The 45,642-nt window shown below is 45.1% G+C and carries 40 protein-coding genes and 1 pseudogene; 23 read left to right on the plus strand and 18 right to left on the minus strand.

Annotated elements, in window-relative coordinates; all coding sequences use genetic code 11:
- Window positions 1-87 precede the first annotated feature (87 nt).
- The 5 genes and pseudogenes from ACRC32_RS19185 to ACRC32_RS19205 form a co-directional block, all read left to right on the plus strand.
- A pseudogene (locus ACRC32_RS19185) lies at window positions 88-1,131 on the plus strand (selenium-binding protein SBP56-related protein); the annotation flags it as partial.
- A 52-nt stretch (window positions 1,132-1,183) separates the two neighbouring features.
- The gene (locus ACRC32_RS19190) at window positions 1,184-1,504 is read left to right on the plus strand and encodes a 2Fe-2S iron-sulfur cluster-binding protein (RefSeq protein WP_438555469.1); all 321 of its coding nucleotides are present in this window, start codon (window positions 1,184-1,186) and stop codon (window positions 1,502-1,504) included.
- A gap of 111 nt (window positions 1,505-1,615) precedes the next feature.
- Window positions 1,616-2,170 carry a 1,2-dihydroxy-3-keto-5-methylthiopentene dioxygenase gene (locus ACRC32_RS19195; RefSeq protein WP_438555470.1) on the plus strand — a complete coding sequence of 185 codons (555 nt, stop codon included), beginning with the start codon at window positions 1,616-1,618 and terminating at the stop codon, window positions 2,168-2,170.
- 26 nt (window positions 2,171-2,196) lie between these two features.
- A complete protein-coding gene (mtnB, locus tag ACRC32_RS19200) occupies window positions 2,197-2,850 on the plus strand; it encodes a methylthioribulose 1-phosphate dehydratase (protein WP_438555471.1) in 654 nt (217 codons plus the stop codon).
- A gap of 79 nt (window positions 2,851-2,929) precedes the next feature.
- Window positions 2,930-3,703 (plus strand): hypothetical protein, encoded by a 774-nt coding sequence (locus ACRC32_RS19205; RefSeq protein WP_438555472.1) that lies wholly within the window; start codon window positions 2,930-2,932, stop codon window positions 3,701-3,703.
- Window positions 3,704-3,782: 79 nt separating this feature from the next.
- Here the strand turns inward: ACRC32_RS19205 and ACRC32_RS19210 are convergent, their stop codons facing one another.
- Genes ACRC32_RS19210 through ACRC32_RS19230 form a run of 5 tightly spaced genes read right to left on the minus strand, consistent with a single transcriptional unit; the run spans window position 3,783 to window position 9,038 of the window.
- The gene (locus ACRC32_RS19210; RefSeq protein WP_438555473.1) at window positions 3,783-4,253 is read right to left on the minus strand and encodes a GNAT family N-acetyltransferase; all 471 of its coding nucleotides are present in this window, start codon (window positions 4,251-4,253) and stop codon (window positions 3,783-3,785) included.
- A gap of 36 nt (window positions 4,254-4,289) precedes the next feature.
- Window positions 4,290-5,489 carry an ABC transporter permease gene (locus ACRC32_RS19215; RefSeq protein WP_438555474.1) on the minus strand — a complete coding sequence of 400 codons (1,200 nt, stop codon included), beginning with the start codon at window positions 5,487-5,489 and terminating at the stop codon, window positions 4,290-4,292.
- A gap of 31 nt (window positions 5,490-5,520) precedes the next feature.
- The gene (locus ACRC32_RS19220; protein WP_438555475.1) at window positions 5,521-5,979 is read right to left on the minus strand and encodes an SCO4402 family protein; all 459 of its coding nucleotides are present in this window, start codon (window positions 5,977-5,979) and stop codon (window positions 5,521-5,523) included.
- Window positions 5,980-6,018: 39 nt separating this feature from the next.
- Window positions 6,019-7,473, minus strand: coding sequence for an efflux RND transporter periplasmic adaptor subunit (locus ACRC32_RS19225; protein ID WP_438555476.1), 1,455 nt, complete (start codon window positions 7,471-7,473; stop codon window positions 6,019-6,021).
- Complete coding sequence (locus ACRC32_RS19230) at window positions 7,431-9,038, minus strand: cyclic peptide export ABC transporter (protein WP_438555477.1); 1,608 nt, start codon at window positions 9,036-9,038, stop codon at window positions 7,431-7,433. The genes ACRC32_RS19225 and ACRC32_RS19230 overlap by 43 nt, the downstream gene beginning before the upstream one ends.
- A 270-nt stretch (window positions 9,039-9,308) precedes the next feature.
- Between ACRC32_RS19230 and ACRC32_RS19235 the strand changes: the two genes are divergently transcribed.
- The 3 genes from ACRC32_RS19235 (at window position 9,309) to ACRC32_RS19245 (ending at window position 12,437) form a co-directional block, all read left to right on the plus strand.
- Window positions 9,309-10,586: a sensor histidine kinase gene (locus ACRC32_RS19235; RefSeq protein WP_438555478.1), complete on the plus strand. Its 1,278-nt coding sequence runs from the start codon at window positions 9,309-9,311 to the stop codon at window positions 10,584-10,586.
- 144 nt (window positions 10,587-10,730) lie between these two features.
- Window positions 10,731-11,414 (plus strand): response regulator transcription factor, encoded by a 684-nt coding sequence (locus ACRC32_RS19240; protein WP_438555479.1) that lies wholly within the window; start codon window positions 10,731-10,733, stop codon window positions 11,412-11,414.
- A 345-nt stretch (window positions 11,415-11,759) separates the two neighbouring features.
- Window positions 11,760-12,437, plus strand: coding sequence for a hypothetical protein (locus ACRC32_RS19245; RefSeq protein WP_438555480.1), 678 nt, complete (start codon window positions 11,760-11,762; stop codon window positions 12,435-12,437).
- A gap of 10 nt (window positions 12,438-12,447) precedes the next feature.
- Here the strand turns inward: ACRC32_RS19245 and ACRC32_RS19250 are convergent, their stop codons facing one another.
- The 4 genes from ACRC32_RS19250 to ACRC32_RS19265 form a co-directional block, all read right to left on the minus strand.
- Window positions 12,448-13,758 (minus strand): hypothetical protein, encoded by a 1,311-nt coding sequence (locus ACRC32_RS19250; RefSeq protein ID WP_438555481.1) that lies wholly within the window; start codon window positions 13,756-13,758, stop codon window positions 12,448-12,450.
- 132 nt (window positions 13,759-13,890) lie between these two features.
- A complete protein-coding gene (gene kbl / locus ACRC32_RS19255) occupies window positions 13,891-15,081 on the minus strand; it encodes a glycine C-acetyltransferase (RefSeq protein ID WP_438555482.1) in 1,191 nt (396 codons plus the stop codon).
- Window positions 15,082-15,083: 2 nt separating this feature from the next.
- Window positions 15,084-16,133 carry an NAD-dependent epimerase/dehydratase family protein gene (locus tag ACRC32_RS19260; RefSeq protein ID WP_438555483.1) on the minus strand — a complete coding sequence of 350 codons (1,050 nt, stop codon included), beginning with the start codon at window positions 16,131-16,133 and terminating at the stop codon, window positions 15,084-15,086.
- Between the two features lie 99 nt (window positions 16,134-16,232).
- Complete coding sequence (locus tag ACRC32_RS19265; RefSeq protein WP_438555484.1) at window positions 16,233-16,907, minus strand: 2OG-Fe dioxygenase family protein; 675 nt, start codon at window positions 16,905-16,907, stop codon at window positions 16,233-16,235.
- 442 nt (window positions 16,908-17,349) lie between these two features.
- Between ACRC32_RS19265 and ACRC32_RS19270 the strand changes: the two genes are divergently transcribed.
- The 7 genes from ACRC32_RS19270 to ACRC32_RS19300 all read left to right on the plus strand — a co-directional run bounded on the left by ACRC32_RS19270 (window position 17,350) and on the right by ACRC32_RS19300 (window position 28,648).
- Window positions 17,350-18,516, plus strand: a complete 1,167-nt coding sequence (locus ACRC32_RS19270; protein WP_438555485.1) for a pyridoxal phosphate-dependent aminotransferase — start codon at window positions 17,350-17,352, stop codon at window positions 18,514-18,516.
- 105 nt (window positions 18,517-18,621) lie between these two features.
- Window positions 18,622-19,479 (plus strand): alpha/beta hydrolase, encoded by an 858-nt coding sequence (locus ACRC32_RS19275; RefSeq protein ID WP_438555486.1) that lies wholly within the window; start codon window positions 18,622-18,624, stop codon window positions 19,477-19,479.
- A 585-nt stretch (window positions 19,480-20,064) separates the two neighbouring features.
- Window positions 20,065-22,230: an AMP-dependent synthetase/ligase gene (locus ACRC32_RS19280; RefSeq protein ID WP_438555487.1), complete on the plus strand. Its 2,166-nt coding sequence runs from the start codon at window positions 20,065-20,067 to the stop codon at window positions 22,228-22,230.
- A 31-nt stretch (window positions 22,231-22,261) separates the two neighbouring features.
- Complete coding sequence (locus ACRC32_RS19285) at window positions 22,262-22,393, plus strand: hypothetical protein (RefSeq protein WP_438555488.1); 132 nt, start codon at window positions 22,262-22,264, stop codon at window positions 22,391-22,393.
- Window positions 22,348-24,663 carry a 3-hydroxyacyl-CoA dehydrogenase NAD-binding domain-containing protein gene (locus ACRC32_RS19290; protein ID WP_438555489.1) on the plus strand — a complete coding sequence of 772 codons (2,316 nt, stop codon included), beginning with the start codon at window positions 22,348-22,350 and terminating at the stop codon, window positions 24,661-24,663. The genes ACRC32_RS19285 and ACRC32_RS19290 overlap by 46 nt, the downstream gene beginning before the upstream one ends.
- A gap of 266 nt (window positions 24,664-24,929) precedes the next feature.
- On the plus strand, window positions 24,930-26,114 hold the full coding sequence (locus tag ACRC32_RS19295) for an acetyl-CoA C-acyltransferase (RefSeq protein WP_438555507.1): 1,185 nt from the start codon (window positions 24,930-24,932) through the stop codon (window positions 26,112-26,114).
- Window positions 26,115-26,173: 59 nt separating this feature from the next.
- Window positions 26,174-28,648, plus strand: coding sequence for an acyl-CoA dehydrogenase (locus tag ACRC32_RS19300; RefSeq protein WP_438555490.1), 2,475 nt, complete (start codon window positions 26,174-26,176; stop codon window positions 28,646-28,648).
- Here the strand turns inward: ACRC32_RS19300 and ACRC32_RS19305 are convergent.
- The 3 genes from ACRC32_RS19305 to ACRC32_RS19315 form a co-directional block, all read right to left on the minus strand.
- Window positions 28,643-29,104, minus strand: a complete 462-nt coding sequence (locus ACRC32_RS19305; RefSeq protein WP_438555491.1) for a hypothetical protein — start codon at window positions 29,102-29,104, stop codon at window positions 28,643-28,645. The genes ACRC32_RS19300 and ACRC32_RS19305 overlap by 6 nt on opposite strands.
- A 204-nt stretch (window positions 29,105-29,308) precedes the next feature.
- Window positions 29,309-29,749, minus strand: coding sequence for a hypothetical protein (locus ACRC32_RS19310; protein WP_438555492.1), 441 nt, complete (start codon window positions 29,747-29,749; stop codon window positions 29,309-29,311).
- A 232-nt stretch (window positions 29,750-29,981) separates the two neighbouring features.
- A complete protein-coding gene (locus ACRC32_RS19315; protein ID WP_438555493.1) occupies window positions 29,982-31,622 on the minus strand; it encodes a DUF3352 domain-containing protein in 1,641 nt (546 codons plus the stop codon).
- 125 nt (window positions 31,623-31,747) lie between these two features.
- On the opposite strand from ACRC32_RS19315, the gene ACRC32_RS19320 reads away from it, so the two are divergent.
- Window positions 31,748-32,554 (plus strand): class I SAM-dependent methyltransferase, encoded by an 807-nt coding sequence (locus tag ACRC32_RS19320; protein ID WP_438555494.1) that lies wholly within the window; start codon window positions 31,748-31,750, stop codon window positions 32,552-32,554.
- Window positions 32,555-32,568: 14 nt separating this feature from the next.
- Window positions 32,569-32,781, plus strand: coding sequence for an RNA-binding S4 domain-containing protein (locus ACRC32_RS19325; protein ID WP_015154921.1), 213 nt, complete (start codon window positions 32,569-32,571; stop codon window positions 32,779-32,781).
- 21 nt (window positions 32,782-32,802) lie between these two features.
- Here the strand turns inward: ACRC32_RS19325 and ACRC32_RS19330 are convergent, their stop codons facing one another.
- Together ACRC32_RS19330 and hemH are read right to left on the minus strand one after the other, a co-directional pair.
- A complete protein-coding gene (locus ACRC32_RS19330) occupies window positions 32,803-33,270 on the minus strand; it encodes a hypothetical protein (RefSeq protein ID WP_438555495.1) in 468 nt (155 codons plus the stop codon).
- Window positions 33,271-33,468: 198 nt separating this feature from the next.
- Window positions 33,469-34,632, minus strand: coding sequence for a ferrochelatase (gene hemH / locus ACRC32_RS19335; RefSeq protein WP_438555496.1), 1,164 nt, complete (start codon window positions 34,630-34,632; stop codon window positions 33,469-33,471).
- A 114-nt stretch (window positions 34,633-34,746) separates the two neighbouring features.
- Between hemH and ACRC32_RS19340 the strand changes: the two genes are divergently transcribed.
- The 3 genes from ACRC32_RS19340 (at window position 34,747) to coaE (ending at window position 37,827) form a co-directional block, all read left to right on the plus strand.
- Window positions 34,747-35,418, plus strand: coding sequence for a class I SAM-dependent methyltransferase (locus tag ACRC32_RS19340; protein WP_438555497.1), 672 nt, complete (start codon window positions 34,747-34,749; stop codon window positions 35,416-35,418).
- Between the two features lie 136 nt (window positions 35,419-35,554).
- Complete coding sequence (cobA, locus tag ACRC32_RS19345; RefSeq protein WP_438555498.1) at window positions 35,555-37,207, plus strand: uroporphyrinogen-III C-methyltransferase; 1,653 nt, start codon at window positions 35,555-35,557, stop codon at window positions 37,205-37,207.
- Window positions 37,204-37,827: a dephospho-CoA kinase gene (gene coaE / locus ACRC32_RS19350; RefSeq protein ID WP_438555499.1), complete on the plus strand. Its 624-nt coding sequence runs from the start codon at window positions 37,204-37,206 to the stop codon at window positions 37,825-37,827. The genes cobA and coaE overlap by 4 nt, the downstream gene beginning before the upstream one ends.
- 124 nt (window positions 37,828-37,951) lie before the next feature.
- Here coaE and ACRC32_RS19355 read toward each other — a convergent pair whose 3' ends face one another.
- Both ACRC32_RS19355 and ACRC32_RS19360 read right to left on the minus strand, forming a co-directional pair.
- Window positions 37,952-38,797, minus strand: a complete 846-nt coding sequence (locus ACRC32_RS19355; protein WP_438555500.1) for a M56 family metallopeptidase — start codon at window positions 38,795-38,797, stop codon at window positions 37,952-37,954.
- A complete protein-coding gene (locus tag ACRC32_RS19360) occupies window positions 38,797-39,216 on the minus strand; it encodes a BlaI/MecI/CopY family transcriptional regulator (RefSeq protein ID WP_438555501.1) in 420 nt (139 codons plus the stop codon). The genes ACRC32_RS19355 and ACRC32_RS19360 overlap by 1 nt, the downstream gene beginning before the upstream one ends.
- 335 nt (window positions 39,217-39,551) lie before the next feature.
- Between ACRC32_RS19360 and petJ the strand changes: the two genes are divergently transcribed.
- On the plus strand, window positions 39,552-39,887 hold the full coding sequence (petJ, locus tag ACRC32_RS19365) for a cytochrome c6 PetJ (protein ID WP_438555502.1): 336 nt from the start codon (window positions 39,552-39,554) through the stop codon (window positions 39,885-39,887).
- Between the two features lie 131 nt (window positions 39,888-40,018).
- Window positions 40,019-40,660, plus strand: a complete 642-nt coding sequence (locus ACRC32_RS19370; RefSeq protein WP_438555503.1) for a tetratricopeptide repeat protein — start codon at window positions 40,019-40,021, stop codon at window positions 40,658-40,660.
- Window positions 40,661-40,772: 112 nt separating this feature from the next.
- On the opposite strand, the gene ACRC32_RS19375 is transcribed toward ACRC32_RS19370, so the two are convergent.
- Complete coding sequence (locus ACRC32_RS19375) at window positions 40,773-41,174, minus strand: nuclear transport factor 2 family protein (RefSeq protein WP_438555504.1); 402 nt, start codon at window positions 41,172-41,174, stop codon at window positions 40,773-40,775.
- 447 nt (window positions 41,175-41,621) lie between these two features.
- Here ACRC32_RS19375 and ACRC32_RS19380 point away from each other — a divergent pair, with 447 nt between their 5' ends.
- Window positions 41,622-45,239: an NB-ARC domain-containing protein gene (locus tag ACRC32_RS19380; protein WP_438555505.1), complete on the plus strand. Its 3,618-nt coding sequence runs from the start codon at window positions 41,622-41,624 to the stop codon at window positions 45,237-45,239.
- An 89-nt stretch (window positions 45,240-45,328) separates the two neighbouring features.
- Here the strand turns inward: ACRC32_RS19380 and ACRC32_RS19385 are convergent.
- The coding region (locus tag ACRC32_RS19385; protein WP_438555506.1) for a gamma-glutamyltransferase at window positions 45,329-45,642 on the minus strand (314 nt) is incomplete at its 5' end.

Consider the following 45,642-nt stretch of genomic DNA (forward strand, 5'->3'; position numbering starts at 1 on the left):
AGACCTCTACTCTACGTGGCGAAAGCCTGGTAGAGCAAGTCCTCTCGATGAACTGAGAATCCCCCACTTTAGTGGTGGGAGCGTCAAATTGTAGATACAAAAGAAACGCGATCGCCTCAAATTTATAAAGTTATCGAACCAGAAGAAATCAAAGCGAAAACAAATTTAACAGCACCCCATACAGTCCATTGTCTAGCAGATGGTCATGTCATGATTTCGATGTTAGGTGATAGTCAAGGGAATGCACCTGGTGGCTTTTTGCTACTCGATGAAAACTTTGATATTGTCGGACGTTGGGAACAACAAGCTACGACGATGAAGTTTAATTATGACTTTTGGTATCAGCCGCGTCATAACATCATGGTAAGTAGCGAATGGGGCGCACCTAAAACTTATTATCCTGGCTTTGACCTCAACGATGTAGCAGCAGGAAACTACGGTCAGCAATTGCAGTTTTGGAACTGGAAAGATCGCGAAATCATTCAAAGTTTTGACTTAGGTGCAGAAGGTTTAATTCCTTTAGAAGTCCGTTTTCACCACAACCCAGATAGTACGCACGGCTATGTTGGTGCAGCCTTAAGTAGTAATATTTGGCACTGGCACAAATCTAACAGACAATGGGCAGTTGAGAAAGTTATTGATGTTCCATCCGTAGAGGTTCAAGGCTGGGAAATTCCCGTTCCCTCTTTAATTACCGATATTTTGCTGTCAATGGACGATCGCTATCTCTATTTTTCCAACTGGTTGCATGGAGATATTCGTCAATATGACATTAGCAATCCTTCTCAGCCTCAATTGACTGGGCAAGTTTGGTGTGGTGGTTTATTAGGAAAAGGTGGCGAAGTTAAGGGACAGAAATTGCAAGGTGGTCCCCAAATGCTGCAATTAAGTTTAGATGGCAAGCGGTTGTACGTCACTAATTCTCTATTCAGTACTTGGGATAATCAATTCTATCCAGACTTAGCCAAAAATGGCTCTTACATGTTGCAAATTGATTGCGACGCGGAAAAGGGAGGATTGAAAATTAATGAAAACTTTTACATAGATTTTGGTCGAGAACCAAACGGCGCAGCCCGCGCCCATGAAATGCGATATCCTGGTGGCGATTGTACTTCAGATATTTGGATTTAGCGTTAAGAGAATCGTACGGGCGCACAGCTGTGCGCCCGTACAAGGGAGTCGAATGAAAGCCTATCAAATCGAACTGGTTAACAGAAATAATTTTACTCTTAACGTAGCAGCAGATGAGTATATTTTAGATGCAGTAGAAGCGGCAGGATTAAAATTACCCGTAGGCTGTCGTTATGGGGCTTGTATTACTTGTGCTGCCCGGATTTTATCAGGTGAAGTAGAACAGACAAATGCGATTGCTCTCAAACCTCAGCAAGCTGCAAAAGGTTACGTTTTGTTATGCGTTGCCACTCCTCGTTCTAATTGTAAGTTTGAAGTCGGCGTAGAATGTCAAAAAGAATTGTATATAAACCCTTTTATCAGTGAACAGTGAACAGTTATCAGTGAACAGTGAACAGTTATCAGTTTTTAATTGATTGCGTTGCCTCCTTGTCCCCCTTGTCTCTCTTTCTTTCCCTAACCCCTAACTCCTAGCCCCTTAATTATGGCAATCCTCAAATTAGAAGACGGTACGATATACACTCAACTCGCTGATATTAGCCGCGAATTGTCTTCCCTAAATATTCAACTCAATTACTGGAGTGTAGGAGAAGATCCCCAATTGCGGCAACTGTTAGTCCAAGAAAGCTTAAATTTGGAGGAAAAAGAACGAGTTCTCGCAGCTTTAGATACTTATTTTGAGCAACTTAAACAGACAGATGGTTATCAATCTCGTGATTTAATTGCATTACATCCTGGGATTCCAAATTTAGATGAGATGCTAGCAAAGTTCGATCGCATTCACACTCACGCCGATGATGAAGTCAGATATATTGTTGATGGTGAAGGGATATTTGGTTTCGTGCGTCCTGATGGTAGCCAAGTAGAACTGACAGTACAACCAGAAGAGTATATTAACGTCCCCGCCGGAACCGAGCATTGGTTTTATTTAACAACCGCACGACGAGTCAAAGCTGTACGATATTTCATTGATACAGCAGGTTGGGTTCCTCAATATACGGAAAAAGAAATTCGGTTTCGTCAAAGTGCGATCGCGTAATTCATTATATTTATTACCTCTGATTCATGCTTAATTATCAACCTTCAATAACTCACACCAAAACGACCGATCCGCGTTTTGAATTGATCGATGCTGCTCGTTATTTTTACCGTCAAGATTGGATGGTAGGAACGGCAGGAAATCTTTCCGCTCGTCATGCTGACGATAGTTTTTGGATTACGGCAAGTGGGAAGGCGAAAGGAGAGTTATCAACTAGCGATTTCGTTTGCGTTGCCCTCGATGGTACGATCTTAGAAAGAGCATCTGCCAATATTAAACCATCGGCAGAAACAATAATTCATCAAGCAATTTATAGCTTATTTCCAGCGGCTCAAGCTTGCTATCACGTCCACTCAATTGAAGCAAATTTAGTTTCTCATTTTACTGAGAAAGATGATTTGCCACTACCACCCCTGGAAATGGTTAAAGGCTTAGGTGTATGGGAAGAAAACCCCCAGGTGACAATTCCCGTATTTGAAAATTATTTAGAAGTTCCTCAAATTGCCGCAGAAGTTAGCGATCGCTTCAGCACTCAATTACCTCAAGTCCCAGCTTTGCTAATCCGCAATCATGGCGTGACTGTCTGGGCAGATTCCCTCACCTCAGCTCGTAATTATGTTGAGTTGATAGAATACATTTTTCGATACATGGTAGCAGCTCGGCAAGCTGGAATTTTATGAAAATGGAAGGTCACGGGAACAATAGAGCGATCTTTTCTTCATAACTTATAACCTGAGTCTACTTTATAGGAGAAAGTCAATGCTATTGTTCAATCGCTGGCAGTCAAAAACTGCTTTTTTAATGGCGATGGGAATGACCGCAACAGCGTTTGTACCGCTTTTGATTTCTACTCCAGCGATCGCCAATTCTCCCTCTTTTGAAATTGCACAACTCTTTCCTGACTCTCGCGACGATGAGTATCGCGGATCTTCTGGTGGTGTTGTCCCAAGAGGAACGATAATTCCAGTAACTTACGACAGAGGCAAAAAAATTATTGTCTCTCCAGAAGAAACAGCGGATATAACATTGACTGTGGCTGAAGATGTCGAGTCTGAAAGCGGTAGAATCGCAATTCCTGCTGGTAGTCGGATTGAAGGCGAACTCAGACCTACCGATCGCGGGACTCAATTTGTCGCGCAAAATCTAATTTTAGAAGATCGCGATCGCCGCTATCCAATTGAAGCAACATCGCGGGAGATTACCGACACTGAAATCATCAATGAAAAGTCAAATCCCGATATCCTCAGAGGCGCGGTGATAGGTGCTGCTGCTGGTGCAGTCTTGGGTGAAATCTTTGGTGGAATTGACCTTGGTGAAGTCTTGGCTGGTGCGGGTGTAGGTGTATTGGGAGAAGTCTTATTGAGAGGTCGCAAACAAAAAGAAGTTGAAGTTGTTGTCATCAGACCAGATACAGACTTAGATTTAAGATTAGAGGAAGATTTTGTTGCCTCGCGTTCTGGAAATGATGATTACCGCGATTCTGACGATCGTCGCAACAGGGATTCTGATTATCGCAGGCGTGAAGATAATTAAACTTGCTGCTGTACGTTTTGGTGAGGGTGGGTTTAGCAAGATCTCGGTGTGAAAATAGAGACTTTGGGTGAACCCGCCCCTACAGATCGTCATCTAACAAAACTTTGTGGAATACCAACGATGTTTTGACTTGGCTGTAGCCGCATTTTTGGTAGAAATGATGAGCTGCTGAACGGACAATATTAGAGCGAACTAATATACTGTGACATCCGCATGTCTTTGCCCAGCTTTCAACTCGATCTAGCAATTTTCTCCCGATACCAGCACCGCGATCGCTTGGCGCCACAACTAAGCCGCCAATTTCAGCATGAAAATCTGTCAGCAGCGAGTGATGAGCGTAAGCGTGAATCCAGGCGATCGCACGATTATCTAGACCTGTGGCTACGTAGATAATATGATTGCTATCTGACAAAATTTGGTATAGGCGCTGCTCTATGGCAATAGTCGAAACAGGATAGCCGAGTTGGTGAGACAAAATCGCGATCGCCTCAACGTCTTGCGTAGTAGCTGGGCGAATATTAACACCGCTACTATCAAGAGCAACTGACATGATAAAACTACCCCATCTGTACGCCTCATTGTAAATCTATGCACTTCTCAGGGCAATAATTGGATCGAGTGCTGCTGCTTGACGGGCAGGAACGACACCGAAAATCAGACCAATACTACCGGAAACTCCTACAGCTAAAGCGATCGCGCCCAAAGGTACTGATGCTTGTAAAGGTGACAGTACACTCACGACGACTGCCCCACCAATCCCTAAACCCGTACCAATTGCTCCACCCGCCACGGAGAGAATCACCGCTTCAATTAAAAATTGCATTAAAATTGCTTGCTGAGTTGCTCCAATTGCTTTACGCAGACCAATTTCTTTGGTACGTTCGGTGACAGAAACTAGCATGATATTCATAATCCCAATTCCACCGACAAATAGAGAAATTCCCGCGATCGCCGCTAACAATAAACTCAGCACACTCGTCACTTGAGCTACCAAATCTTGCACTGACTTGTTTGCCATCACGATAAAGTCTTTCTTACCATGTCTGCGGGTGAGAATATTAGTCACTTGAAATGCAGCTGCTCTGACACTGAAGCGGTCAACAGCAGAAAGCTCGATATAATCGATCGCAATCCCATTAGGCGATCGCCGTCCTGCAAGTTGATCTACCATCGTGCTGATAGGAACATAAGCCGTTTGGTCGGGATTCGACCCCATAAACGAGCCTTTTGGTTGCATTACACCGATGACGTGAAAGCTGAGATTGTTAATTTGAATTGCCTTACCCAAAGGATTCTCGCTGGCAAATAGCTTCCGTGCTACCACCGCACCGAGAACAACAACTTGAGCATTTTGCTGAAGGCGATCGAAAAACTTCCCCTGACCGACTTTCAGATTACGGACGTAAAGGATTCCTGGTGTCGTGCCAGTGACATTTGATTTTGTCGTCCGCCCTCGATAGGACAATTGTAGGTTAGAGTTCACTTGCGGCGCGATTTCTCTCACGGCTGGGGCTTGAGTCGCAAGAGCTTCTGCATCAGCTAAAACTATCTCTGGTGTCTCGGTTGTAAACCCTTCTGCATTTTCCATTCCCGCCCAAATAGAAAGCTGATTGGGACCAAAAGACTCTAGCCGTTTTTGGGTAAATTGTTGTGCGCCTTGCCCAATTGCCACCATCGCAATTACTGAGGAATTGCCGATGATAATTCCGAGCATTGTGAGGGCACTGCGGAGTTTATTAGCAGTTAGAGTTTTCACTGCCATGTTGGCATTTTCAAACAAGTTCATTGCAGTATTTTGAGTGTGAAGATATTTAGAGTTAATTACCGTGCATCGTCTGCAAAGCACGATTAGCTAAAGTAATGACATCCACCCAGCGTGGAGAAGAGATGTATGTTTCATCAGTTGCATCCAAACCCACAGTTCCAAGAACTGCCTCCAGTGCGAGGATGAGAGAGGCGATCGTCTGAGCTTCGTCTCGATTTTTGAGAAAAACACCGATCGCGCTGGCAGGATTCTGCACCAAACCCGTACCGTCATAGATAAAGTCAACAATGAGACCAAAATAGATATATTGAACGGCACAGCCGATAAATTCCGACTCAAATTTAGGAGCAAACGTCTGCTCGATCCAAGCCAGACGCTGATATTCTGCATCTGCCAAAACCTGAAGGATTTCGATTAGTTCTTTCCTTAGCTCTGGATGTATCAGTGTCGGAGCAGATACTTCGCTCTGACTCAACCCATACATATATTGGAGTAAGCGCTTTAGTTGCATAGTATTTCCTTCCTCCCAGAAATGGGAGACTCAAGTATGCTACATAGATACAGGTGGCGGAGTGTCTACGCCTTCAATTTGTTGGTTAGCTGGGGGACTGAGAAACACGCGATCGCCACTGTTTAAACCGGATAGCACCTGAATGCGATCGCCACTGGTTGTACCGACCTTTACCACCTGAAACTTTGCCTGCTGCTCGTTCACCACGTACACGCCAGTTTGACCGTCAGGTTGAGTCACCACCGCCGCTAGGGGAATCATTATCGCCTGTTTGACTGGATCGCTAAGGAAATTGAGTCTGACATTCATCCCAGCTTTGAGCTGCGTTAGCCCAGTCTGCAAGCCTACTTTGACTCGAAAAGAAGTAATATTGTTTTCCTGCACTGCTCTAGGAGCAATTAAGCTGACTTTGCCCTTAAAAGTTCGCACTGGATAAGCGTCGGCTTGAACGTTTACAGCCTGTCCTAACCGAATTTTAGACAGGGTAGCTTCGGGGATTTTGGCTTCGATTTGCAATCCGCTAGAGAGTTCGGCAATAGAAGTAGATGTTGCCCCTTCACTAGCAGATGCAGAGGTAGTAGGTGTCACGAAATCTCCTTCTTGGGCAAAACGACGGGTGATGATACCTGCAAAAGGGGCGCGGACGAGGGTATCGTTGAGTTGGGTTTGGTAAAAGGCTAGCTGAGAGGCTGCTTGATTGACTTCAGCTTCAGCCTGAGCAATTTCTTCGGGGCGAAAACCATTGAGATTTTTTCTCAAACTGTCTTGCTGTTCCCTCAGTCGCGACTGTTCGGCTTCCAGATTAGCTCGTGCCTCTCGTTCTCTGGCGATGAAATCTCCAAGGGTATTTTGAGAAATTGCCCCTGCTTGAGCTAATTGCTGGTAGCGCTGCAATTCTTCTCTGGCGCGGGCGAGTCTAGCTTGAGCTGCTGTTACTGTGGCTTGGGCTGTAGTTACTCTGGCTCTGGCTTCGGCAATTTCTTCAGAGCGAGTTCCAGCGCGTTTTTCAGCTAAATCGGCTTTGGCTTTTTGCAGCAATGCTTGATATTGGTTAACTTGCGCTTGTAGTCGAACGTTATTCATCCGCGCAATTAATTGCCCTGGCTTGACGCGATCGCCTTCTCTCACAAATAATTTAGCAATACGGGCAGAGTCTTCAGAACTAAGGTTAACTTTTTGCACTGCCTCCACCACCCCATTTGCAGGAATTTGGACGACCAAATCTTGTTGTTGCACCAGCACAGTTTGACTCGTAATATCTGGTGTTACATCTGTCTTATTCGTCAGTAAATACACCGCGATCGCACCTCCAATGACACTAATTATTGTCACTCCTAATACCCACGAATTCAGCTTAACTTTCTGATTAAATAGGGAAAATTCCATGTTTGAAGTGAGTAGTGAGTAGTGCGCGATCGCTGACAACTGATAACTGACAACTGATAACTGATTTACACGAGTTTGCCGTAGTCGAGTTTGAACAGGCGATCGCATAAATGAAAATAGCGATCGTCGTGGGTGATAACTATGACAGTTTTGCCTCTTTGCTTGAGTTCTGGTAAAAGCTGTTTGTAGAATATTTCTCGAAAATACGGGTCTTGGTCTGCTGCCCACTCGTCAAATAAGTAAATCGGGCGATCTTCTAAATATGCTATCAACAAAGCTAGCCGTTTTTGCTGTCCTTGAGATAACTCTATAGTTGAAAACGCATTGTTTTTGATTTTAACTTTATGTTCTAATTGCAGTTGTAGCAAATATTTACGCGCTCGCTCGTCAAGATTATCTAATTGAATACCCAAAAGTTGCTCGAAAAGATAAAAATCAGAAAAAACTGTAGAAAATAATTGGCGATATATCTCTCGATTTTGTTCGATTACATTGTTTTTATCCCAAATAATTTTACCAGAATCAGGAATGTATAAACCTGTAATTAATTTAGCTAAGGTAGATTTTCCGCTGCCATTTCCACCCACAATAAAAATGAGTTCGCCTGGATAAAAAGTTAAATCGATCGCACCCACAGTAAAACTATTTTCGTCCTCACCTTTGTAATAACTGTGGGTAACTTGAAGTAGTTCTATACTTTGGGAAAATAAAGGCGATCGCAGTTCGATAGTTGAGGTATCTTCAGCACGACTAGCAAGAGATAAACCAAGTTGCTCGATTCTCCGCAGAGCGATACTAGCTTCAGTCAGCCTGGGTAGAGCAGTCATCACCCTTTCCAGTGAATCCATTAAATAAATCAAAACTAAGACATATCCAGATAATATGGCAGTGTTAACTGTGGCAAATTGACGCAAGCCAAATAATATTAACCCGATGATGATGAAAAAGAATAATTGGCTAATGTTGTAGGAAATTCCAAAAAATACTTCGCTGGTAATGTTGTGCGATCGCCAGGTAGCGGCTGTAACTTTTAATTCTTCACTGACAAACGCTCGACGACGAGGGGCATGAAGTTTTAATTCCTTAATTCCATCGGTAATTGTGCGAAAATGTTTAAATAATTGGTCTTTTTCCGCGCGAGCAAGTCCCATTAAATTTTCAGCTTTTGCAATCAAAAATTTAATAACTAAGAGAGCAATAGAAATGAACAAAGCTGTAACTAGAAATACTTGCCACGATAGCCAGCAGAGATAAATCAAACAACCAATAATCAGCGCAATGTCAACGCATAAGTAAGGTACGACAAATACCGTGTCAGAAATTGAGTCTACATCGTCTGTCAAAGTGGCTAAGAGTCGATTAGCTCCCAATTCTTCCAGATGACATAAAGGACAAGCAAGAATGCGATCGCTTAAATGCAAACGTAGTTTATAAATTGCAGATTGAGTTATTCTTACTAGTAAATAGTGAGAAATTGTGCTAGATAAAAGGGCAATAAATATTAGTAGAATAAAATTCAAAAATTGATTATTTATAGCTAGGTTATTACTGTTAATCGTGTTGTTAATTAAGGCGAGTAGAGCAGCGTTACTGGCTCCACCTAGAGAACCTACAAGAGCAGCGATCGCTACTGTTAACCAAGAAGATGTTAAGAGGAACTGAATGAGATTCATAACTTAATGCCATAAATATTACTAAATCGCATTACTAGATCGCACGTAGCGTAACTACCATTTATCAATTTCCTATCAAAAGCGTAGGCGATCGCCCCAACTTTCTACATGGATCGAAACTCCCAAAACTTTCTAGGACTTTAGTACCAAAGCAAGTAGGACTTTAGTACTAAGCTTTTGAACTGAGAGTGGGAAAAAAGGCTCTAGCTTTGTCAAGAATTATTCTATAAACTACGAGCAGACTCGCTCTATCTACATCTTCAAACTACTGTGAGCCGCTTCATACAGTTGAAAACTCGCCCATTTCGCTTGCTACTCTATTTAGAGTGGATCTTGTTGGGAATGGTAATTGTTGGCGAACTACCGTGGGAAGGTATTACCTACCTAGGCGCAATGCTGGGCGAAATTCCGCAAAGACAGGGGTTAGTTTCCTACAGTTGGCAGATTACAATCGCCTGTTTACTTGGATTTGGGCTAATGGGTTTGCGATTGCCTACAGGTAGATCGATTAACAAATGGCTTTATACAGGACTGGAATTGGGCTTAATTTTGCTTGCCGATGCAGTAGGAGGTTGGGGTAGATTTGGTGTTCCTTACATCATTATTTTGATTCGAGGTTGCCAGATTTTTCAAATGCCAGGACGTTTGTTAGTCGCTGGATTAGTCTTTTGCACTACAGTTACTTCGCTGGTAATTTCGCTGGGAGATCTGCAAGCCGTACAAGCGGAAATGACAAGACCAGTACCGACGATCGCTCAAATCAAAAATTGGGTACTTTTCGTTACTATCAATACTACATTTTATTATGGATTACTTTTAGCATTTATCTTGATGTTGATAAATGCTTTGCTGTCAGAGCGTCACAGCTGGCAACAATTAGCGATCGCTCACGAGCAACTGAGACAATATGCTTTACGAATCGAAGATCAAGCAACATTACAAGAACGCAACCGGATTGCTCGCGAAATTCACGATTCTTTGGGACATACTTTAACGGCTCAAAGCATCCAGTTAGAAAATGCCTTGTTATTTTGCCCTGCTAGTGCCGAGAAAACTAAATCCTTTTTGTCTCAAGCTAAACAACTAGGCTCAACAGCACTGAGGGAAGTCAGACAATCAATCTCTACTCTCCGCGCCGATCCGCTACAGGGGCAACCGCTAGAAGAGGCGATCTCAACTTTAATTCACAATTTTCACCATACTACCAGTATCGTACCAGAGGTGGAAATTTGCCTAGTCCACTCTGTATCAGGAGAAGTTAGCACAGCTATTTATCGCATTATTCAAGAAGCTTTAACAAATATTTTCAAACACAGCAAAGCATCGCGAGTGACGATTCAGTTACAAGCAAAAGCTGGACAGCTAAAACTTTTCGTGAAAGATAATGGTCGAGGATTCGTGCCAGAACAAAACACTACCGGTTTTGGACTTCAGGCAATGCGAGAGCGCACCGCAGCTTTAGGAGGACAAATTCAGATCGAGAGCCAGCCTAACTGCGGTTGTCAGATTCTTGCTGACATTCCCTTATCAGCGATCGGTTATCAGTGAACAGTTATCAGCAAGTCAGGAGTCAGGAGTTGTTTAATCTCCTCTGCCCCTGAAGCCCCTCTGCTCTCTGCTTCCTTGTCTCCCTTATCCCCACATACACCCCATACCCTACTCCCGATCGCACCACGTACCACTCAACAACCAATGACCAATAACATTTGCCTATTACTAGTTGACGATCAAATAATTATTCGTCAAGGACTGAGAAGCTTGTTGGAGTCGCAGCCAGACTTGCAAGTGGTTGGTGATGCTGAAAATGGACAACAAGCGTTAGACTTACTAGAGTCTTTAAAAGGGACTCCGCTACAACCAGATGTTGTGCTAATAGACGTGCGGATGCCTGTAATGGATGGGGTAGCAGCTACTCAGCAAATTACTCAACGCTTTCCTCACGTCAAGGTATTGGTATTGACAACATTTGATGATGACGAATACGTAGCACAAGCGATGCGATTTGGCGCCAAAGGATACTTACTGAAGGACACACCATCGGCAGAACTAGCAGTTGCCATTCGCGCTATTTATCAAGGCTATACTCACTTGGGACCAGGATTATTTGAAAAAGCTTTGCAGATTTCTCAGCCTCAATCTGCACCACCTACTATCCCTCCAGAACTAGTTTGTCTTTCGCCTAGAGAGCGGGAAGTCTTGCGATCGATCGCACTAGGATTGAGTAACAAGGAGATCGCTCAAGCACTTTTTATTTCCGAGCGCACGGTGAAAAATCACGTCACGAGTATTTTGAGCCAATTACATTTACGCGATCGCACTCAAGCCGCACTATTTGCTAGTTCTTGTTTAGCAATTTTAGAACAAATGAATGAATAGATGAGGGCAGACAAGAAATAGAAGGGAAACTCATAACGAGAGTTAGATTTTTTTGTTTTGCCAGCACAGCTAACCTTGAGAACCCAACGCGCTTGCTTAGCAAATTTAACATGAATTCGCTTCTATTCTGAGATAGAATTTGGCAAAACTTGCGTTCTTGGATGCTGTCCTGAGCTGAACTTGACTAAAACTAGAAAAGTAGCCTCAGAATCGCAAAACTAGGATCTGCGTTTAGTGTTTCCAAGTTTTTACTGCTAGGTGACATAAATTTAAAGAACAATTTACTTGCTTTTACGTCATGAATATTATAATTTTTATTCCGTTAGTTTAGGAGAAAGACTTTATATGTTCATTTCTAATTCCTGGCAAGCCAAAGTTGCGGCGCTGATGGCACTGGGAATGACTTCTGCCACAATAGTACCTGCGATCGCTGCGACTCCGGTTGCAGCACCCCAATCGAACCCTAGTAAACTGTTAATTGCTCAATCACCTCAGTCGATCGTACCAGTTGGTACGGTCATTCCGGTGCGATACAAAAAGTCAGATAGAGTGCTGGTTACGCCTAAAGAATCAGTCAGACTGACGCTAACTACAGCAACCAGCGTCCGCTCGGAGCGCGGAAATGTCGTGATTCCCGCAGGTAGCCAAATTAACGGTAGACTCAGACCTGCTGATGGTGGTTCGCAATTCGTGGCTGAATCAGTAGTCATCGGTAGTCAAAAGCGAAAATATCCGATTGAGGCAACATCATCTGTAGTGAGAAGAAAGCAGATAATCGATCGCAAAACCAACCCCGATTTTGTTCGCGGTGCGGTTGTTGGCGCAGCAGTCGGAGCCGTAGCATCTGAAATTTTTGGAGATATCGATTTAGGTGCAATCTTAGGAGGCGCGGGAGCTGGAGTGTTGGGAGAAACGCTCCTTAGAGGTCGCAAGCGTAAAGAAGTGGAAGTGGTTGTTGTCAATCCCAACCGAGATTTAGACCTGACGCTAGATGAGGATTTTGTCTTGTCTCGAAATCGGTAAGGAGAATTTGTCAGTTGTAAGTGGTCAGTCGTAAGTTTGGCGAATGCTTTCGTTCTAGCAGGTGGAGATTTCCAGCTGCTAGAACGGATAGACCCTGTTCTGTAAGAGCTAGTGCCGTTTTGTTTAAGGCATCAAACTTGTCCAAAAAATTCAGGGTGAGATGTTCCCAATCTCCAGAGGCAATAATCTCCTGCTTGTCACGGAAATAATCGAAAATATCCGATGGGTGCTGCCGCATCAGCTCAATGTCTGGATCGCCTCCCTCATGCTTGGCTGAAATATTCGGCACGCACGAAGCCAGCTCCATCAACTCATCTCTGCGATTGTACGGCTGCCGCACGATGCCTTTCCAAGTTTCAGTGATGTGATGCTCGAAGCGAACCTGCTGCTCGAAGTCCAAAGCTTGGCGAAACTGGCTGGTAATTTCAATCGTTTCATTATTGACCGAGTTACTCCAATTAAATCCAATTAATGGAGAGCTACCATCATCCCGAGAAAATAACTTTGCTCCAAGTAAAGTCCACAAAGCTGCGTAGGGATTGTCGTTGCCCATAAATACAGAGATCTTGAACTCGATATCAACACCGAGTCGATGGAGGAGATAGCCCAGTAGCACTGTCCCAGGATTGAGATTGAGAACTTGGCGAATGCCATAGTTAGTGTAGTAGTACAAGTACTCATCCAACCAGAGCAAGGCGCGATCGTTGGGCTGTCCAACACCACCAAAGTAACCCGCGATCGTTTCCGCTCCGCCGAGATGGACGTTCGAGCCATCAGTTCCTTTAGTATCGAGAGTGACGACAAAACTCGCGCCCATAATTTGCATAGCTGCAGCAATGGCGGGCAAGTCACCATCGGTTTCTTGTTCCTTCATCTGGCGGACTTGAATGAAACGTCCCGGCATGAGGGATTGTTGGGCGATCGCTCGTCGAGCTGCGGCAATTATCCAAGGAAAATATTGACAGGCACTAATTTCTAGCGTCACTGCATATTTGTCGCCAAAAGTCAAGCGCTTTGCCTTGTTTCCTAGTACATTCTGTCGATAATCGGCAATGCTGACAAATGCACCCTCATCTGCTTGCTGTTGCAGCCATTGTAGATCGGTCAAATATTCGGGTCGAGTTTGTCGAACGCGCTCTAGCAATGCAGTCAGAGACGCAGCTTGTTTTGCCTTAGCATTAATCTCTTCTGGAGTCCCATATTTAGACACGACATCGAGGAAATTAGCGATCGCCTCTATATCTGGATCTACTAAAAGGTTATTAATCGCTTCTAGCCTTGCCGTTGGAATTTTTAATTTTTTTCGGATATCCTCAATCATAGTAATTTTCCTCTTCAATAGGCAAAAGTCAAAAGTCAAAAGTCAAAAGTCAAAAACTAGTAGTCAGAAGTCAGAAGTCAGAAGTCGGAATGAACGGGTCACTGCTCCCTGCTCCCTGCTCCCTGCTCCCTGTCAAATAACCCCATACTTTTTCCCCACGCGAGCAAACGCTTCTACACATTGCTCTAATTGTTCTTGCGTGTGAGTGGCGGAGACTTGTACCCGAATTCGGGCATGACCTTGGGGAACTACGGGATAGCTAAAGCTAATGACATAAATCCCCTCATCGAGCAGATCTCGCGCCATAGCTTGTGCAAGTTTCGCGTCGTACAGCATAATTGGTACAATCGGGTGGATACCAGGTTTAATTTCAAAACCGCGATCGCCGATGGAAGTCCGAAAGTAGCTGGCATTCTCCAGCAGTCTTTCGCGTAATTCTGAGGTTTGGTTGAGTAAATCCAAGACCTTAATGCTGGTGTAGGCGATCGCCGGAGCAAGGGTGTTGGAAAATAAATAGGGGCGCGATCGCTGCCTGAGCAAGTCGATAATGACTTTATGAGCTGATGTAAAGCCTCCAGAAGCTCCACCCAGCGCTTTTCCTAACGTACTAGTGATGATGTCTACACGACCCATAACACCACGATGTTCGATCGAGCCGCGTCCTGTTGCTCCCAAAATCCCAGTAGCATGACTATCATCTACCATAACCAGCGCATCATACTGTTCGGCTAAATTGCAGATTTGGTCTAGCTTAGCGATATCGCCATCCATGCTGAAGACCCCATCCGTGACAATTAAGCGGATTTTAAGCGATTCGGTAGCTTGCAGCGTTTGCTCCAACTCCGAGCTATTGCTATGGGCAAACCGATAACGTTTAGCTTTACACAACCGAATTCCGTCAATAATGCTGGCGTGGTTGAGTGCATCGCTAATGACCGCACATTCATCATCTAGTAGTGTTTCAAATAGTCCGGCATTGGCATCAAAACAGGAACCGTACAGAATAGTATCTTCAGTACCGAGAAACGCAGAAATCTTTGCTTCCAGCTCTTTATGTATGGTTTGCGTGCCACAGATAAAGCGCACCGATGACAAGCCAAAACCATATTTAGCAATTCCTTCCTGAGCTGCGGCAATAATGTCAGGATGGTTAGCTAATCCTAGATAGTTGTTAGCGCAGAAGTTCAGTACCGTCCGACCATCCTGAAGTCGGATTTTGGCATCTTGGGGCGACGCGATCGCTCGTTCTTCTTTGCGCAGACCGGATTGATGAATTTCATCGAGCAGGGATTGAAAAACAGAAGCCGCCGCTGTGGTCAACATGGCTACATCACCGAATGTAGGGAGTCGGGAGTCGGGATTCGGGAGTCGGGATTCGGAATTAATTTTGAATTTTGAATTTTGAATTTTGAATTTTGAGTTGCTCCCTGTTCCCTTTTTAATGACTCCAGCTTCGCCAACATATCGCTGACGATCGCAGGTAAGTCATAAGTATGTTGCCAACCCCAATCGGCGCGTGCTTTAGAGTCGTCAACTGTACAAACCCAAGAATCCGCGATCGCTTGCCGGAAATCGGGTTTGTATTCGCAGGTAAACTCAGGTAAGTGCTTTTGAATCTCAGCTACGAGTTCTGCTACCGAGAAGCTGACTGCTGCCACATTGTAGCTGGTACGAATTTTGATGGCTGATAAATCTGCTTCCATCAGTTCCAGAATCGCTCTGACCGCATCTAAAGCGTACATCATGGGCAAGCGAGTCTCTGGGCGAAGGAAACAGGTGTAAGTTCCCTGCTGGAGGGCAGCATGGAAGATTTCTACGGCAAAGTCTGTTGTCCCACCTCCTGGTGGAGCATTGTAGCTAATAATGCCTGGTAAACGTAAAGATCGCACGTCCACGCGAAACCGTTGCGCGTAGTACTGACAAAGTAGTTCGCCCGTCACCTTTGTAATTCCGTACATTGTAGATGGATCTGTCACGGTAATCTGAGGCGTGTCTAACTTCGGCGTATGCGCTCCAAATACGGCAATAGAACTAGGATAAAAGACTCTGAGTCGAGCGGATTTGGCTGCTTCCAGCACATTTTTTAGCCCATTAATATTAACGTCCCAACAGCGATCGGGTTCCTGTTCGCCCTTTGCTGAGAGTAGTCCTGCTAAGTGGTAAATTGTATCGATTTGATGCCGCTTGATAATTTTTTCCAACCGCCGAGCATCTGTGACATCTAACACTTTATAAGGAAATAACTTGCTTTCCTCTGAGCGTGGCGATCGCCCGCTTTCCATGACGTGTGTTGTCCCATAGCGTCTTTGTAGGGCAACAACAAGGTCGCTTCCCAGTTGACCTCTAGAGCCAGTGACTAAAATATTATTCATCATATGATAGTTATCAGGGAGTAGGGAGCAGGGAGTAGGGAGCAGGGAGTAGGGTGTAAAAAGATTTTGACTTTTGACCTTTGACTTTTGACTTTTGACCTTCTACTCTGGTGGAAATAAACCAGGACATGTGAGGACAAAAACATCTCTGACTCCCAGTTCAGAAGTAGTCGCTTTGACAGGCGAAGTGTAGTGGAAGTATTGACTATCTCTAAAGACTAAGAATTCGCCAGGATTGAGAATTTTGCTGAAAGCGGGACGACTATCTTTTTCTGGATAAAGATGCGTTTCTCCCCCTTCAATTCCGGTTCTATTGACAGAGAAAATGCCGACGAGTTCGACTCCATCGCGATGAATTCCCTCGGGTGCAGGATTGCCGAGTTGCTGAGAAGAAGCTGTGGTTCTAATTTGATGCACTGCAACTTCGTTGAAGTTAGTACAAAGCTGGCAAAACTGGAAAAATTCCCAAACAATTTTTTGAAAATCTGCCGACGAAACTAAGCGATCGTCAAGTTCTGGATACTCTCTGATAACATCTCCCAAAATTGAGTTATATACTTTCGATTGAAATAGCTGCCTGTGGGGTAATTGTATCAGGCGATCGCCAGCCATTTGAAAGTGAGAAAGGTTTCTAAAACGATAGTTGCCTGCTAAATATGGATCGGCTGGTAAGCAATCGAAAAATGGTTGTAACTGCTCTAGCTTAACAGCGTTCACCATTTCTAAAACATAGCTGGCTAGACAATTAAATTCTTGTGGTTTTGATAAATTCAACATAGTAAACTTCCTCACGTTCAATTGAGGATAGCAGAATTATTCAAACTGCTACATCTAATTTAGTAGTTAGCATTGGATTATGCCCTACCAAAGTTTGCTACCGATAGCAGCAAAAATTAACAATAAATTTATAGGTTTATAATGTAAGCTCGATCTAGCCTTTTCATTCCTTTATAGGAGCCTCATCAAGAGATATAGAACATAGTATGTGTTAGCAAAGAGGCTCTATAAAATAGGAGTTAAGGTTTCATTCTATTGTTAGGGAAGACACCTAGCGTTCGATCGAGTCTACTAATTTAATTGTAGTTATATTTTTCGGCTCTTGTCGATCCCTATAACTTTTGGCTGATATCTGTCATTCTTACTAACTCTTTTTTTAATAAAAATTCATACAAGAATGTCAGTTATCAGTTGTCAGTTGTCATTTGGAAAATAAATTAATATGAATTTTGCCGAACGAATGAGCCGCCTGGGGACGGAATCTGCTTTTGAAGTCCTTGCCAAAGCACAACGTTTGGAAGCTCAAGGACGTAACGTAATTCATCTAGAAATCGGACAGCCAGACTTCCAGACACCGATGAATATCTGTCAGGCTGCATTTCAAGCCATGAAAGACGGCTACACTGGCTATGCTCCAGCCGCTGGATTACCTCAGTTGCGACAGGCGATCGCTCAATATGTGACACACACAAGAGGCGTTGAGGTGCATCCCGATGAAGTCGTGGTGACACCAGGCGCTAAGCCGATAATTTTTTTCACTATTCTGGCGCTGGTGAATGCAGGTGATGAGGTCATATATCCCGATCCAGGTTTTCCTGTTTACGAATCAGTGATTAACTTCGTAGGTGGCAAGGCAATTCCCCTAGCTTTGCGCGAAGAGGTTGGCTTTCGTTTTCGGATTGAAGATTTAGAACAAGCAATTTCTCCCCGCACGCGACTATTAATTCTCAATTCTCCCCAAAATCCTACTGGAGGCGTGCTGCAACTTGAAGATTTAGAGGCGATCGCCAATTTAGCAGAACGACATAATTTTTATATCCTCTCGGACGAAATCTACTCGCGCATCCTTTACGAACAAACACACCACAGTATTATCAGTTTGCCTGGGATGAAAGAGCGGACGATTCTGCTAGATGGTTATTCTAAAACTTACGCGATGACGGGGTGGCGCTTAGGTTATGGTGTGGCTCCCCAACTATTAGCTCAAAAGCTGGAGCAATTAACGATCAATTCCAATTCCTGCACCTGTTCGTTTACTCAAATTGCTGGAATTGAAGCACTGACAGGAACGCAAGAGTTTGTGGAACAGATGGTGGACGAATTCAAACAGCGACGAGATTTTATTGTCGATGGTTTGAATGCGATCGCCGGCATTCAGTGCGTTAAACCTACAGGAGCATTCTACGTATTTCCTAATGTCAAACAACTCCCTCTCAACTGTGATGCACTCGCAGATTATTTACTAGCAGAAGCCGGAGTTGCCGTACTTTCTGGCTCTGCTTTTGGTAAGTTTGGTGAGGGATATTTAAGGTTATCCTACGCTAACTCATTGGAAAATATTCGCGAAGCGCTCAACCGGATCCAAACCGCGATCGCTCAGCTCAAATGAGGCATTCAGTCTTCTTCGTCAGTTGTATACAATTAAAATGGATGCACGGTAATTTCTGACTTCTGAGTTCACCCTGTTGTAGAAAAACATTTGGGGAGAATCAGGATGAAAAACATTGCAGGAACCTTCAAGGGCGCTGGTGGATTAAGCCTCTATTACCAAAGCTGGCATCCCCAAGATCGATCGCGGGCTGTGGTGGCGATCGTGCATGGTTTGGGAGCGCATAGCGGTCTATTTCTACCTGCTGTAGAGTACTTAGTGTCTCTAGGTTATGCAGTCTATGCCTTTGATTTACGAGGTCACGGACACTCGCCAGGACAAAGGGGACATATTAATAGATGGACTGAATTTCGAGAAGATTTAAGCGCCTTTTTGCAGCAAATTTGGACGCAAGAACCGAATTGCTCTTGTTTTGTCTGGGGGCATAGCTTGGGAGGTGCAATTGTTTTGGATTATGCTTTGCGCTCGCCGCAGGGATTGCGGGGTGCGATCGTCACTGCACCAGCCTTGGGAAAAGTTGGAGTCTCGCGCCTCAAACTGGCGATCGGGCGAGTCTTTTCCCGCGTCTATCCACGCTTGAGTCTTAAGGTTGGCTTGAATCATAATGCTAGTTCGCGCAATCCGAATGTTATTTCTGCCTATAGTCAAGACCCCTTACGTCACGAATACGGTAGTGCCAGACTTGCAACAGAATTCTTTGCTGCCGTGGATTGGATCGAAAATCATGCGTCTGAGCTGCAAATTCCTTTACTGCTGCTACATGGCAGTGCAGACCAAGTGACTCATCCTGAAAGTAGTTGGCTGTTCTGCGAACGGGTCACTTATCCCGACAAGAAATGCTACGAGTATCCTGGCAGTTATCACGATCTTTATGCCGATACGAATTATCAAGAAGTACTTGTAGACATCGGTAACTGGTTGGAGCAGCATTTGCAGGAAATTGATGACAGTCAAGCAGCATAAGGTGAAAGGGTGATATGTGAAAGGATTAAATAATGTTACCAGTTTTTCTTTATTTCAATAAATTAACAATGGACGGTGAAGTGTATATTTGACTCTTTTAAAGTGAATTCAGAGGCTTGAAACTCAATGATTAGTAAGTAGAAATTCCTGTTGTTAGTTTGATTTGTTACTAAAGATAGATAAAATAGCAGCTTCGTGAAGTAATGAGTTAAACTGAGATCAAGCAATTCTTTTGGCATATCGTTCGATCCCTGAAGGGTTAGATATGGCAATCTAACATCTTTGGTTACGTGTTTTGTCGTTAATTCATATTAATTAGAAAGGAGAAACAGGGAAAATATCTAACTCAGGTGTGAGAATTCGGCATCCAAAACAAATACTGCATCTGACTCTGTTTTCTAAAAACAAAACTCAATAAAAAAAACTATTGGCTCGGGCGCTCGAGCGCAAATATTATTAGCGATCGCAGTGGGGGATTCAGTAAGTGTAGGGTGGGCAATGCCCACCTTACTGTAAAAGCTAATTAATAAAAAAACACAGAAAAACTTTATCGAGGGGAAGAGATTTCAGCTCTTCTGGGCGAAAATGTTGTGGTCTAACAAAATTTACACAGCCCCTCCCAACTCTGGGAATGTGTTGTTGGGACGCACATTGCCTTCATTATTAGATGAAGCCTGCGATCGTGCTCCCAATTCCCGTGCTTTAAACCAGTGGACAGAACAAGGTTGGCAACCTTTATCCGAGCGAGCCTTTCGGACTGCGGCTGAAGAAGTAGCACTCGGTTTGTCGAACTTAGGGTTAGAGAAGGGCGATCGCGTTGCCCTCCTCATGCATAGCGATGTTAACTTTTGCATAGCCGATCTGGGCTGCTTGCTAGCTCAACTGATTGACGTACCGATCGATCTCACCCAGACGTTGGAAAACATCGTTTTTATTACGCAACACAGCGAAGCCAAAGGACTAATTGTTTCTAACCTCGACTTACTCGACCGCATCATACCTTACTTAGGCAGCACGCCCGATCTACAAATCGCGATCGTTGCCGATGTTTCCCTCGATTGGCAAGGACAATTCAAGCATCCTCAAGCAATCCAAATCTCTTCCTTGGCAGAGATACGGCAGCAAGGACAAGCTCAGATGTCAGATGAGAGGCGACAACAGCTCCGCGCATCGCTCGCAGCAGGCGACTTAGCCACCATTATTTATATCCCTGGAGCCACTGGCAAGCCCCAAGGAGTGATGCTGACTCACGAAAACCTCTCAGCTAATGCACTGGCAATGTTCAGTGGAATTCCCGATTTGGAATTAGGCGCAAAAGAGGTCGTACTTTCATTTCTACCCTTGACTCACGTATTTGCCCGTATCTTTTTCTACGGTCACATGAATTACGGACATAGCGTTTACTTCACCACTCCTAACCGAGTGATGAAACATCTCAAAGAGTTACAACCAACAATATTTGCTACCGTGCCTCTGTTGTTGGAAAAAATTTATCAGCGAATTTTAGAAACAGGTAGTCAGGCTCCACAACGAGAGACAGCGAAAAGTGTCAAATACGACTTGCTGCCCCGCTTTCGGACTTTCGCCGCGCAGATGTTTCAGAAGAAACAAGAAACTCCACAGCAAAAATTCCGTTTATCCTCTCTGCGATGGTTACCCCCAACTCAATTCAAGTTACCGCATTGGCGAGCCTCTCTCACCGCTTGGAAATCTTTACAAACAGAACAAACTCAACGTCTGATCGATTGGGCGATCGCCCTTGCTCAACAGTACGAATTGGGGCGGTCACCGAGCGGCAAATACGACTGGATGCTGAAACTAGCAGATCGACTGGTATTTTCTAGATGGCGTGCTGTATTTGGCGGTCATCTCAAATATGCGATCTGTGGTGGTGCTGCTTTGAAAGCCGAGATTGCTAACCTGTTTGCTGCTGCCAGAGTCACGATTCTACAAGGCTATGGTTTGACAGAGACAAGTTCGGCAGTTGCCTGCAATCGGGGTTGCTTCAACCGAGCTGGAACAGTAGGAGTACCGTTGCCAGGGATAGAAATAGCGATCGCATCTGATGGTGAAATTTTAGTCAGGGGACCTTACGTGACGCAAGGCTACTATAAAAACTCCGAAGCTACCCAACAGGCGATCGACTCTGAGGGCTGGTTTCATACAGGCGACATAGGAGAGTTTACTGCTGATGGTTTTCTGAAAATCGTTGGATTAAAGAAAAGCCACTTCAAGCTTTCAACAGGTAAATACGTCACGCCACAGCCATTAGAACACAAGTTAGAACAATCTCCTCTAGTAGCACAAGCAGTTGCAGTGGGGGCAGAACGTAAATTCTGTGCCATGCTAATTTTTCCTGATTTCAACAACCTGCGCCAACAAGCTCAAATATTGGGACTCGACCTACCAGATGCAGAATTATTGAACCATCCCTGTATTCTCGCCCTCTACCAGGCTTTAGTAGATGAAGCTAACTGCCATTTGCCTTACTGGTCTTTAGTTAAACGCTTTCAGCTCATCAACGCTACACTCAGCATCGAGAACGGAATGCTAACTCCCAGTGGAGAAGTAAAACGCGCCAGGATCGCTGAAATGTTTGCTCAAGAAATTAATGCTTTATATGGTCAAGAAGATTCCAAACGACGAGAGACACAGCGTCACGAACAACTCAACCTATGTCCCCCCGTACCTTCATCCACTTGTCCTGCGTATGCTCAATCCTTAAGCCAGGGAGCAGGGAGCAGGGAGTAGGGAGCAGGGGAAGAAAGAGGAGCTGAGGGAGTTGGGGAAGCAGAGGGGCAGAGGAGCAGAGGGGCAACTACCAACTACCAACTACCAACTACCACTAATAACTGAGGTTTTAAAACTATGTTTAAGCCGTTCCGAACCGCCGCCGTTCTTGGTGCGGGAGTGATGGGAAGCCAGATTGCCGCTCACCTCGCCAATGCAGGTTTAACCGTATATTTATTAGATATTCCTGGTAAGGGGAGCAATAAAAACGAATTAGTTGAAACATCATTTAAAAAAGCCCTGAAGCTATCTCCACCTATATTTTTTACAGAAAAGACAGCCCGTCGCGTCATTTTGGGAAATTTTGATGAGCATTTTTACTCAGTCGCCGCAGTCGATTGGGTCATTGAAGCAGTGGTAGAAAATCTAGATATTAAGCAAAAATTGATGGAACGCGTAGAGAGCGTAATTCGCTCGGATACAATCGTATCTACTAATACCAGTGGTTTACCAATCCACGCGATCGCCCAAGGACGTTCTGACTCCTTTCGTCAAAGGTTTTTAGGTACTCATTTTTTCAATCCACCCCGCTATCTCAAGCTACTCGAAGTCATTCCGACAACTGACACCGATCCACAAGTACTAGAAAGAATGAAGTGGTTCGGAGAGCTGCATTTAGGTAAAGGGATCGTAATCGCAAAGGACACTCCTAACTTTATTGCCAACCGAATTGGCATGTATGTCACAATGCTCGGTGTGCAGGCGTTAACGCAGGGATACACGATTGAGGAAATCGATACTCTAACGGGAACAATTGCAGGTAGACCAAAATCAGCCACATTCCGCACGGCGGATTTAGTCGGACTAGATACGCTGATGTACGTCGCCAGCAACCTCTATCCAGCTATTCCTCACGATGAAAGCAGAGTAGTCTTTCGCGTGCCGGAGCTGTTACGCAAACTCGTAGAGACGGGGACGCTAGGAGCGAAAACGGGTCAAGGCTTTTACAAAAAGCAAGACCGACAAATTCTGTCATTAAATCCAGAAACACTCGCTTACGAACCAGCCAAGCCTCTAAACTTAGGCGATATTGAGGCGATTGGTAAGATTCCCGATTTAGGCGATCGCCTGCGGGCATTGTATTGCGATCGCACTCGTGCAGGTGCTTTCTTCCGCGAATCTATCCTCAAAACCTTGAGTTATAGCGCTTGCCGCATTCCCGAAATTGCCGATAATCCTGACGACATCGACAAAGCAATGCGATGGGGCTTTGGCTGGGAACTCGGTCCTTTTGAAATTTGGGAAGTACTAGGGTTTGAAACCGTACTGGCAGATATGAAAGCTGCTGGAATTCCCGTGCCGGAATGGGTAGAGCAGGGAGCAGGGAGCAGGGAGCAGGGAGCAGGGAAGCAATTCAAGATTCAAAATTCAAAATTCAAAATTTCTTTCTCTCTCAGCTCCCTCAGCTCTCTTCCCCGACTCCCGCTCATATGGCAAAATCCCGAAGCAGCGTTGCTGGACTTGGGTGATGGGGTGGTTTTGTATGAATTTCGCTCGAAGGGCAATACTTTGAGTTTGCAAGTGGTTGACGGTTTAGCTGAGGTGTTGGATCTGCTAGAGAACGATTATCGAGGATTGGTCATTGGCAACAGCAGCGCTCATTTCTCAGGTGGGGCAAATCTGGCGGAAATGGCAATGATGGCGCAGTCGGGAAACTTTGAGGCGATCGCCGATCTGATTGTCAAATTTCAAACTCTGCTACAGCGGATTCATTACTTCCCCAAACCAATTGTTGCGGCAATTCAAGGGCGCGTGTTGGGTGGTGGCTGCGAGTTAGTCATGGCGTGTCCGCAAGTCGTGGCAGCAGCAGAAACTTATATTGGCTTGGTGGAACTGAGTGTAGGTTTGATTCCTGGGGCTGGTGGCATTATGCGATCGGTGACTTGGGCAGCCGATCGCGCTGCCACAGAAGCGCCCCATCACATCCAACCATTCCTGCGGCGAGTGTTTGAAACAATTGGTATGGCGAAAGTCTCCAATAGTGCTGCGGAAGCTCAAGAACTAGGATTTCTACCACCGACAGCCAGAATTTTAATGAATGGCGATCGCCGTTTAGAAGTTGCGAAAGAAGAGGTCTTATGTAGCGATCGCGCAGGTTACGCCCCACCCCCCGAACGCAACGTCATTATGGTGCTAGGTCGTCCAGGGAGAGCAATGTTGGATTATGCTGCCGATACCCTTTACCGAGGCGGCTTCATCAGCGAATACGATCGCTATTTAGCCAACCGTTTAGCCTACGTCATGGCTGGCGGGGAACTTTCTGCACCTGCTTTAGTTGATGAAAACTACTTACTGCAATTAGAGCGGGAAGCATTTTTACCCCTACTCAGCCAGCCCAAAACCCAAGAGCGGATAGCTTACACGTTGAAGCATAAAAAGCCGTTACGAAATTAGCGGGAGTCGGGAGTCGGGAGTCGGGAGTCGGGAGCAGTTATCAGTGACTAGTGAAGAAAGGGTGTAGGGTGTGGGGTGTGGGGTGTAGTGAGTAGCTAGTGGCTAGAATTGCTCCCGATCGCTCCTCTGCTCCTCTGCACCTGAAGCTCTCTTGTCTCCCTTGTCCCCTCACTCCTCACTCCACTCTCCGAGAAGCCGCTGTCGCGTCTACACTCCTCACTCCTCGCTCCTACCAACTACCAACTACCAACTACCAACTACCAACTATGAAAGAAGCCTATATTGTTAGCAGCGTTCGGACTGCGGTGGGAAAAGCGCCACGCGGTACGTTACGCCATGTTCGCCCCGATGACATGGGCGCGGTGGTAGTCAAAGGCGCGATCGCTCGCGTCGAAGGACTTGCACCAGAATATATTGACGACATCATTATCGGCTGCGCGTTTCCAGAAGCGGAACAGGGATTCAATTTAGGGCGAGTTATTGCTCAACGTGCTGGTTTACCCGATTCAGTGGCAGGTTGTACTGTCAACCGTTTTTGTGCTTCTGGACTCCAGACGATCGCGATGGCAGCTCAAGCGATCGCCACAGGACAAGCGGAAATTATGGTGGCTGGTGGAGCCGAATCGATGAGTTTGATTCCGATGGGGGGACACTATCTAGCTCCCAATCCAGAAGTGTTGGCGGAGACTCCACAAGCCTACTGTACGATGGGGATTACGGCTGAGAACGTAGCCCAGCAGTACGGAGTTTCTCGCCAGGAACAAGATGTTTTTGCGCTGCGATCGCATCAGAAAGCTTTAGTTGCAATTAGGCAAGGTCGTTTTGCTGAAGAAATCATCCCGCTTCCAGTCCGCGAAACTCTCTATGTTGATGGTAAGCCACAGGTCGTGGAGCAAGTTTTTCAGCTCGATGAAGGTCCTCGCGCCGATACCAGTCTGGAAGCTTTGGCGCGGTTGCAACCTGTTTTTCGCCAAGGTGGAGCGGTTACAGCTGGCAACTCATCTCAAACTTCAGATGGAGCATCTGCGACGGTATTGATGAGTCAGCGCTGGGTCAATAAACTCGGTGTAAAACCTCTAGGACGGATGTTAGGGTTTGCAGTTGCTGGAGTTCCCCCAGAAATTATGGGGATTGGTCCAGTTGAGGCTGTGCCGAAAGTGTTGAAGCAAGTGGGTTTAAGCTTGGACGATATCGGGTTAATCGAGCTGAATGAAGCCTTTGCCGCTCAAAGCTTAGCGGTAATTAGCAAGCTCGGTTTGAATGAGGAAATTGTCAATGTCAACGGCGGCGCGATCGCTCTCGGTCATCCTCTAGGTTGCACGGGGGCGAAGCTGACAGCTACTCTGCTGCACGAAATGAAACGGCGTAGCATTCGCTATGGTCTGGTGACGATGTGCGTTGGTGGTGGTATGGGAGCAGCGGCAGTGTTTGAGAATTTGGCAACCTCCTGAATCTGGATGACCTGAGAGGTCGAAGTCTTCAACTCATGTTTCATTACGAATTACGAATTATGATGCTGAACCTGCTCGATCCAGTCTTTGTCATTCCCGCGCTAATTTTCCTATTTTTAGCACTAGGTTACATTGGCGTTCCGTTGTGGCTATGGTCGCTGTACTTGCTCGCCGTGCTGGCAGCTTGGAATCCGCCAATTTGGGTGTGGTCGCTGTTAGGTGTGGTGACAGCAATCTTAAATTTACCAATATTACGGCGATCGCTCGTCACATCTCCCATCATTTCCGCCATTAAAACTTTCAATCTCCTACCCAACATCTCTGCAACCGAACAAGCGGCGATCGAAGCAGGGAGCGTTTGGGTAGATGGTGAGTTCTTTTCCGGTCAACCTAATTTTCGCAGAATTAACAGCGAACCCTATCCCCAAGTTACGCCAGAACTGCAAGCATTTCTCGATGAACCAGTAGAACAAGTTTGCCGCATGGTCAGCGATTGGGAAATTTACCGTCGCAAAGACTTACCACCGGAAGTCTGGGCATATCTCAGACAAGAACGCTTCTTCGGGATGATGATCCCCAAAGAGTATGGCGGTTTGGGCTTTTCTAACTTTGCCTACAGTGCCGTGATGATGAAGCTGGCATCGCGATCGTTCACCCACACGGCGACAGTTGGAGTGACGAACTCCCTCGGTCCGGCGAAGTTGCTGCTGCGATATGGTACTCCAGCTCAGAAAGACTATTATCTGCCCAGACTAGCTCAGGGGGATGAAATTCCCTGTTTTGCCTTGACCGAACCCCAAGCTGGCTCGGATGCGGGTAGCATTACTTCTGAAGGAGTCGTGTTTCAAGCTGAAGATGGAAAACTATATCTGCGCTTGAATTTTCGCAAACGCTATATTACTCTGGGCGCGATCGCCACTTTAATCGGTCTGGCGTTTCGCCTCCGCGATCCAGAAAATTTGCTGGGTAAAGGAGAGGATGTAGGCATTACCTGCGCTTTAATTCCGGCGGATACGCCTGGTGTGGTTTTGGGACGGCGACACGATCCGATGGGAGTCCCGTTTTACAATTCTCCGGTTGAAGGGCATGATGTCATCATCTCCATAGACCAAGTTATCGGTGGTGTAGAACAGGTGGGTCAGGGTTGGAAAATGTTGATGCAGAGCCTTGCTGCGGGTCGGGGCATCAGCTTTCCTGCTACCTGTACCGGAGTTGCCAAACTAGTCGCCAGAGTGACAGGCGCTCACGCAACAGTGCGACAGCAGTTTGGACTGCCAATCGGTCGGTTTGAAGGAATTGAGGAACCCCTCGCTCGGATTGGAGGGCTGACATATTTGATGGATGCCGCTCGAATTTATACTTGCGGGGCAGTCGATCGCGGCGAGCAACCTGCTGTCATTTCGGCGATCGCTAAGTACAACCTGACAGAACTCTCGCGTCAAATTATCAATGACGGGATGGATATTCTCGGTGGCTCTGGTATTTGTCGCGGACCCAGAAACCTGCTAGCAAATATCTACATTGCCACTCCGATCTCAATTACGGTTGAAGGCGCGAATATCCTCACCCGTACGATGATGATCTTCGGTCAAGGAGCGATCCGCTGTCATCCTTACGTCTATGCTGAAGTTATTGCCCTCAAACAGTCGGATGTCTCGGCTTTCGATCGCGCCTTTTGGCATCACGTTGGTTTCATGATGCGTAATGGTTGCCGCACCTTACTGTTGAGTCTTTCTCGTGGCTATCTCGCCCGTCCGCCTGTAACTAGAGCTACTGCTAAATACTACCGCAAGCTTGAATGGGCAGCCGCGACTTTTGCTTGGCTGACCGATCTGGTTCTCTTCTGTTTTGGTGGCACGTTGAAGCGACGAGAAAAACTGACTGGACGATTTGCCGATATTCTTTCTTGGATGTATTTGGCAACAGCTACCCTGCGCCGATTTGAGGCAGAAGGTTGTACGGAAGACTTACCCTTTGTTCGCTGGGCAGTGGAATATGCCTTGGCTCAGATTCAGCTTGGATTTGAGGGAATTTTCAGTAACCTATCCGTACCAATTCTCGGTAGTTTATTCCGAGGACCTGTGACTTGGTGGTGGCGGCTCAATGCGATCGGTTCTTTACCCTCTGACCGTCTGGGCAGTGACGTTGCACGTAGCCTTCAGACACCAGGGCAACAACGCGATCGGCTCGCCGCAGGTATTTATGTTCCTACCGATTCAAATGAAGCTTTGGGAAGATTGGAACGCGCTTTTCTCTTAACATCGCAAGCCGAACCAGCACTTAAAACTATCAAAGCTGCCAGTCGTGAAGGTAGGCTGCCGTCAGGAAAACCGGAGCAGCTAGTTACAGCAGCACGAGAGGCTGAGATAATTACTCTAGAAGAGGCTGAACTAATTCGCGCCGCAGAAATTGCTCGTAATGAAGCAATTCAAGTAGATACATTTACACTTTTGGAATACCAACAAGGAGTAGAGTACCAACAAGAACAACTGAAATTGATGGATCGAGCGGCTTTGTTGCCTAAGAAGTTATGAAACCATCGCCAACTTTGGAGCAATTGTAGCATCAACTTTCTTTTCCCAAAGTCGTCTCATTAGCTTACCTTCATACCTCTGTTCGCGCAAACGTTTGTTATAGCTTTCTAATACGATGGTTTCTTCATATTTCCCAACCGACATAACTAGTCGATTGGGATCTCGCATTTGATAGCTGAATATACTGGGTGAGCTATTGTGAGAGATACTTTTATCTGTAAATACAACATTAGGATGCTTGGTATCGACACACCAAGACATATAGTCTGAGTCTATTTTTTTACGATATTCCCAACTCATTTTAATTCCAAATTCAACTCGTTCTAGAGCGTGAATTTGGGCGATCGCTGATATTTCTGACTCATTTAACCAATCTACATTTAGTGTTAGTAACGGAGAAACCCAAACCCCCGTCGAACGCAACCAATAATCGTATAGCTGATAATGGAACGGCATAGTTGCATAAATTTCCTATGGAAAATCAACGCGATATACCGATCTCTACCAGCCGCGATCGCGGTTTTACGGATTATTTTTAAAATTTGTTGACAAAATACTTAACTTATGCAACGGCACGTATTTCTTGGTAGGGATTGTACGGGCGGGTTTTATCCAATAGCTATTCGTGTCAGGAAAATCTGTTGTCTAAACCCGCCCCTACTAATATTTATGATTGGATGCTAAGAATGCGAGATCGATAATTTCGCCAAAACCCAAGCCAAAACCTGCTACAACTGCTAAAAATAAAAAAGTATTGACTCGACTAAAACCAGCAAATCGCATTTCTACGTTTGCCAAGAATGTGATAGCTAAAGGCATGACAATAATCGGAATTAAAATCGATCGCGCCGCAGCCAAAGCAATCAACACGCAAACCAAAAGCATTGCTACAATCAATAGAAATCCTTGGGAAGCAAATTTCATGATTTGCTCTAAAGCAGCAATACTTTTCCAAGATAAAGCTAACCCTACAGCCGCAACGCAGGCTCCCACAAACCAAAAGATATCATATGCAGAGAGATACCATCCCAGCAGTGCATATGCTAGCCAAAGAGCAACAACAGGTAGCAGAGGGATTCTATTTAGAAGTCCAGCGTTCATAATTGATTCTTAACTCTGCGATCGGGAACAGGTATAAAAGTGGTAGACAGCATGGAACTACCTGCATTTTAACTAAGCATCTGCAAACCCGCTTCCTACTGTAAGAAGAGTTAATTTATTTCGGTCATTAGTCGTTGGTCATTCGTCATTGGTCAATTGTAGGTATTCTCCCTTGTCCTCCTTGTCTCCCTTGTCCTCTGTTCTCTGCTCCCTACTCCCTGCTCCCTACTCCCTAATTTCTCTGTTTGAGTGCGATGAGTAACTCCATTTGACTCGTGGTTTTGTCGGGGTTGCTGGCGGTGATGCCGATACCGCGAATAGAGTTAACAATAACAGTTGCTTCTGGATCGATCGCGGTGCTTAAGGGTTTACTTGCAAGTAACGACATGGTTTTATCCATATCTAAGTAGAAGTAACCTGCATTAGGTTGTATTAAAGAACCAGTTGCAGCTTTGAAAACTTCGCTACTGTCAAGAGACTTACCAGAAGGATTTGCGATCGCCTCTACAATCGGTTCGCCCACAGCAATAAACATTGTATCTGGATTTAACCAGCCGTGACCGACGATCGCACCTTGGGCGGGAACTTGCCATTCGGTGACGCTATTACCATTGATATCTCTAGGAACGACAGCTAAAAAATTACTTCGGGCGATCGCATCCAGTTTACCGAGAGTCGATTCAGCCGTAGCGCGATCGCTGGTTTGAAACATCAGTGCGCCGCCAAATCCCAAGGAACCTAACATCCCCTGACTAGATGGAATTGCACCAATGGCAAATTCTCCATCCATCCAGCCAAAAACATCTCGGTCTAGATCGAGATTGTAACTTGTTTTGAACGATCGCCGAGCAGAGTCCAATCCTTGCTTGACTTCCGGTAAATCTCTAGTTTGGTCAACAAACGCCGCCCAGGTGCGACTGATTCCCGCACCAGTCAATAAAGCCAGCGTATCGACGGGAAATCGCGTCACGACCTTACTAGGCGAGTTTTGATATTGTATGTTGATGGCATGAGGATTTAACTGCGCGATCGCTTTCATCCTTAGCCCCATGTCATCCACGCCCACACCTGCAACTACAGCTTTGACCGATTGCAACTGTGCTAAAGTTTGTGGAGGTAATCCAGCCGGATTAGTAGCCGTTAATTGTTGGACTGCACCTGCATAATCAGGTAAATAAATTTGCGCGATCGGGTTTTTGAGTTGTAAGCTTTGGGCAAAAGTGCTGTCTATACCTGTTTTAGCAGCAAAAGAAGGTTCTCCTTTATAAGTATCGATCGCTTGTTCTATTGCTTGTTTGGCTGGAGCGAGAACGACTCGATTGTCAAGAATACTACTGTAGATTGGTGCGCCTTGACTGGTTGATTCAGTAATTTTTTGTCCTTTGTAATCGAATTCTTTACTCGTAACTGTTTTATCGGCTTTTAGTTTCTTGCTAAAGTTCCAGGCACTCAACCCATTTTTAATTCCTAGTACCAGTAAAATATTCGATTGAGACGAGAATGGTGTTGCTTGTACTTGCTTAGCAGAACCAGGTGGTAGTACGGCAATTGCGACGTTACCCAACCAAGGTTTTATATCTTGTTCGTAATTAATATTAGATTTTGTTAATACTTGGCGATCGAAGTCTTGCAGGCTTTTCTCAACTAACTTTTCGGCTTCAGGAGTGCCAAATCGCTGTAACTGCGCCAAAACACTAGAATCGGTCGAAATAAAAGCTGCCATCAATGCTTCATCTGGTACGACTTTAGCACTTGCCAAAGGACTCGCGCCACTGCCAAAATTGCCTTTAAAATACCAATAAGCCGCTGCACCTCCTGCTACAATCCCGATAGCTACAACAGCAGGGAGCAAATTTGATTTTTTCGTCGGCATTTTAATTATCCTTGCGATCGCCTCTGCTCAAATTCTTGTCAATCACCTATACAAATGTCATTGTGGTAATTTCGGATAAATATTAGGGAGTAGGGAGTAGGGAGTAGGGAGTAGGGAAAATACTAATGACAACTCGTATGAATGAATACAAGCAGCAAATTATTACAGATTTTAATTCTAGAATTAATTATGACAACGAGTTTCGCTATCGTTTTGCCAAACCTTTAATAGAATTAGCTCAACTCAAGCCAAGACAAAGAGTTTTGGATGTGGCAACTGGTACGGGAATCGTGGCGATCGCGGCAGCAAAAATTGTAGGAGATGCAGGTTATGTATTGGGAGTAGATATTTCCACGGGAATGCTAGCACAAGCACGGCACAAAGTTGAGTTAGAAAAATTACAAAATATTGAATTGATTGAAGCGGACGCAGACGATTTAAATTTTGACGATAATAGCTTTGATGTGATTTTTTGTTCTGCTGCGATCGCCTATTTCACAGATGTTTTTACCTCCCTATGTCAGTGGTATCGTTTTTTAAACACAGGTGGAATAGTAGCTTTTTCCTGTTTTGCTGAAACAGCTCATACTGCATCTATTTTATTTAGACAGAAAGCACAACAATTTGGAATTACGGTTGACAATCCCAACGAAACGCTAGGTACTCCTGAAAAGTGCCAAGCTTTACTTCAACAGGCTGGTTTTCAAAATATTGAAGTTGTAACTCAACAATTCGGTTTCTACTTCAAAGATGCAGAAACAGCATGGAACGCACATGCTAATAATGTTTACGGCTACCAGGTGTGTCAATTATCACCAGACAAATTAGCGCAGCTTAAAGCAGAATATATGGCAGAGATCCATGCCTTGTCAACGGAGCAAGGATTTGGGCATGATGTTAATAGCTTATTTGTTTCTGCTCGTAAAAGTTGAGTTTGAGATTTTTCATGATTAGTAACAGTGATAATACAATTAAACTCGATCAATTTTTAAAATTAATTGGCATAGCAGCAACAGGCGGACAAGCAAAACTAATAATTCAGGGAGGTGAGGTTCTCGTTAATGGCATACTGGAGACCAGACGCGGACGCAAGTTAAGATCGGGCGACAGTGTAACAGTAGCAGAACAAACTTTTGATGTAAATTTAGACGAGATTTAAATTTAAAATCATGCGATCGCATTAAGACACCAACCGCAACCCCCGCGCCAAATCTTTGCACAATTGCGTTGGTTTACTCAAGTCTGGCTTAATTAAACAGTCATCCGCAGCAAAATCATAGTCTGCTACCTCCAGCTTTAAAGCCCACTTGGTCAATGGCAATTTTCCCCATGTCTCTACAAACTCTACAACGCCTTTAGGTCTTTTAGAGCGTTCTACATTTTGCAAAGCACAGGCAATACTCAGTTGATTAAATCCCCTAATTAAAGGATCGGGATAGGGAAAAGGATCTTTTTCTCCTGCTTTGATGCGTCCAAAATACTCCAGCACACCTGAAGCTAATAGAGACAGTATTTCTGAGTGATTTAACTTAGTCGGATCGTAGCTCATGGGTTTGATAGACCAAATGGGTCGCCCCATATCAAACCAGAGCGCGTGACTTTGCGTAACTTGGAATGTGCCACTATTTAGAGTGGATAGAGAAGTCAAAAGTCAGAAGTCAAAAGTCAAAATTTCCTGAATTCTAATTTCTGTAGGGGCGGGTTTTGAGCGGAAATTTAGGGTGGCGGTTGTCAGACTCTTGCTAAACCCGTTGCTACCACTGTACGGGCGGGTTTTGAGCAGAAATTTGGGGTGGCGGTTGTCAGACTCTTGCTAAACCCGCCCCTACGATTCCTGATAACTGACTTATAAAATCCCGACTGCGTGCAATAGTCCTTTGCCAGTGATTAGCTCGATAATCAGGGCGATAAAACCGAGCATGGCAATTCTACCATTCCAAATTTCTGCCGAGGTCGTCATGCCCCACTGCCAGCGCTCTTGAGGGTACATTTTGACCCGCTTTTTCATTTGCGACACTTGAGACAGTTTAACGCTGGGAGAATTTAAGGCTTCGATGGTTAAATCTGCCATCCCATCAATAAACTGAGTGTGAGTGTTGAGCGCTGGGACGCGACGAAAGTTATGTATACCTACTGACTCTGCAACTTCTCTATACTCCATGTCAATTTCTTGCAGGGTTTCTATGTGTTCGGAGACAAAACTGATCGGTACGACAACCATATCTTGCACCCCTTGCTGACCCAATTCTTGAATGGCATCTTCTGTATATGGTTGCAGCCATTCTACAGGACCAACACGACTTTGATAAGCTAAGGTGTATGAATTGGGGCGGTTAAGGGTCTGCATTATTAGCGCCGTACATTCCTCAATTTCTTGCTGATAGGGGTCGCCTGCTTCCTCAACGTAACTTTTTGGTACGCCATGAGCGCTAAAGAAGACATGGACTGCATCAGGGTTGGCAAATCCATCTACCTCTTGAGCAATTAACTGCGCCATTGCTTGCAGATAGCCTGGCTGCTTGTACCAAGAGGGAATGACTGTATATTCAATGCTGCTTAATTTGGGGTCTTCTAACCACATTTGTTGCAGCAAGCGGAAGCTAGAACCGCTAGTGCTGATGGAAAACTGCGGGTAGAGTGGTAAAATCACCAAACGGTCAATGCCATCGCGTTTGATGCGGGCGATCGCTTCTTCGGTGAATGGATGCCAGTAACGCATCCCAATGTACATTTGAGTGGGTTGCCCTTTTTCTTCTAGTCGTGCTTGTAGCGCTTGTGCTTGGGCTTCAGTAATGCGCCGTAAGGGAGAACCGCCACCTATCTGCTTATAGTTTTCTTGCGATCGCTTCGTGCGTAAGGTTGAAATCCACCATGCCAGGGGTTTTTGTAGCCAGGGAAACGGCAGGCGAATGATTTCCGGATCGGCAAACAAGTTAAATAGAAATGGTCTGACATCCTCTAGTCGATCCGGTCCACCTAGATTAAGTAATAGTACTCCCACTCGACCCATAGCAGTTTTGTTACCCCGATTTCTTCAGCTTTGTTACTGATTTTAACAATACATCTTTTAACAATACATCTTTATTCGGAATATCGGTCAACAAATATTCATGAGGATTGAAACATGGCAACAATATTACGAGAATGGAGCTATCGCTATCAATGGTTTTACGATACAGTTTCTCGATTAGCGGCAATGAGCGTGGGCGGAGAAGGAAAGTTTCGTCAATTAGCTTTGCAAAACTTAACAATTCAGCCAAAAACTCAAGTTTTGGATCTTTGTTGCGGCAGCGGTCAAGCAACTGAAGTATTGGTGAAATATTCTCAAGAGGTGACAGGGTTAGATGCGTCTCCTTTCTCTTTGAAACGAGCGCAACACAATGTACCGCAAGCCAAATATGTAGAGGCTTTTGCCCAAAAGATGCCTTTTAGCGATCGCAGTTTCGATCTAGTCCACAGCAGCATGGCAATGCACGAAATGACAGCGGAGGAATTGCGAGAGATTGTAAGTGAAGTTCATCGCGTCCTCAAGCCAGGTGGCATTTTCACTTTGGTTGATTTTCACCCACCGACGAATTGGTTATTCGTGCCTGGAATCTATTTATTTCTGTTTTTGTTTGAAACAGAAACAGCTTGGCAGTTATTGCGCGAGAATTTGGTTGAGTTGTTAGAAGAAGTAGGGTTCGAGTTGCAAAATCGCGTTCTCCATGCAGGTGGAAGCTTGCAAGTGATTCAAGCGCGAGTTGGGCGAATGGAATGCGCTACTACACAAACAAAGTTCGCCTGTACAGACTAATATCTTAGTTAAAGAATTTAACCCGCGCAGGCGGGTTTTGCCTGTATAGCCGTGACTTCTAGTCGCCCTAAGACTATTAGTATTACTAGTTACCCATTACCAATTACCATAAAATTTGAGGGTTGCATGACGAAGCATGATGAACACAACGGGTAAAGTTTACCTGGTCGGTGCGGGACCAGGAAGTATTGATTATCTAACTGTTAGGGCGCTGCAACTGCTGAGCCAAGCAGAAGTATTGATCTACGATGCTTTAGTCGATCCGCAACTGTTAGAACTAGTGTCGTCAAATTGTCTCAAACTCGATGTCGGTAAGCGCGGCGGACAATCCAGCACCCCTCAAGCAGAAATCGATCGCTTACTAGTCGAGTATTGCCAAACAGGACAACAGATCGTTCGGCTCAAAAGCGGCGATCCATTCATTTTTGGACGAGCCGCAGCAGAAATTGAGGCATTAGTTACCGCAGGCTGCCCGTTTGAGGTTATACCTGGAATTTCTTCAGCCTTAGCCGCAGCAACACTAGCAGGAATTCCCCTCACCGATCCGGTAATGAGTCGTTGTTTTGCCGTAACAACTGCCCACGAACCAGAACTTGTAAATTGGGAAGGCTTAGCATCAATCGGAACCCTGGTGTTTCTGATGGGAGGGCAACAGTTATCAGAGATTGTCAAGCAATTAGTCAGACACGGGCGATCGCCCCACACGCCAATTGCGATCGTGCGTTGGGCGGGAACCGCAAAACAGCAAGTTTGGACTGCCACCCTCGAAACAGTTGTAGCTCAAACCGATGGTTTAAGCCTTTCTCCTGCTGCGATCGTGGTTGGTGAAGTTGTTGGCTGGCGCGAGTATTTGCAACCAAATCAGGAGCGAGGAGCGTTAGCGAAGCGGGACGAAGTCCGGAGTGAGGAGCGAGAGAGATATAAGAGAGCTGAGGGAGCAAAACGACTTCCGACTCCCGACTCCCCACTTCCGACTCCCGACTCCCCGCTTTTAGGTAAAACAGTCCTCGTTACCCGATCGCTAGGACAATCGAGCCAATTTTGCGATCGCCTTGTAGAAATGGGTGCGACAGCTATTGAGATGCCAGCATTGGAGATCGGTGCGCCTTCGAGTTGGATGGGGTTAGATAATGCGATCGCGCAGTTATCGGATTTTGATTGGTTGGTTTTGACTTCTACGAATGGTGTAGATTATTTTTTTGAACGCCTGCTAGCTAAAGGTAAAGATCCGCGGGCGTTAGCCGGGGTAAAAATTGCTGTGGTAGGACAAAAAACTGCTCAGAGTCTTCAACAAAGATACTTACAACCAGATTTTATTCCTCCTGATTTTGTTGCTGATTCCTTAATAGAAACTTTTCCTGAATCTTTAGCAGGTAAAAAAGTTTTATTTCCCAGAGTTGAGACTGGAGGACGAGAGGTATTAGTCAAACAATTTACTGCCAAAGGTGCAGATGTGGTAGAAGTTCCAGCTTATGAATCTCGGTGTCCGCAGTCAATCGCTCCTGAAGCATTAGAGGCATTACAAAGTCATAAAGTGGATATTATTACTTTTGCTAGTTCCAAAACAGTTAGAAATTTCTGCCAACTTATAGCACCATATAACAACATTAATTTAGATGGAGTTTGTATAGCTTCCATTGGTCCCCAAACTTCTAAAGACTGTAGAACTCATTTGGGAAGAGTCGATATAGAAGCGGAAGAATATACTTTGGATGGTTTGTTACAAGCAATTATCAGTTATCAGTTACCAGTTAGCAGCGATCGACAACCAACAACTAACAACCAGTGACCGATTACCGATTACCAATTACCAATTACCAAAAAAGAATTATCGGTCTTACTGGTGGGATTAGCACTGGCAAAAGTACTGTTTCTCAATACTTAGCAAATGAATATCATTTACCAGTTCTTGATGCAGATATTTATGCCAGAGAAGCCGTGCAACTTGGTTCGCCAATTTTAAATGCGATCGCCCAGCGTTACGGTATGAATATTTTGCAGGCTGATGGGACGCTGGATCGCCAACAACTAGCGCGAATTATCTTTAATAACTCTACAGAAAAGCAGTGGTTAGAAAGACAAATTCATCCTTACGTACGCGATCGCTTTGAGCAAGAGATCGATAAATTATCCGTTCCTATAGTTGTATTAGTTATCCCTTTGCTATTTGAAGCAGAGATGACAGATTTAGTCACAGAAATTTGGGTTGTTTCCTGTTCGCCGCAACAGCAAATAAACAGACTGATACATCGCGATAATCTAACTGTAGAACAAGCACAGGCGCGAATTAACAGTCAAATGCCCCTGTCAGAAAAATGCGATCGGGCTGACGTTGTTTTGGATAATTCTTCTACTTTAGAAGAGTTGAAACAGCAGGTAGATTTGGCGATAAAAAAAATCAAGGGTTAAGGGTGAAGTTAGCTACCTTTCCTAATCCTCATATCGTTTACGTTTCAATTTGCTTTTAAGCACTTTCACGCCCAAAAGTCTGGTTAGACATCCGTTGATTGAAAGCGCTCTTTCGTCGCACGCCCTACGAATGAAACGGTACGGTAACTAAGGGTAAGAGAGCCAATAACAACCACAACCAAGACCAATTAAATTGCGGTTGAGTAGAAGGCGCTGATGGTTCTAGTAAAGCATTGATGCGCTCGTTCAAGCGCTCTGCTTGACTAGCGGCGCTGAAGGCAGCGCAAAAACTCGTCATTGGCACGATCGCGGAACGCACGACTAATAACAAAGATTCTGCCAAAGTCAGCGGATCGACTTGCTGAGCCGCCCGACTATCCGCCCGCAGTTCCCGTAACAGCAATAACTCTTCCCATAAGGCTTCTGTTTGAGGCAACCATCCAGTACAAGTCCGTACCCAACCCAACCAGAAAAACCAGAAAGTATCTCGGTAGTGGTAATGCGCTTGTTCGTGGGCAATCACAGCAGCTAACTGTTCTGGGGTGAGGACGTATAACAATCCCTGGCTGACAACTAATTCCGGTCGCCAGAAGCCAACTAAGGCGCTGAACAGAACGGGAGTTTCTAAAATCCGACAAGATGCTCCCTCTACTTGCTCTTGGGGATAAGTACGAGTCTGACTCACAGTCCGCCAGCCTTGCCATGCCAGTTGAACTCCCAGCGCGATCGCCACGATAAAACCGATTGCCGTCAGTCCGTAGCTATACCAACCTACAGATAAACCCAGCATCTTACCTTGGGTTCCCATGCATAATACCGAGATTCCGGCGATCGCTAATATCAATGGAGGAAAAAGAAAAAACCACAGCGTTTGTTTCCAGCGTTGTTGCCAATCACCCGAAGCTGACGACCAATTCTGTCGCACGTTCCAAGCTACTGCCAGTGCAGCCAAAATCATGATGGTATGCATTACTTCTCCTCCCGTTGTTGGCGTGCAGCTTGAATGCGTTTAGCGATCGCATCGAGCTGTTCTAAGCTGGTGCGATCGAGACTATCGGCAAAGGCAGCCACAACATCAGGGTTGCCAACTGCCAGAAAGCGATGTAGCTTTTCATGCGCCTCTATAACTTGCGCTTGTTCTTTCGTTACCAACGGTTGCCAATAAAAAACTCGTTCTTGTTTATCGCAAGCCAACCATCCTTTTTCCGTCAAGCGGCGCAGTACCGTGGTGACAGAAGTATAGGCTAACTCTCTATCGGGATCGGCAAGAATGCGATCGTGTACGTCCTTGACAGTCACGCGATCGAGTTCCCAGACGATATTTAAAATCTCTGTCTCTAATGGACCAAGAGATAGCTGTTTGGGACGGTAATTAGGCAGCGGAGACATAAGCTAAGTCAAAAGTCAAAAGGTAAAAGTCAAAAATTACTGATAACTGGTCACTGATAACTGATAACTGACAACTGGTTACTGCTTTCCAGATTACACCGTCAGAGTTATCTCTCGCGACATTGTTTGTGAAAGTTTGATTTTGTGACAGTTTGACATCTCGTCTTTTGACTGGCATCCAGAAGACAAACTAAGCTAGGTGTTCGATTCCAGCCTGCTTTTATACGAAGGGTCAAAAAGTCCTTGATTCTGGGGTGGAAGACCTCCACCCTTTTTCGACATCTTAGCTGGATTAATCCGCCGATCCTATTTGCGAAAGAAGGAGATTGAAAAAAATGCGAAAGATCGCGTTAGCTTTGCTATTGGCTGTTGCTATTTGTACTCTAGCTTTTCCCAGTGCAGCTCTAGCAGCAGACATAGCCAACGGAGCCAAAATGTTTAACAGTAACTGTGCTGCTTGTCACATGGGAGGGAGAAATGTGGTGATGGCGACAAAAACACTACAGAAAGATGCTTTAGAAAAATATAGTATGAACTCCTTAGAAGCAATTATCAACCAAGTCACAAATGGTAAAAATGCCATGCCTGCCTTCAAAGGAAAATTAAATGCCCAGCAGATTGAGGATGTCGCCTCTTACGTACTGGAAAAATCCGAAAAAGGATGGAGCTGAAATCAGTTATCAGTTGTCAGTTGTCAGTGAAGAATGGGTGTGGGGTGTAGTGAAGAGAATTCGGAATTCGGAATTAAATTCTCCCTCTGCTCCTAGTCTCCTCTGCTTCCTCTACTCTCCCCTCACTAGCTATGTATCGAGTTATTCTCATCTGCTGCGTGACATTTGCAGTTTTGCTGTTTCCGTTAAACGCTCAGGCTCAGCCAGCAGCGAATACTTTGGAGATGCATAACCATCAAACTAAATTTCGATCGGTAGAAGACTTATTCAAACAAGGGGTATATCAAACGCTAGTAGGAAAATATCGAGCTGCGATCGCAGATTTTTCTCAGGTCATTTTGCTCCAACCCAACAACGCTACAGCATACGCTAATCGAGGTTTAGCACGGGCTGCTAAGGGCGATCGCAAAGATGCATTAAAGGATTTCGATCGTGCTTTATCTCTGAATCCAGATTCGGCGATCGCCTATTACAACCGAGGTTTTACGCTTTCTAAGCTCGAAGACTATTACGGTGCGATCGCTGATTTTGATCGTGCTATTCGCATCGATCCTGAAGATCCAAGTGCTTATCATTGTCGGTGTCTCGTGCGTTATAAATTAGGTGACATGGTAGGTGTAGCAGAAGATTTACGCACGGTTGCTCAAATGTATTTGCAACGCGGCAAATTCGATGCTTATACCAGCCTGCTTGCTGAACTCAAATCGCTCCATGAATTAAGTCACCCGAAGAGAGAGCAGGGAGCAGGGAGCAGGGAGCAGTTATCAATGTAGAGACGTTAGATGTAACGTCTGGACAAATTTATTAGTTATCAGTTATTAGCAAGAGATTGGTACGTGGTACGCGCTCTAATTTTGACTTTTGAATTTTGAATTGCTCTTTCCCCTACCCCTCACACTTTCTATTTAAGGGAGAAGCATCAATGTAGATGCGCATTTCTCGAACGAGATCGTCTTCCATGCGAAAGACGATCGCGCATGGTATTGCGATCGCTTTACCACGATCGCACATATGAGTTGTTTCCATTTGGCAAATTACAGCATCGTCAATTTCCCAAATTTCATTGATTTCAAAAGAAGTTCTGGCGCTCCGACTGAGCTGACTTGCTTCGATTACGGATGCGATCGCGGCTTTCCCAACTGTAGGTGGATGATTGCCAAATCGACATAGGGCATCTTCAGTAAAATAAGTCATGGCGCTCTCTACATCCATTGCCTCGAACAAACCGATCAAACTCCTAATAATCTCTGTTTGGGTAATAGCAGCCATACTGGATCGCAATTCCATCTGAAATTAATCGAAAAGATGAAGGCTTAAGGCTAAAAGCTACAATCCTAATGCCGATCTGGTTTAGCTTGATTTCATCCTTAATTTCAAATTAAATGAAGCCCTTATTTTTTACAGCCTGAAAAAGTCAGAAGTTATCCGCACCATCTTAATTGTCTCAATCGAGAAGTCATGAATCGTCTGAAAAAGTCAGATTTACGTGGTGCGTGGTGCGTGGCAAGAGGTTACTGATAACTGACAACTGATAACTGATTTAGAAAAGGCTTAATTTATTAAGATAAAATTAAAATATATAGAATTTTGAACTTTTAAGTATATGGGGGATTTGCGACTGATTTCTAGTGTAACTTAATAGGGAAACACAAAAAAATAAATACAAACCAGCGAAAAAAAACAAACTTAGCTTAGAACAGACAAAATCATCAAAGAACAAATTTTTGTTAAAAAATGAACGTTGACGAAGCACTAGTAATTCTAGATGCATTTCTCGATCGGGGACTCAACGACATTCAGGAACTCGTCTTTCGCAAAGCCTGGGAAGGTCAGACTTATCCCGAAATCGCCGAAAGCTCTGACTACGATGCTAATTACATTAAAGATGTAGGTTCTAAATTATGGAAGTTACTTTCTAAAGCTCTCTCAGAAGAAGTCACGAAAAGTAACTTTCGTGCCGTCTTGCGGCGGCGAGCTTCAGAAGTTAGGGAGCAGGGAGTAGGGAGCAGGGAGCAGGGAAAAAGAGAGTTGGGGGAGCAGAGGAGCGATAACCAGCCACTAGTCACCGTCAACCAACAACCAACAACACCTTATATAGACTGGGGCGAAGCGGTAGATGTAGCAACATTTTACGGGCGGAGCGAGGAGTTAGCGACTTTAGGACAGTGGATTAAGAACGATCTCTGTCGTTTAGTGGCAGTATTGGGTATGGGTGGCATGGGAAAAACTGCCTTATCGATCGCCCTAGCAGAAAACTTGCAATCAGAATTTGAATATATTGTTTGGCGCAGTTTGCGTAACGCTCCGCCTCTAGCAGAATTACTTGGTGGGATCGTTGAATTTCTCTCTCATCAACAAGAAACAGCGGCGACATTATCCCAAGAACTCGATCGCTGTATCAGTATGCTGCTGGAATATTTGCGCCACCATCGCTGTTTGTTAGTACTAGATAACGTCGAAAGTATTCTGCGTGGGGGCGAACATGCAGGGCAATATCGGGAAGGATATCAAGCCTATGGCGAATTATTACAACGCATTGGAGAAGTCCGTCATACGAGTTGTTTAGTACTAACTAGCCGAGAAAAACCAAAAGAAATTGTTTTGCTTGAAGGCGAAACACTACCAGTACGTTCTCTACAGTTGGAAGGTCTAAATATTGCCGCAGGACGAGAAATTTTTCGTGCTAAGGGAAATTTTGTCGGTTCCGATTTAGAATGGCAAAGGTTAATCGAGCATTATGCTGGGAATCCTCTTGCTTTGAAGATGGTGGCTGCGGGAATTCAGGATTTATTTGATAGCAATCTAACTATATTTTTAGCAACCTTACGCACGGGAACATTAGTTTTTGATGATATCCGCGATTTATTAGAGCGGCAGATGAATCGGATATCAAAATTAGAAATAGAAGTGATGTATTGGCTGGCAGTCGAACGGGAACCAATCGCTTTTACAGCACTGCGAGAGAATGTTTTGTCCTTAGAAGCGAAGCAAAAACTACCAGAAACTCTTCGATCTTTAGGACAGCGATCGCTGATTGAGAAAACCGCTACGGGCTTTACCCAACAACCAGTTGTAATGGATTTTGCGATCGATCGCTTTATCGATCGCCTCTGCGTGGAAATCGTTACAGGCGAAATTAATTTATTTAACAGTCATACCATTCTTGAAGCGCAAGCAAAAGATTACATTAGAGATACGCAAATTCGTCTGATTCTCATCCCAATTGTCGATAAACTTTTAGCTCAAACAAATCTCAGCAGCCTTGTCGATCGCTTAGGGCAAATTCTAACTAATTGGCGACAAAGATCGGCGCGATCGCCAGGATATTTGGCAGGAAATATTCTGAACTTGCTAACTCATCTCAAGATCGATCTGCGCGGATGGGATTTTTCTAACCTCTGCGTATGGCAAGCATATTTAGCCGGACGCAACTTAAAGCAAGTCAACTTTGCCCGTGCCGATCTTGCCAAATCGGTTTTTACCGAAGATTTAAGCGTGACTCCAGCCGTAGCTTTTAGTCCCACAGGCAAGCTATTAGCAACAGGAGATGCTGATGGAGAAATTCGGCTGTGGCAAGTTACAGATTGGAAAAAACTGCTGACTTTGAAAGGACATACAAATTGGATCTGGTCGGTTATGTTTAGTCCTGACGGTAGTGTTGTAGCGAGTGCCAGCGATGACAAAACAGTTCGTTTGTGGGATACCCGTAGCGGTGAATGCCGTTGTATTTTGCCACATACACATCGCATTTGGTCAGTGGCTTTCAGTCCCGACGGCAAAACTATAGCTAGTGGGAGTGAAGATAGTACTGTCAAGCTATGGCATTGGCAGACAGGAGAATGTTACCAGACTTTGTTCGGACATACGAACTGGATTAGAAGCATCGCCTTCAGTCCCGATGGCAAAACCCTAGCTAGTGGTAGTGTAGACTGTACTGTGCGATTGTGGGATGTTGGCACGGGAGAGTGGATCGAAACTCTACAGGGGCATACAACTCAAGTCTGGTCAGTTGCCTTTAGTCCCGATGGCGAGATGCTCGCCAGTAGTAGCGATCGCACTGTCAAGTTGTGGCAAACTAGCACGGGGGAATGTCTGCGTACTCTATGCGGACATACCAATTGGATCAGGACTGTTGCTTTTAGCTCTGGGGGAGATATAGTAGCCAGCGGCAGCGAAGATTATACAATTCGACTCTGGGACGTACAGACTGGAGAATGCTGTCGGACGCTTTCGGGACATACAAATTGGATTAGATCTGTAGCTTTTAGTCCTGACGGCAAAACCTTGGCTAGCGGTAGCGGCGATCACACGATCAAGATCTGGAATGTCACGGATGGGAAATGTATCAAAACCCTTCAGGGTTACACTAGTCGCGTCTGGTCGGTTGCTTTTCATCCCCGTCCGCTAGCCTCACATCCAACCGGAATGCTAGCTAGCGGTAACGATGATAAAACCGTACGATTGTGGAACGTCGAAACAGGAGAATGCGATCGCACTTTACACGGTCATGGTAACAGAGTCTGGGCTGTTGCCTTTAGCTCCGACGGTAAAACCATAGCCAGCGGTAGTGGTGACTATACAATTGGGCTTTGGAATGCTTCGACTGGCGATCGCTACAACACGATCCAAGCTTACAGTGGTGTCAGATCTCTGGCTTTTCATCCCAATAACTATATTTTGGCTGGCGGCTGCGATGACTATACAGTGAGGTTATGGGATATTCTCAGTGGGAAAACTCTGCATAAGTTGCAAGGGCATACTAACCGAGTTTGGTCAGTTGCCTTTAGTTTAGATGGCAAATTTTTAGCTAGCGGTAGCGACGACCACACAATCAAGTTATGGAATACGGAAACCGGAGAGTGCTACGACACTTTACAAGGTCATGACAATTGGGTATGGGCAGTTGCCTTTAGTCCTGACGGACAAACCCTGGCAAGTGGTAGCGGCGATCACACAGTCAAGTTATGGGATTGGCAAACGGGGAAATGTTACCAAACTCTCCAGGGACATACGAGCCGAGTTTGGTCAGTTGCTTTCAGCCCTGACGGGCAGACTGTAGCAAGTGGTAGCAGCGACTATAGCATCAAGTTGTGGAATGTCGAAACTGGTGAATGCAGGTATACCCTTCAGGGACACACCGATTTAATTTGGTCGGTTGCTTTCAGTACTGACGGACAAATTCTTGCCAGTGGCAGCCAGGATGAGACGATTAGACTGTGGGATGCAAGTACAGGCAAATCTCTCAAGATATTGCGGGCGCAAAGACCCTATGAAGGGATGAATATTGCTGGCGTAACTGGTTTGACCGAAGCCGCGATCGCCACATTAAAAGCACTTGGGGCAGTGGGATAATCAGTGAGTCGTGAGTGGCTAGTGACTGGTGACTAGTGACTCGAAAAGAGTCCAGCCACTAACCACTAGCCACTAGCCACTGATAACTGTTATTCTCCTATTGCTATTCCTTCGCGACGGGGATCGGCTCCACCGACTAAGCCTTGATTCGTGCGAGTAATTGCATGAGAACCGCTGATTTGTTCGACAACTTGCACGGAATGACCGATCGCCTCTAAGCTTTGCTGAAGGTTAACCAGACTTGTATTCGTCTCTAGTTCCGTAGCACCGTCGCGATTGCCATAATGAGGCAGCGATATTGCTTGTTGGCTGTCTAATTTCCAGTCTAAAACGGCAATTAATGCTTGCGCGACGTAGTTGATAATTCGAGCGCCGCCAGCCGAACCAACCGCCATCACAAGCT

The organism is Chroococcidiopsis sp., assembly GCF_051657925.1.
Lineage (GTDB): Bacteria > Cyanobacteriota > Cyanobacteriia > Cyanobacteriales > Chroococcidiopsidaceae > Chroococcidiopsis.

Coding starts and splice junctions, on each gene's coding strand:
- ACRC32_RS19190 (WP_438555469.1), top strand. CDS start 1,184: ATGAAAGCCTATCAAATCGAACTGGTTAACAGAAATAATTTTACTCTT.
- ACRC32_RS19195 (WP_438555470.1), top strand. CDS start 1,616: ATGGCAATCCTCAAATTAGAAGACGGTACGATATACACTCAACTCGCT.
- mtnB (WP_438555471.1), top strand. CDS start 2,197: ATGCTTAATTATCAACCTTCAATAACTCACACCAAAACGACCGATCCG.
- ACRC32_RS19205 (WP_438555472.1), top strand. CDS start 2,930: ATGCTATTGTTCAATCGCTGGCAGTCAAAAACTGCTTTTTTAATGGCG.
- ACRC32_RS19210 (WP_438555473.1), bottom strand. CDS start 4,253: ATGTCAGTTGCTCTTGATAGTAGCGGTGTTAATATTCGCCCAGCTACT.
- ACRC32_RS19215 (WP_438555474.1), bottom strand. CDS start 5,489: ATGAACTTGTTTGAAAATGCCAACATGGCAGTGAAAACTCTAACTGCT.
- ACRC32_RS19220 (WP_438555475.1), bottom strand. CDS start 5,979: ATGCAACTAAAGCGCTTACTCCAATATATGTATGGGTTGAGTCAGAGC.
- ACRC32_RS19225 (WP_438555476.1), bottom strand. CDS start 7,473: ATGCGATCGCCTGTTCAAACTCGACTACGGCAAACTCGTGTAAATCAG.
- ACRC32_RS19230 (WP_438555477.1), bottom strand. CDS start 9,038: ATGAATCTCATTCAGTTCCTCTTAACATCTTCTTGGTTAACAGTAGCG.
- ACRC32_RS19240 (WP_438555479.1), top strand. CDS start 10,731: ATGACCAATAACATTTGCCTATTACTAGTTGACGATCAAATAATTATT.
- ACRC32_RS19245 (WP_438555480.1), top strand. CDS start 11,760: ATGTTCATTTCTAATTCCTGGCAAGCCAAAGTTGCGGCGCTGATGGCA.
- ACRC32_RS19250 (WP_438555481.1), bottom strand. CDS start 13,758: ATGATTGAGGATATCCGAAAAAAATTAAAAATTCCAACGGCAAGGCTA.
- kbl (WP_438555482.1), bottom strand. CDS start 15,081: ATGTTGACCACAGCGGCGGCTTCTGTTTTTCAATCCCTGCTCGATGAA.
- ACRC32_RS19260 (WP_438555483.1), bottom strand. CDS start 16,133: ATGATGAATAATATTTTAGTCACTGGCTCTAGAGGTCAACTGGGAAGC.
- ACRC32_RS19265 (WP_438555484.1), bottom strand. CDS start 16,907: ATGTTGAATTTATCAAAACCACAAGAATTTAATTGTCTAGCCAGCTAT.
- ACRC32_RS19270 (WP_438555485.1), top strand. CDS start 17,350: ATGAATTTTGCCGAACGAATGAGCCGCCTGGGGACGGAATCTGCTTTT.
- ACRC32_RS19275 (WP_438555486.1), top strand. CDS start 18,622: ATGAAAAACATTGCAGGAACCTTCAAGGGCGCTGGTGGATTAAGCCTC.
- ACRC32_RS19280 (WP_438555487.1), top strand. CDS start 20,065: ATGTTGTGGTCTAACAAAATTTACACAGCCCCTCCCAACTCTGGGAAT.
- ACRC32_RS19290 (WP_438555489.1), top strand. CDS start 22,348: ATGTTTAAGCCGTTCCGAACCGCCGCCGTTCTTGGTGCGGGAGTGATG.
- ACRC32_RS19295 (WP_438555507.1), top strand. CDS start 24,930: ATGAAAGAAGCCTATATTGTTAGCAGCGTTCGGACTGCGGTGGGAAAA.
- ACRC32_RS19300 (WP_438555490.1), top strand. CDS start 26,174: ATGATGCTGAACCTGCTCGATCCAGTCTTTGTCATTCCCGCGCTAATT.
- ACRC32_RS19305 (WP_438555491.1), bottom strand. CDS start 29,104: ATGCCGTTCCATTATCAGCTATACGATTATTGGTTGCGTTCGACGGGG.
- ACRC32_RS19310 (WP_438555492.1), bottom strand. CDS start 29,749: ATGAACGCTGGACTTCTAAATAGAATCCCTCTGCTACCTGTTGTTGCT.
- ACRC32_RS19315 (WP_438555493.1), bottom strand. CDS start 31,622: ATGCCGACGAAAAAATCAAATTTGCTCCCTGCTGTTGTAGCTATCGGG.
- ACRC32_RS19320 (WP_438555494.1), top strand. CDS start 31,748: ATGACAACTCGTATGAATGAATACAAGCAGCAAATTATTACAGATTTT.
- ACRC32_RS19325 (WP_015154921.1), top strand. CDS start 32,569: ATGATTAGTAACAGTGATAATACAATTAAACTCGATCAATTTTTAAAA.
- hemH (WP_438555496.1), bottom strand. CDS start 34,632: ATGGGTCGAGTGGGAGTACTATTACTTAATCTAGGTGGACCGGATCGA.
- ACRC32_RS19340 (WP_438555497.1), top strand. CDS start 34,747: ATGGCAACAATATTACGAGAATGGAGCTATCGCTATCAATGGTTTTAC.
- cobA (WP_438555498.1), top strand. CDS start 35,555: ATGATGAACACAACGGGTAAAGTTTACCTGGTCGGTGCGGGACCAGGA.
- ACRC32_RS19355 (WP_438555500.1), bottom strand. CDS start 38,797: ATGCATACCATCATGATTTTGGCTGCACTGGCAGTAGCTTGGAACGTG.
- ACRC32_RS19360 (WP_438555501.1), bottom strand. CDS start 39,216: ATGTCTCCGCTGCCTAATTACCGTCCCAAACAGCTATCTCTTGGTCCA.
- petJ (WP_438555502.1), top strand. CDS start 39,552: ATGCGAAAGATCGCGTTAGCTTTGCTATTGGCTGTTGCTATTTGTACT.
- ACRC32_RS19370 (WP_438555503.1), top strand. CDS start 40,019: ATGTATCGAGTTATTCTCATCTGCTGCGTGACATTTGCAGTTTTGCTG.
- ACRC32_RS19375 (WP_438555504.1), bottom strand. CDS start 41,174: ATGGAATTGCGATCCAGTATGGCTGCTATTACCCAAACAGAGATTATT.
- ACRC32_RS19380 (WP_438555505.1), top strand. CDS start 41,622: ATGAACGTTGACGAAGCACTAGTAATTCTAGATGCATTTCTCGATCGG.